The sequence below is a fragment of the Pseudarthrobacter equi genome (genome assembly GCF_900105535.1).
Classification (GTDB): domain Bacteria; phylum Actinomycetota; class Actinomycetes; order Actinomycetales; family Micrococcaceae; genus Arthrobacter; species Arthrobacter equi.
Genome location: NZ_LT629779.1, coordinates 1,989,687 through 2,047,138 on the forward strand (window position 1 = coordinate 1,989,687; position 57,452 = coordinate 2,047,138).

The window sequence follows — 57,452 nt, forward strand, 5'->3', positions numbered from 1 at the left end:
CTGGAGCTCGCCGTCCGCATGAAGGCCGCGCCGTACAGTGTCCAGCCGTTCGCCGCCGAGGGAAGCGGACGCAAGACCGTTGCTGTCATCTTCGACAAGACCTCCACCCGCACCCGGGTTTCCTTCGCCACCGGCATCGCCGACATGGGCGGCAACGCCCTGATCATCAACCCGGGCGAGGCGCAGATCGGCCACAAGGAATCCGTGGAGGACACCGCCAAGGTCCTGGAACGCATGGTCTCCACCATCGTCTGGCGCACCGGGGCCCACTCCGGCCTGGTGGCCATGGCCGAAAACTCCAGGGTTCCGGTCATCAACGCCCTGTGCGACGACTACCACCCCTGCCAGCTCCTGGCAGACCTGCTGGCCGTCAAGGAACACAAGGGCGACCTGAAGGGGCTCACCATGAGCTATCTGGGGGACGCCGCCAACAACATGGCCAACTCCTACCTGCTGGCCGGCGTCACCGCAGGCATGCACGTCCGGATCGCCGGCCCCGAAGGGTACCTGCCGGCCGCGGAGATCGTGGCCGCCGCTGAAGAACGCGCGGCCGAAACGGGAGGCTCGGTGCTCATCACCACCGACGCAAAGGAAGCCCTGCAGGGAGCCGACGTCGTGGCCACCGACACCTGGGTCTCCATGGGCCAGGAAGCGGAGAAGGAAGCCAGGCTCCAGCTGTTCCGCGACTACTCCGTGGACGCGGACGCCATGGCACTCGCTGCGGAAGACGCCGTCGTACTCCACTGCCTGCCCGCCTACCGCGGCTACGAAATTTCCGCCGATGTCATTGACGGCCCGCAGTCGATCGTCTGGGACGAGGCCGAGAACCGGCTCCACGCCCAGAAGGCCCTCATGGCGTGGCTGATGCACCGCTCCGGCCTGGCCTTCGTGGACGGGCTGGCTCCCGTTGAAGGTACCGGGGAGAGCACGTTCTAGTGTCCACCAACCCGTCGGCGCCGGGCTCCAGCCCGGCCACCAAAACTGCCCGGCTGGCGCGCATCACTGCCATCCTCACGGGCCAGTCGGTGCGGTCACAGGCCGAGCTTGCGGCCCTGCTGGCGGACGACGGCGTGCAGGTCACCCAGGCGACGCTGTCCCGGGACCTCGTGGAACTCGGCGCCGTCCGCGTCCGCGGCAAGGAAGGCGCCCTGGTCTACGCGGTGCCGGCCGAGGGCGGCGAACGGTCGGCGCGCAGCGGCGTGAGCCAGGAGATCCTGGACGCCAGGCTCGCCCGGCTGTGCAGTGAACTGCTGGTCACGGCCGAAGCGTCCGCCAACCTGGTGGTCCTGCGGACCCCGCCCGGGGCCGCGAACTTCCTGGCCCTGGCCATCGACCACTCGGTGATGCCGTCCATCCTGGGCACCATCGCCGGTGACGATACCGTCCTGCTGGTCTCCCGCGACCCGCTGGGCGGCCCGGACCTCGCGGCCCGCTTCCTGCAGCTGGCCGAGGACGCCGGGCAATAAGCTTGAAGACAATCAACCAACCAACCCCAACAAGGAGCATCTGAAGTGACTGAACGCATTGTGCTTGCCTACTCCGGCGGCCTGGACACGTCCGTAGCCATCGGCTGGATCGGTGAAGCCACCGGTGCAGAGGTCATCGCCGTGGCCGTAGACGTCGGACAGGGCGGCGAGTCCCTCGAGACCATCCGTCAGCGTGCCCTCGGCTGCGGCGCCGTGGAGGCCTACGTCGCCGACGCCCGTGACGAATTCGCCAACGAATACGCCATGCCCACGCTGAAGGCCAACGCCCTCTACCAGGGCCACTACCCGCTGGTCTCCGCCATCTCCCGCCCCGTCATCGTCAAGCACCTGGTCAAGGCTGCCCGCGAATTCGGCGCCACCACCGTGGCCCACGGCTGCACCGGCAAGGGCAACGACCAGGTCCGCTTCGAAGTGGGCATCCAGACCCTCGGACCGGACCTGAAGTGCATCGCCCCCGTCCGCGACCTCGCGCTGACCCGCGACAAGGCCATTGCCTTCGCCGAGGAAAAGGGCCTGCCGATCGAGACCACCAAGAAGAACCCGTACTCGATCGACCAGAACGTCTGGGGACGCGCCGTCGAAACCGGCTACCTCGAAGACATCTGGAACGCCCCCACCAAGGACATCTACGACTACACGGCCACCCCGGAATTCCCGCCGGCACCGGACGAGGTCACTATCTCCTTCCAGGCCGGTGTCCCGGTAGCGATCGACGGCGTCAAGGTCACACCGCTGCAGGCCATCCAGGAACTGAACCGCCGTGCAGGCGCCCAGGGCGTTGGCCGGATCGACGTCGTGGAAGACCGCCTCGTCGGCATCAAGTCCCGTGAAATCTACGAGGCGCCCGGTGCCATGGCCCTGATCACCGCGCACAAGCACCTCGAAGACATCACCGTTGAGCGCGAGCAGGCCCGCTTCAAGGCAACTGTTGGCCAGCGCTGGGCCGAGCTGGTGTACGACGGACAGTGGTTCTCCCCGCTCAAGCGCTCCCTCGACGCGTTCATCGAAGACACCCAGAAGTACGTCTCCGGTGACATTCGCATGGTGCTCCACGGCGGCCAGGCCATTGTCAACGGCCGCCGCTCCGACACCTCGCTCTACGACTTCGACCTCGCCACCTACGACACCGGCGACACCTTTGACCAGTCCATGGCGCGTGGCTTCATCGAACTGTTCGGCATGTCCTCCAAGGTCGCCTCGGGCCGCGACCTGCGGGTCGCAGGCGAGTAGCTTCTATGGCTGAGCCAAAAGCAGAAGCAACCAACACCGGGGCACTGTGGGGCGGCCGGTTCGCCGGCGGCCCCGCGGATGCGCTGGCCGCGCTGAGCAAGTCCACGCACTTTGACTGGCGGCTGGCCCGCTACGACATCGCCGGATCCAAGGCGCACGCCCGCGTGCTGCACAAGGCCGGGCTGCTGGACGCTGCCGAGCTCGAAGGCATGCTCGCAGCGCTCACGCAGCTGGACGAGGACGTTGCCTCGGGCGCTTACCTGCCCGCGGAATCCGACGAGGATGTCCACGGCTCGCTGGAACGCGGACTGATCGAACGCGCCGGTGCCCAGCTGGGCGGCAAGCTCCGCGCCGGCCGTTCACGCAACGACCAGGTGGCAACCCTGGGCCGGATGTTCCTGCGCGACCACGCACGCATCATTGCCCGGGGCGTCCTGGCCACCATCGACGCGTTGGTGGAACAGGCGAAGGCCCACCAGGGCGTGGCCATGCCCGGCCGCACGCACCTGCAGCACGCCCAGCCGGTCCTGCTCAGCCACCACCTGCTGGCCCACGCCTGGCCGCTGCTGCGCGATGTCCAGCGGCTCCAGGACTGGGACAAACGTGCCGGCGTCTCGCCGTACGGTTCCGGCGCCCTGGCAGGATCTTCACTCGGGCTGGATCCGGAGGCCGTGGCAGCGGACCTCGGCTTCTTCTCGGCCGCGCACAACTCGATTGACGGCACCGCCGCCCGCGATGTCTTCGCCGAGTTTGCCTGGGTCTGCTCCATGATCGGCGTGGACCTGTCCCGGATCTCCGAGGAGGTCATCTTCTGGGCCACCAAAGAGTTCTCCTTCGTCACGCTGCATGACTCCTACTCCACGGGGTCCTCGATCATGCCGCAGAAGAAGAACCCGGACGTGGCCGAGCTTGCCCGCGGCAAGGCAGGGCGCCTGATCGGCAACCTGACCGGCCTGCTGGCAACGCTGAAGGGCCTGCCGCTCGCGTACAACCGCGACCTGCAGGAGGACAAGGAGCCGGTGTTCGACGCCGCGGACACCCTGGAGCTGCTGCTCCCGGCAGTATCCGGCATGATCGCCACCCTCACGTTCAACCGGGAGCGGATGGAGTCGCTGGCACCGCAGGGGTTCGCGCTGGCCACGGACATTGCCGAATGGCTGGTCCGCCAGGGCGTGCCGTTCCGCGAGGCGCACGAGCTGTCCGGTGCCGCCGTCAAGCAGGCTGAGTCCCGCGGCGTTGAGCTGTGGGACCTGACCGATGAAGAGTACGCGGCCATCTCGGAGCACCTCACCCCCGAGGTCCGCACCGTCCTGTCCACTGAGGGGTCGCTCAACAGCCGCAACTCCCAGGGTGGAACGGCCCCGGCCGCCGTCGAACGCCAGCTGGCCGCCCTCGAAAGCGAGCTTGCCGGCGTGCGGGGGTACGCCGGATAGGGCTTCAACGCCCGCTCACTTCTGGCGGCTCTCACGCCAACGCCCGCTCACTCTCTTCGCGAAAGTGAGCGGGCGTTGCCGCTTAAGTGCCAACAAGTGAGCGGGCGTTGGACCTTTGGAGGGACCGCCCCGCTAGCATGGCGCCATGAGCGAAACCTTCCGCACTTTCCTCCGCGCCCTCCCGGACTTCCCGGCCAGCCTTCCGGAGTTTGACCCCGCCACAGTGCCGCGGGACCCCGCCGAACTCTTCACACTGTGGCTGGACGAGGCCCTCGCAGCGGGCGAACCGCAGCCACACGCCTTCAGCCTCGCGACCGTCGGTGAGGATTCCGGCGGCAGCCCGCAGCCGTCGTCGCGCATGCTGATCCTGAAGAACATCGACGACGACGGCTGGTACTTCGCCACGTCCCGCACCTCCCGCAAGGGCAAGGAATTAGCTGCTGCCCCGCAGGCGGCGATGAATTTCTACTGGTCGTCCCAGGGCCGGCAGGTCCGGGTGGCCGGTCCGGTGGCCGAACTGTCGGCTGAGGCATCCGCCCTTGACTGGGCGGACCGCCCGCGCAGCGACGGCAGCAGCAATCCGGACTGGCAGTTGTACGCCGTCCAGCCAACGGAATACGAATTCTGGCAGGCCAGCAACGACCGCCGGCACGTGCGGCACCGATTGGGCCGGAACGGCACCCCCGCGGACTAGGATGAGCCCCATGACAGCTCCCGCACCGGACCTCCTGCTTCCCGCGCTCCACAAGGCCGCCGGCGACCTCACCACCGACGTCGCCAAACTCACGGACGCGGACGTGAAGGCGGCGTCCGCCCTTCCCGGGTGGACGCGCGGCCACGTCCTGGCGCACCTCACCGGAATCTCCAACGCGATGGCCCGGCAGTTGGAGTACGCGGCCCGCGGAGAGACGGTGGAGCTGTACGACGGCGGCATGGACGGACGCAACCGGGCCATCGACATGGCGGCCGGCCACGACGCCGCCACCCACCAGGCCGACCTGTCCACCGGCATTGACCGGGCGCTGCGGGCCTTCGATGCCCTCCCCGGGGTCAAGGATTCGTCCGCCAACCGCACCGGATGGTGGGCTCCCATCGCCTACCGCGGGGGAGTGGTGCTCGACGGCGGGCTGGCCCTGTGGCGCGAACTCACCATCCACAACGCGGACCTGCTCACCGGCAGGGGACCCGAAACCTGGGGCAGGGACTTCTGCGGCCACCTTTTCGAATTCCTCGAACCGAGGGTGCAGCCCGGAGACAAACTCCTCCTGCAGCCCCTTGGACTGCCGCCCGTTTCCCTGGGCAGCGGCAACCGGTCCACCGTGGTCAACGGCATGCTCACCGACCTCGCCGCCTGGCTGGCCGGCCGGGAACCCAGCCTCGGCAGCCTCCGTGCTTCGGCCAACGCCGACGGCACGGACCTTCCGGAGCTGCTGCCCTGGCCCGCCGCCACCCCTGCCGCCAAATAGAACCCATCGTTGCCCCATCACTTGGAGTCCCTAACACCCGGGTATAGGGACTCCAGGTGATGGGGCATCCCGGGCATTAAGGGCGCCGGGATCAGGCAGCTTCGCGCGCCAGCAGGCTTTCCTTGACCTTCAGGCCCCAGCGGAACCCGCCCAGGCTGCCGTCGGTGCGGATCACCCGGTGGCACGGTACAAACAGGGCCGCGGCGTTGAAGGCACAGGCACTGGCCGCAGCCCGGACGGCCTTGGGGTTGCCCGCCAGCGCAGCGTACTCGGTGTACGTCACCGGGAAGCCGGGTTTGACCTCCCGCAGGACATCCCAGGCATGGGAGCGGAAAGGCCCGGAACGCTGGAGGACCGGTACGGCCATGGCCGGTGCGGGGTCACCGCTGTAGAAGGCGTCGACGGCGGCCGAAATCCCACCCAGGCCGGTCACCTCTTCGATCGATGCGGGGAGCAGCGCAGGGTGGATCTGCCCGGTCAGGCCGGCGGGTCCGGCGGTCCAGCCCGATGCCAGCACCACGCCGTCGCTGGCGATGATGGTGAACGGGCCGTCCGGGGTGGACATTTCCAGCAGTTGGGCTTTCATGGCATCACTTTCACGGGTGCGGGTGCGGGTGCGGGTGCGGGGGTTTCGCGTTTATCGATGGGTTGTCGGGGTTTGGCCGCGGCGCGCCACAGGTGCATCGTCGCGTAGGAGCGCCACGGGCTGACCTCGCGGAAGTCCGGGGCGGCATCTCCGCCGGCACCTCCACCGGGGTCAAGGGCCCGTATCCCGTTGCGGACGGCTGCGTCGTTGGCCAGGAAGATGTCCGGAGCGCCCAGGACGCGCATGGCCACATAGCCTACCGTCCAGGGCCCGACGCCGGGCAGCGGCAGGAGTGCCGCGGTGAGGCTTGCGAGGTCGTCGCCGTAGCCGAACTGGAGCCGGCCGTCAGCCATGGCTGAGGCAGCGTTCAGGAGGGACTCGATCCGCCGGCGGGGGCCGCGCAGCAAGTGCCCCGCACCCGCGGTTTCCTCGGGCGTGGGAAAGAGCCGGTCCAGTCCCTCTGCGGGAGAACTGCTGGGGCTGCCTGCTGCGGACAGCTGGGTCAGGGCCGTGCGGGCCGCGGCCACCGTGATCTGCTGGCCCACCATCGCGCGGACCAGAAGTTCCTGCGGATCGAGGGCGCCGGGCATCCGGATTCCCGGCGTTTCAGCGACCGCAGCCGCGAGCCTCCGGTCCATGCCAAGGGTGCCGTCGATCGCCTCCGGGTCGGCGTCCAGGTCGAACAGCCGCCGGACCCGGCTCAGCAGTGCGGGGAGGTCGCGCAGGTCCACCGCGCCGACGGTGAGTGTCAGCGGCCGTCCCCGGGCGCCGCCGTCGTACGCCACCGTAAACCGGGCATCGCCGTGGGGGAGGCGCAGCGTCCGGGCGTAGGAGGTGGGCGTTCCCACCTCGATGCCGGGAATGGCGCGCACGGCCAGGAAGCTGAAGATGCCCGGATCGAAGGGCCGCCGGTACGGAAGGCTGAGGCTGAGGGCCGTGGTTCCGCCGGCAGCGGTGCCTGGCCGTGCGGTGGCCCGGAGGGCGGTTGGCGTCATGGCGAAGACCTCCGCCACCGTTTCGTTGAACTGCCGGACGCTGCTGAAACCTGCGGCAAACGCAATGTCGGCCAGCTTCATGCCCGTCGAGACCAGAAGCGTCCGGGCGGTCTGTGCGCGTCCAGCCCGGGCCAGGGACAGGGGACCGGCGCCCAGTTCGTGGGTCAGGATCCGGTTCAGCTGCCGCGAGGAGTACCCCAACCGGGCGGCGAGGCCTTCCACCCCGTCCCGGTTGATCACGCCGTCGTTGATCAGGCGCATGGCCCGGCCGGCGACGTCCTGGCGGATATTCCACGCCGGAGTTCCGGGCACAGCTTCCGGGAGGCAGCGCTTGCAGGCCCGGTAGCCGGCGTCATGCGCCGCAGCGGACGTTTCGTAGAACGTCACGTTCGAGGCTTTGGGCGTCCGCGCCGGGCAGGACGGGCGGCAGTAGATGCCGGTGGACCGGACAGCCGTGAAGAACTGCCCGTCGAAGCGGGTGTCCCGCGCATCGATGGCACGGTAGCGCTGCCAAAAGTCCATTCCTCCATCCTGCCAGCCGCAGGCGGCCTTCACTAGCGGAAATCGGACACCTCCGTGCAGCCCGGGCCGCCGCGGTGTTCCGGTAAGTTTCGCGGGATTTGGGTAGGGTCTGGCCATGAATGAATATCCGTCGACGGCGGGGCGGCCGCTGCGGGAAATCCTCACCGGAGACGCGCGGGAGCTGGCCCCGCTCCTGCTGGGGGCCGTGCTCACCCACGAATCCCGCGAGGGCCCGGTATCCGTCCGGCTCACCGAGGTGGAGGCTTACCTGGGGCCGGAGGATTCGCTGCACCCGGATCCGGCATCGCACACCTTCCGCGGCCAAACGCCCCGGAACGCCCCCATGTTCGGGCCGGCCGGGCACCTGTACGTCTACTTCACCTACGGCATGCACCATTGCACCAACATCGTCTGCGGGCCCGAAGGCGTTGCCTCCGCCCTGTTGCTGCGGGCCGGCGAAATCGTGGAGGGCGTTGGCCTTGCGCAGCTCAGGCGGCCCACGTCGAAGACGCCCGCGGACCTTGCCAGGGGGCCGGCCCGGCTCGCCAAGGCGCTGGGACTGACGACGGCGGACAGCGGCCGGGATGCCCTGGCCGCGCCGTTCCGGCTGGTGCTTCCGTCCGGGCCGGCACCGGACATCAGCTCCGGTCCCCGGGTGGGCGTATCCGGCGCCGGTGGTTCCGACGAGTACGCCTGGCGCTTCTGGCTCACCGGCGACCCCACGGTCTCCGCATACAAGGCGGCCCAGCCGCGGTCCAGGGCGCGAAAGCCTCCCGTGTCCGGGAGCGCCGGGTTTCACAAGCGTTAACGGAAATGGTTGTAGAATGGACGGTCTGTCTTGCGCGATAGGGGAACGTTAAATGCTCGACGCCGATTTGGCCCACGAACGTGAGTATGTAGCCGGCCTGTATGCCCGGCTGGAGGAGCTCCGTGAGGAGAAGCGCCGGCAGCTGGCACAGGTGCGCCGGTCCGGTGCCGTGGGCACCATGCAGAACGTCTCCGAGCGCGACGCGTTCGCGGCACTGTACGAAGACCGCCTGGCCCAGCTGGACGCCGTCGACGACCGCCTGGTCTTTGGCCGCCTGGACCTGGACTCCGGCGAAGAGCAGTACATCGGCCGGATCGGCCTCACCACCGAGGACCTGCAGCGGCTCATGGTGGACTGGCGTGCCCCGGAGGCCGGGCATTTCTACCAGGCCACCGCCTTCGACCGGCAGGGTGTCCGCCGGCGCCGCCACCTGATCCTGCAGGGTCGCGAAGTCAAGGCCATTGAAGATGACGTGCTGGATGCCTCGATGCTCTCGGACGACGAATCCCTGCAGGGCGAGGGTGCCCTGCTGGCCGCGCTGAACTCCAAGCGGACCGGCCGGATGTCGGACATCGTCAGCACCATCCAGTCGGAGCAGGACCGGATTATCCGTTCCTCCATTTCGGGCGCCCTGGTGGTGCAGGGTGGCCCCGGTACGGGCAAGACCGCCGTGGCGCTGCACCGTGCCGCGTACCTGTTGTACACCCACCGGGACCGGCTCAAGAGCGCAGGCGTGCTGCTGGTGGGCCCGTCGTCGTCGTTCATGAAGTACATCGAACGCGTGCTTCCCTCGCTGGGTGAGACCGGCGTCGTGATGGCCAGCGTGGGCCGCCTGATGCCCGGAATTCACGCGGTCCCCGAAGCCGACCCGGACGTCGCCGCCATCAAGGGCCGCCTGGACATGGCGAAGATCGTGGCCAACGCCGTCTCCAACCGCCAGCGGACTCCCGCAGCCAACCGCATCCTTGAAGTGGACGGCCGCAAGCTGACCCTGACGCCGCGGCAGGTCCGCCGCGCACGCGAGCGGGCGCGTTCCACCGGGAAACCGCACAACGAGGCACGCGTGACGTTCGTGAAGATCCTGCTGCGCGAACTCACGGAACAGCTCACCGACATGATCGAAGCGGACAACATCGGCAACAATGCCGACCGCTCCTACCTGGCCGAAGACGTCCGTACCGCCCGGGACGTGCGCATCGCCCTGAATCTGTGCTGGATGCCCATGACGCCGGAAAAGCTGATTTCCGAGCTGTTCAGCAAGCCCGCCATCCTGGAGTTCTGCACCCCGCTCCTCACGCCCGCGGAGCGGGAACTGCTGCGGCGGCCGGCGGACGCACCGTGGACCGAAGCGGACGTGCCGCTGCTGGACGAGGCAGCCGAACTGCTCGGCGAGCTCGATCCCGCCGCCGGGCGCGGCCTTGCCCAGCAGGAGCACGACCGTGCCCGGGACCTCGCCAACGCCAAGCAGACCCTCGAAAACATGCAATTGGCGGGCGTGGACCCGCTGATGTCGGCGGAGGAACTGGCCGAGCAGAACCGTGAACAGGAAACCCGGCAGACGGCCGCGGAGCGTGCCACCAGCGACCGCACCTGGGCGTTTGGACACATCGTGGTGGACGAAGCGCAGGAACTGTCGCCCATGCAGTGGCGGCTCCTCGTCCGGCGCTGCCCGCTGAAGTCCTTCACCATCGTGGGCGACATTGCCCAGACCAGTTCCGTGGCCGGGGCCAACTCCTGGCAGGGCGCCCTGGCCCCGATGTTCGGTGAACGCTGGCAGCTCGAGGAGCTGACCGTCAACTACCGCACCCCGTCCCAGATCGCCGAGGCCGCGGTCCGGATGGCAAACGCCGCCGGCCTGGTGGTGTCCGCCCCCAAGGCCGTCCGCGAGGGCCGCTGGTCACCAATCGTTGACGAAGTGGAAGCGGGTGCGGTGGTCAGCCGCCTCGTCGAGGTCCTTCCGGAGGAGCTGGAAGCGCTCGACGGCGGCCTGCTCGCCGTGATTGCCGACGGTGAGCTGCTGCCTGCCGCCACGTCCGCGTTGCGTTCGGCGTACGGGCGCCGCGTCGGGACCGGTGCCGGCAGCTACGAGCAGGACATCGTGGTCATCAGCCCCCGCGAAGCGAAGGGCCTGGAGTTCGACGGAGTGGTGGTCCTGGAGCCCTCCACCATGCTGAACCACGAGCACGGCAAGGTGGGCGACCTGTACGTGGCCATGACCCGCGCCACGCAGCGCCTGCGGCTGATCGCGGCGCAGCCTGTCCCGGCCGGCATCGTCCGCTGATCCGGGACACTGCGATACTGCTAACTTAGAAGGCGTGCCAGACATCAACAGCCTCGAAACGCAACAGAACGACCCCACCTTCGCCAACGTTTGGCAGGAGCTGAAGTGGCGTGGACTCGTCCACGTCTCCACCGACGAAGCCGAGCTTGAGAAGCTTCTCGCCGGCGGACCGGTCACGTACTATTGCGGCTTCGACCCCACCGCACCCAGCCTGCACCTTGGCAACCTGGTCCAGCTGTTGGTCATGCGGCGGCTGCAGCTGGCCGGCCACAAACCCCTCGGCCTGGTGGGCGGTTCCACGGGCATGATCGGCGATCCCCGTCCGACGGCGGAGCGGACGCTGAACACCAAGGACACCGTGGCGGAATGGGTCGGGTACCTTCAGGCCCAGGTCCGGCGTTTCCTCAGCTTCGAGGGGGACAACGCCGCCCGGATGGTGAACAACCTGGACTGGACTGCGCCGCTGAGCGCCATCGACTTCCTGCGCGAAGTGGGCAAGCACTTCCGCGTAGGCACCATGCTGCGTAAGGACGCCGTTGCGTCCCGCCTCAGCTCGGACGAGGGCATCAGCTACACAGAGTTCAGCTACCAGATCCTCCAGGGTATGGACTACCTGCAGCTCTTCCGTGATTACGCCTGCATGCTGCAGACCGGCGGTTCGGACCAGTGGGGCAACCTGACCAGCGGCACCGAGCTCATCCGCAAGGTGGAGGGCAAGAGCGTCCACGCCCTGGGAACGCCGCTGATCACCAACTCCGACGGAACCAAATTCGGCAAGAGCGAAGGGAACGCCATCTGGCTCGATGCCGGCATGTGCAGCCCCTACGCCTTCTACCAGTTCTGGCTCAACACCGCAGATGCCGACGTCGTGGACCGGCTCAAGGTATTCACCTTCCTCACCCGTGCGGAAATCGAGGATATTGCCACGTCCGTTGCCGAGCGCCCTTTCGCCCGTGAGGGTCAGCGGAAGCTCGCCTTCGAAGTGACCTCGCTGGTGCACGGCGTTGAGGCCACGGAGAAGGTCATTGCCGCATCCGCCGCCCTTTTCGGCAACGGTGACCTTGCCGCCCTCGACAAGCAGACCCTGCAGGCAGCCACTTCCGAACTCCCCACCGCCACAGTGCAGGTGGACGCGCTGGGAATTGTGGACCTGCTGGTGGCATCCGGCCTGTCGGAAAGCAAATCGGCAGCCCGTCGCACTGTTGGTGAGGGCGGTGCCTACGTCAACAACGAAAAGGTACTGGACCCGGAAACGGTCATTGCTGAATCAGAACTCCTCCACGGGCAGTACCTGCTGCTCCGCCGGGGAAAGAAGAACCTGGCAACAGTCGAGGTGCTGGTCCCGTAAGCGGGGAGCGAAACCTACCACCTGCACGCCTCTCTGTAGCCGATTTGCGCGGCCACGGAGGGGCGTGTATTGTTTTCTGAGTCGCCGCCGCTGAGTGGTGACAAACCCCCAACCGATATTGAGAAGCGATTCTTGGCCATGCGGTGCATGGAACGAAGAAATGCTTCACTTTTCGCTGGGCGGATTCAGTTTCGCAGAGTGAATTCCGGGAAAACAACCGGATTTGCAAAAGTGAAACTGAATGAAATAAGATTGAAACATCGCAGCGAAGAAATACGGAATAGATATTCATTGCTAAATGAATTGTTTCGGGAATATTCGAATGTGTCTGTTGTTTGAGAACTCAATAGTGTGCCAAGTTTGTTGATACCAATTTTTTATTGAATTGGTTGATTGTGCTGTGCCGCCACCCCGTGGTGTGCATGGTGTTTTTAGCTGGTTTCAAATTTTGTGCAGCCTGGTTCCGCGTTATTTCCGTGGTGCTTGGTTGTGTCTGTTTTTGTTTTACTTCAACGGAGAGTTTGATCCTGGCTCAGGATGAACGCTGGCGGCGTGCTTAACACATGCAAGTCGAACGATGAACCTCACTTGTGGGGGGATTAGTGGCGAACGGGTGAGTAACACGTGAGTAACCTGCCCTTGACTCTGGGATAAGCCTGGGAAACTGGGTCTAATACCGGATATGACCTTCCATCGCATGGTGGTTGGTGGAAAGCTTTTGCGGTTTTGGATGGACTCGCGGCCTATCAGCTTGTTGGTGGGGTAATGGCCTACCAAGGCGACGACGGGTAGCCGGCCTGAGAGGGTGACCGGCCACACTGGGACTGAGACACGGCCCAGACTCCTACGGGAGGCAGCAGTGGGGAATATTGCACAATGGGCGGAAGCCTGATGCAGCGACGCCGCGTGAGGGATGACGGCCTTCGGGTTGTAAACCTCTTTCAGTAGGGAAGAAGCGTAAGTGACGGTACCTGCAGAAGAAGCGCCGGCTAACTACGTGCCAGCAGCCGCGGTAATACGTAGGGCGCAAGCGTTATCCGGAATTATTGGGCGTAAAGAGCTCGTAGGCGGTTTGTCGCGTCTGCCGTGAAAGTCCGGGGCTCAACTCCGGATCTGCGGTGGGTACGGGCAGACTAGAGTGATGTAGGGGAGACTGGAATTCCTGGTGTAGCGGTGAAATGCGCAGATATCAGGAGGAACACCGATGGCGAAGGCAGGTCTCTGGGCATTAACTGACGCTGAGGAGCGAAAGCATGGGGAGCGAACAGGATTAGATACCCTGGTAGTCCATGCCGTAAACGTTGGGCACTAGGTGTGGGGGACATTCCACGTTTTCCGCGCCGTAGCTAACGCATTAAGTGCCCCGCCTGGGGAGTACGGCCGCAAGGCTAAAACTCAAAGGAATTGACGGGGGCCCGCACAAGCGGCGGAGCATGCGGATTAATTCGATGCAACGCGAAGAACCTTACCAAGGCTTGACATGAACCGGAAACGCCTGGAAACAGGTGCCCCACTTGTGGTCGGTTTACAGGTGGTGCATGGTTGTCGTCAGCTCGTGTCGTGAGATGTTGGGTTAAGTCCCGCAACGAGCGCAACCCTCGTTCTATGTTGCCAGCACGTGATGGTGGGGACTCATAGGAGACTGCCGGGGTCAACTCGGAGGAAGGTGGGGACGACGTCAAATCATCATGCCCCTTATGTCTTGGGCTTCACGCATGCTACAATGGCCGGTACAAAGGGTTGCGATACTGTGAGGTGGAGCTAATCCCAAAAAGCCGGTCTCAGTTCGGATTGGGGTCTGCAACTCGACCCCATGAAGTCGGAGTCGCTAGTAATCGCAGATCAGCAACGCTGCGGTGAATACGTTCCCGGGCCTTGTACACACCGCCCGTCAAGTCACGAAAGTTGGTAACACCCGAAGCCGGTGGCCTAACCCTTTTGGGGGGGAGCCGTCGAAGGTGGGACTGGCGATTGGGACTAAGTCGTAACAAGGTAGCCGTACCGGAAGGTGCGGCTGGATCACCTCCTTTCTAAGGAGCACCTATAACCGCTCATGCCGACGCTTGTTGGTGGTGGGGGTTGTCAGGAGTAATGCCCGTTGCACGGACGAATGTTTCGTGGCGGGTGCTCAAGGGTGGAATATCAACGAATAGGTGCCTGGTGGCACGGACTGTTTGCTAGTACGGACTGATCTTTTCGGAGGTTGTCCTGGAACGTGGGTGGTTTGGTCTGCTGGGTAGTGTTTGGCACACTGTTGGGTCCTGAGGCAACAGGACCGGGGAGGGCCCTTGGGGTTCTTGTCGGTACTTTGTTTCTGGTTTCCCTGCTGCACCGATCATGCACTGTGTGTGTGGGGTGTGTGGTGTGGGGTTGTTGTTTGAGAACTACATAGTGGACGCGAGCATCTTGTATAAGAAGCAATTTCCAAGAATATGAACCTGGATCTGGTTCGTGCGCCTTTGGGTGTGCGGGACAGTTTTCGTGGTTCTCTCGAAAATTAGTTTTTGATCTTTGTGGTCAAGTTTTTAAGAGCACACGGTGGATGCCTTGGCATTAGGAGCCGAAGAAGGACGTAGGAATCTGCGATAAGCCTGGGGGAGTCGATAACCGGACTGTGATCCCAGGGTGTCCGAATGGGGAAACCCCGCCAGGAGCGCGAGTTACCTGGTGACCCGCATCTGAACACATAGGGTGCGTGGAGGGAACGCGGGGAAGTGAAACATCTCAGTACCCGCAGGAAGAGAAAACAATAGTGATTCCGTTAGTAGTGGCGAGCGAACGCGGATCAGGCTAAACCGTTCCATGTGTGATAGCCGGCGGGCGTTGCATGGTCGGGGTTGTGGGACATTACGTGTCAGTTCTGCCGGGCTGACGGGGTGTGGGTGTGCGTATAGGTGAACGGTCTTGAAAGGCCGGCCAGAGAGGGTGTTAGTCCCGTAACTGTAATGCGTTGCACCGCCTTGTTGATGTATCCCAAGTAGTACGGGGCCCGAGAAATCCCGTGCGAATCTGTCAGGACCACCTGATAAGCCTAAATACTCCCTAATGACCGATAGCGGACCAGTACCGTGAGGGAAAGGTGAAAAGTACCCCGGGAGGGGAGTGAAACAGTACCTGAAACCGTGTGCTTACAATCCGTCGGAGCAACCTTAGTAGTTGTGACGGCGTGCCTTTTGAAGAATGAGCCTGCGAGTTAGTGTTACGTCGCGAGGTTAACCCGTGTGGGGCAGCCGTAGCGAAAGCGAGTCTGAATAGGGCGTTTGAGTGGCGTGATCTAGACCCGAAGCGAAGTGATCTACCCATGGCCAGGTTGAAGCGACGGTAAGACGTCGTGGAGGACCGAACCCACTTCAGTTGAAAATGGAGGGGATGAGCTGTGGGTAGGGGTGAAAGGCCAATCAAACTTCGTGATAGCTGGTTCTCCCCGAAATGCATTTAGGTGCAGCGTTGCGTGTTTCTTACCGGAGGTAGAGCTACTGGATGGCTAATGGGCCCTACAAGGTTACTGACGTCAGCCAAACTCCGAATGCCGGTAAGTGAGAGCGTAGCAGTGAGACTGTGGGGGATAAGCTTCATAGTCGAGAGGGAAACAGCCCAGACCACCAACTAAGGCCCCTAAGCGTGTGCTAAGTGGGAAAGGATGTGGAGTTGCGAAGACAACCAGGAGGTTGGCTTAGAAGCAGCCACCCTTAAAAGAGTGCGTAATAGCTCACTGGTCAAGTGATTCCGCGCCGACAATGTAGCGGGGCTCAAGTACACCGCCGAAGTTGTGGCATTCAAATATTAGCTAAGCCCTTGTGGTTCAGGCGTTTGGATGGGTAGGGGAGCGTCGTGTGGGCAGTGAAGTCGCGGTGGAAACCAGCGGTGGAGCCTACACGAGTGAGAATGCAGGCATGAGTAGCGAAAGACGGGTGAGAAACCCGTCCGCCGAATGATCAAGGGTTCCAGGGTCAAGCTAATCTGCCCTGGGTAAGTCGGGACCTAAGGCGAGGCCGACAGGCGTAGTCGATGGACAACGGGTTGATATTCCCGTACCGGCGAAAAACCGCCCATGTTGAACAGGGGATACTAACTGCCCGAGACCTGCCCGATCACCCTTGTGGTGTGAGGGTTTTGGTGGAGCGCAGGACCTGATCCTGGGAGGCAAGCGTATTAACAGGTGTGACGCAGGAAGGTAGCCGAGCCGGGCGATGGTTGTCCCGGTCTAAGGATGTAGGGCGAGTGGTAGGCAAATCCGCCACTCATGATGCCTGAGATCTGATGGGACCCCCGTTTGGGGGGATTTGGTGATCCTATGCTGCCGAGAAAAGCATCGACGCGAGGTTTTAGCCGCCCGTACCCCAAACCGACACAGGTGATCAGGTAGAGAATACTAAGGCGATCGAGAGAATTATGGTTAAGGAACTCGGCAAAATGCCCCCGTAACTTCGGGAGAAGGGGGGCCCCAACCTTGATACACCCTTGCGGTGTGGAGGGGATCGGGGCCGCAGAGACCAGGGGGAAGCGACTGTTTACTAAAAACACAGGTCCGTGCGAAGTCGCAAGACGATGTATACGGACTGACTCCTGCCCGGTGCTGGAAGGTTAAGAGGACCGGTTAGCCGCAAGGCGAAGCTGAGAATTTAAGCCCCAGTAAACGGCGGTGGTAACTATAACCATCCTAAGGTAGCGAAATTCCTTGTCGGGTAAGTTCCGACCTGCACGAATGGAGTAACGACTTCCCCGCTGTCTCAACCATAAACTCGGCGAAATTGCAGTACGAGTAAAGATGCTCGTTACGCGCAGCAGGACGGAAAGACCCCGAGACCTTTACTATAGTTTGGTATTGGTGTTCGGAGTGGCTTGTGTAGGATAGGTGGGAGACGTTGAAGCCCGGACGCCAGTTCGGGTGGAGTCATCGTTGAAATACCACTCTGGTCACTTTGGACATCTAACTTCGGCCCGTAATCCGGGTCAGGGACAGTGCCTGATGGGTAGTTTAACTGGGGCGGTTGCCTCCTAAAAAGTAACGGAGGCGCCCAAAGGTTCCCTCAGCCTGGTTGGCAATCAGGTGTCGAGTGTAAGTGCACAAGGGAGCTTGACTGTGAGAGAGACATCTCGAGCAGGGACGAAAGTCGGGACTAGTGATCCGGCGGTACATTGTGGAATGGCCGTCGCTCAACGGATAAAAGGTACCTCGGGGATAACAGGCTGATCTTGCCCAAGAGTCCATATCGACGGCATGGTTTGGCACCTCGATGTCGGCTCGTCGCATCCTGGGGCTGGAGTAGGTCCCAAGGGTTGGGCTGTTCGCCCATTAAAGCGGTACGCGAGCTGGGTTTAGAACGTCGTGAGACAGTTCGGTCCCTATCCGCTGCGCGCGCAGGAAATTTGAGAAGGGCTGTCCTTAGTACGAGAGGACCGGGACGGACGAACCTCTGGTGTGTCAGTTGTACTGCCAAGTGCACCGCTGATTAGCTACGTTCGGATGGGATAACCGCTGAAAGCATCTAAGCGGGAAGCTCGCTTCGAGATGAGATTTCCATACACTTTATTGTGTGAGAGGCCCCCAGCCAGACCACTGGGTTGATAGGCCGGATGTGGAAGCGAGGACTAACGACTCGTGAAGCTGACCGGTACTAATAGGCCAACAACTTACACCACACAGATAAATACATAACTCTGCTTGCGTCCACTATGTGGTTCCCAACCAACAACCCTTTGTTGGCGGAACCAAACCACAATTGAATACAACACCACCATGTTGTAACCACAAATTTCCCTCACCACCCCAGCGGGGTTGGTGACGGGTAGAAGGGTTACGGCGGTCATAGCGTGGGGGAAACGCCCGGTCCCATTCCGAACCCGGAAGCTAAGACCCACAGCGCCGATGGTACTGCACCCGGGAGGGTGTGGGAGAGTAGGACACCGCCGGACAAACATTGAGTAGGGCCCTGACACACACCATGTCAGGGCCCTACCACTTTAACCACCACACACCACACCAGGGACACCCACGCTCAGTCGTGGCGGCACCCACCCGGACCCCCGCTCAGTCGTGGCGGCACCCACCCGGACCCCCGCTCAGTCGTGGCGGCACCCACCCGGACCCCCGCTCACTCCTGGCGGCTCCCACCCGGACCCCCGCTCAGTTCTGGCGGTTCCCACCCTGACCCCCGCTCACTACAGCTGAACGCGCGTCGGAAGGGGAACCACCACGAATGAGCGCTCGTCACAGGGACAGCCACCACAAGTGAGCGCGCATCCGACGAACAGCCACCACTAGTGAGCGCGCATCCGACGAATAGCCACCACGAGTGAGCGCGCGTTGCGGGGATTGCGGCGGCTGCGGGCGTGCAGCGGTGTGAAGATTCACACGATGCGGCCGCCGGGGCCAACTCTGGATCGCCGATTATGCGGGCTCCCCTAGAATTGATGGAGATGTACGGACCTGGAAGCGCTTGTTTCGGGTTGCGTAAGTAAGAAGCACTTATACGAGCGGCTGCAGTTTGCGCCAGTGGTCGGCTCACAACAGGAGGAATCCATCATGGCCGAACACGGCGGAGGAAACCGCGGAAACGACCGCGGAGCGTTCCGGGGCAACAACAACTCGGGCGGTGACCCGCGTGGGTTCCGGGGTCGCGGAAACCGCGACAGCAACGAACGCTCGTCTGGTAACGGTGAGCGGAAACCTTATGGTGACCGTGAGAACCGTCCCTTCGGTGATCGGGATCGTAAGCCGTTTGGTGACCGTCCCCGTCGCGACGGCGACACGGACCGCCGCACCTTCGGCGGCGGCGAGAACCGCAAGCCTTCCGGCGATCGAGAGAACCGGCCTTACGGTGATCGGGATCGTAAGCCGTTTGGCGACCGTCCGCGCCGTGACGGTGACCAGGATCGCCGTGGCTTCAGCGGGGGCGGAGAGCGGAAACCTTATGGTGACCGTGAGAACCGTCCCTTCGGTGATCGGGATCGTAAGCCGTTCGGTGACCGTCCCCGTCGCGACGGCGACACGGACCGCCGCAGCTTCGGCGGCGGCGAGAACCGCAAGCCTTCCGGCGATCGAGAGAACCGGCCTTACGGTGATCGGGATCGTAAGCCGTTTGGCGACCGTCCGCGCCGTGACGGTGACCAGGATCGCCGTGGCTTCAGCGGGGGCGGAGAGCGGAAACCTTATGGTGACCGTGAGAACCGTCCCTTCGGTGATCGGGATCGTAAGCCGTTTAGCGACCGTCCCCGTCGCGACGGCGACACGGACCGCCGTAGCTTCGGCGGCGGCGAGAACCGCAAGCCCTTCGGTGACCGCCAGGACAGGGACTCCCGCAGCTTTGACCGCGGTTCTGACCGTGGCCCCGCCCGCGGCGGAGCCGATCGTGGAGCAGGGCGTGGCGATTCGTTCCGTGACTCCCGCGGCGACTCCGGCCGTGGTTTCGGCCGTGACCGCCAGGAAGAGCGCCCTGCCCGTACACACAACGCTGCCGATATCCGCAGCTCCAACCGGCCCGACCGCGAACGCTCACCCGAGATCGATGAGGACGTCACAGGCAAGGAACTGGACCGCGCTACTCAGCACCAGATCAAGACCCTGGAGCCCAAGAGCGCGGAGTGGGTTGCCCGCCATCTGGTGATGGCCGGCCGCCTGATTGACGATGAGGCGGAACTGGCCTTCCAGCACGCCCTTGCGGCGAGCCGCCGTGGCGGCCGCCTCGGTGCCGTCCGCGAAGCTGTCGGCCTGACTGCCTACGCCGCGGGCCACTACGGCGAAGCCCTGCGCGAGTTCCGCACCTACCGGCGGATCAGTGGCTCCAACGTCCACCTGCCGGTCATGGCTGACTGCGAGCGTGGCCTGGGCCGCCCGGACCGGGCACTGGATGTTGCCCGTTCCGAGGAAGCACAGGACCTGGACGCTCCGGGCAAGGTGGAATTGGCCATCGTGGCCGCCGGCGCGAGGACCGATCTGGACCAGCTCGATGCCGCCGTCGCCGAGCTGGAAATTCCGCAGCTGGACATCAACCGTGCCTTCTCCTACAGCCCCCGGCTGTTCCGCGCCTACGCCGGCGCGCTCTCCGCCGTGGGACGCACCGACGAGGCAGACAAGTGGAACAAGCAGGCCGTCGTCGCAGAGAACGCGCTGGGACAGGGCGTTGACGAAGAGCCTGACATCATCGACCTCGGCTGGGATGAAGAGGAAGAGGCCCGCGAAGAGGCCGAGCGCCGGCGCCTCCCCGAACACGCCGTCAAAGCCTCCGAAACAGCTTCGGCAGCTGCCGGCAGCCAGGATGGTTCCGCGTCCGACGACGGCACTGCAGAAAGTGCCGACGCCCAGAACGCCGTGGACCAGAACGTGGACGACCAGGATGCGGATTACTTCGCCTCTGACGACGCAGAGTCGGACGAGGATTCGGTGGAGCAGGACGAACTGGACCCCAACAACGAAGACAACGAAGACAGCAGCAACGAAGAAGCCGGCAGTGAAGAGCCCGGCGACGACGCTGCTGCCAACCAGGACCGCCGGGAAGACTGAACCGAATGACTGCCATTTCCCTGATTTCCCGCTTTGACGCCCTCCTGTCCGACCTGGACGGGGTGGTGTACGCCGGCCCGCATGCCATTCCGGGCGCCGTGGAATCACTGCAGCAGCTGGCCGGCGTGGGCGTGGGTCTTGGTTACGTCACGAACAACGCCTCCCGGTCCCCGGCCGAGGTTGCAGCCCACCTGAGGGAACTCGGGGCGCCGGCTGAGGATGAGCAGGTAGTCAGTTCTTCACAGGCGGCCGCGGACCTGCTCGCTTCACGCCTGACGCCAGGCTCGAAGGTCCTCATCACGGGAAGTCCGGCGCTTGCCCGCGAAGTCGAGCTCGTGGGCCTCACCCCGGTCTTTGGGCAGGACGAGGAACCCGTGGCAGTGGTCCAGGGCTTCAACCCCGGCATCGGCTGGAAGGACCTGGCCGAAGCTGCTTACGTGGTGTCCGCCGGGGCCCTCTGGGTGGCGACGAACACCGACATGTCCATCCCGCAGGCTCGTGGAATCGCGCCAGGGAACGGAACGCTGGTGGCGGCGGTGACCGCTGCCACCGGCCGGACGCCGCTCGTGGCCGGCAAGCCGGAGGCGCCGCTGTTCCATTCCGCCGCCAAGCGGCTCGGCGCCGAACGCCCGCTGGTAGTGGGCGACCGGCTGGACACGGACATCCTCGGCGGCAACAATGCCGGGTTTGCCACCGTCGCCGTGCTGACCGGCGTCGACACCCTGGAAACGATCCTGGCCGCCCGCTCCGCCGAGCGTCCGGATTACATCATCGGCGCCCTGTCCGACCTGTACCGCCCGTACCCCGAGGTGACGCACGACGACGGCACGTACGTCTGCGGCGATGCCACGGCACGCGTCGCCAACGGCGCAGTGGGCGTCATTGGCAGTAAGGACAGCCTTGACGCGTGGCGCGCCGCTTGCGCGGCGTGGTGGGCTGCGACGCCGGACGCACCAACGGCGCAGGCGCCCAAGCTGGCCTGGCTCGGTCACTAGACTTAACGGATGACTGAGCTGACCGGACCTGAAGAATCATCAGCCCAGCCGTCGCGGGACTGGCCCGGGCTGGACGCCGCTGCGATCCCTGACGCCGTGGTGGCCCAAGCCCTGACAGGGTTGGAAGCCCTGCCCGCCACTCCCGTTGAAGAGCATGAAGAGGCCTACGCCAGGCTTCATGATGAGTTGCTGGACGCCCTCAACGCCAAGCCCCAGGACATTGAGCCCCAGGACCTGCAGTCCCAAGGCCTTGCACCACGGGATGCCGGACCCCGGGACCCCGGACCCCGTACACCAGGGCCCCCGACTCCTGGCCCCCGCGCAACCGGCGCATCCGACGCAACGGACGGCGGAGCCTGATGCCGGTACGCCTCGACCAGGCCCTGGTGGCCCGGGGCCTCGCCAGGTCCCGGACGCACGCCGCCACCCTTATCGCCGAAGGCAAGGTCAGCTCTGACGGCAAAGTCCTCGCCAAGGCGTCCTTGCAGGTTGACGAGGACAGGGATCTTGCCGTCGAACATGACGACCAGGACACGTACGCCAGCCGCGCCGGCCATAAACTGGCCGGCGCCCTCGACGCTTTCCCTGGCATAACGGTTCAGGGAAAGCGGTGCCTGGACGCCGGCGCGTCCACCGGCGGCTTCACCGACGTCCTGCTCCGGCGCGGCGCGGCACACGTGGTGGCTGTCGACGTCGGGCATGGCCAACTGGTGCCCCACCTCCGCAGCGATCCACGCGTCGCAGTCCACGAAGGCATGAACGTCAGGTACATGGCTCCGGAAGACATCGGCGGCCCGGCCGCCCTGACCGTCGCGGACCTCTCCTTCATCTCCCTCACCCTGGTGGTGCAGGCCCTGGCCGGTTGCACGGAACCGGGCGGAGACCTGGTGCTTATGGTCAAACCCCAGTTCGAAATCGGCAAGGACCGTTTGGGCCGCACCGGCGTGGTCACCTCGGAACGGGAACGGCGGCTCGCGGTGCATAAGGTGGCCATGGCAGCGCTCGACGCCGGGCTGGACCTGCACGGGCTGGCGGTGAGTCCGCTGACGGGCCAGGACGGAAACGTCGAATACTTCCTGTGGATAAGACGCAGGATCACCCAAGACTTGCCTAAGATCGAAGAGCGGGAGGCGGCAGCAGCTGCCTTGCTCGGACAAATCTGGCCGAAACACTAGAGAGCGGAACCTGATGAGCAGGCGTGTACTGGTCCTTGCCCATACCGGCCGCGAGGAATCGCTGAAGGCCGCCTGGGAGGCCTGTGCGCTCCTGCATGCCTCGGGCATTGTGCCCGTCATGCAGGACTCCGAACTGGACGACATGGAGCGGTTCTTCGGGCACCTTGCCCAGCCCGTCGAAGTCCTCCACGACCATGTGAGCCTGCCGGACGTGGAACTGGTGATGGTCCTCGGCGGCGACGGCACCATCCTGCGCGCAGCCGAGCTGGTCCGCGAAGTGGACGTACCCTTGCTCGGCGTCAACCTCGGCCATGTGGGCTTCCTGGCTGAGAGTGAGCGTGCCGACCTGGCCCAGACGGTGGAATGGATCGCAAGCCGCGATTACACAGTGGAAGAGCGGATGACCATCGATGTCCAGGTATGGGTCCGGGGCCAGAAAATCTGGCACACCTGGGCGCTGAACGAGGCCGCCATCGAGAAAGCCAACCGGGAACGGATGCTGGAGGTGGTCACGGAAGTGGACGAACGCCCGCTGACCTCGTTCGGTTCGGACGGCATCGTGATGGCCACCCCCACGGGGTCCACCGCGTATGCGTTCTCTGCCGGCGGCCCGGTGGTATGGCCGGAGGTGGAGGCACTCGTCATAGTCCCCATCAGCGCCCACGCCCTGTTCGCCAAACCCCTGGTGGTGTCGCCCCGGTCAAAGCTTGCGGTCGAGGTCCTGGGACGCACGGAAGCCCAGGGCGTCCTGTGGTGTGACGGCCGCCGGTCCGTGGATCTTCCGCCGGGTGCCAGGGTTGAAGTCACCAAATCCGCAACCCCCGTGCGGCTGGCCCGCACCCACCAGACGCCCTTCTCGGCCCGGCTGGTCCGCAAGTTCGAGCTGCCCATCCACGGCTGGCGGGGGCCGGTGCCCAAGGCCAGCGCGGTCCATACGGGGCCCATTCCGGTGGTCCGCACACCCCGGCCCATGCAGCCGCTGCAGGTCCCGCAGGCGGACCGGCCGGACACCGAACCTGATCCGTCGACTGCGGAGTGAATGCATGCTTGAAGAACTGAGAATCCGCGATCTTGGCGTCATTACCGACGCAACCCTGCCGCTGGGGCCCGGCCTCAGCGTGGTAACCGGTGAAACCGGTGCCGGCAAGACGATGGTGGTCACCGCCGTCGGCCTGCTGCTCGGGGCACGCTCGGACGCGGGCGCCGTCCGCAGCGGCGCAAAGAGTGCCACCGCTGAAGCGGTCCTGAAGCTCGACGCCGGCCACCCCGCCGTGGTCCGCGCTCTTGAGGCGGGCGCCGAAGCTGAAGAGTTCGACGGCGGCGCGGAACTGATCCTGGCACGCCGCCTGGGTGCCGATGGGCGCAGCCGCGCCTTCCTGGGCGGCCGCGCGGCCCCCGTCGGTGTCCTGGCCGAGATCGGCGAAACCCTGGTGGTGGTCCACGGGCAGACAGACCAGATCCGCCTTAAGGGCGCTGCAGCCCAGCGTGGTGCGCTGGACAAGTTTGCCGGTGAAACGCTGGCCGGGCCGCTCAGCGCTTATCAGGAGCTTTACAGCCACTGGAAAGCCAGCCAGGCAGAGCTGGACAGCCTCCGCAGCGCCGCCCGGGACAGGCTCCGCGAAGCCGAGTCCCTGCAGACCGCCCTGGCGGAGATCGACGAGGTGGATCCGCAGCCGGGGGAGGACGGGCAGCTGAAGGCGGAGGCCGTGAAGCTGGCCAACGTCGAAGAGCTGCGGATCGCCGCCAGCACCGCGCACCAGGCCCTCATCGCGGAGGACTTCGGCGAAGCCGGCGATGCCACTACCCTGGTGGACGCGGCCAAGCGCACGCTCGAACAGGTGGCGGAGCATGACGCCGAGCTCGGATCGGCCGCGGCCCGGCTGGCCGAAGTGGGCTTCCTGCTCAACGACATCGCCACGGACCTGGCCAGCTACCAGGCGGGACTCGACACCGAAGGCCCTGAGCGGCTTGCCGAAATCGAGGACCGGCGCGGTGCCCTGGCCAAGCTGGTGCGCAAGTACGCGCCCACCATCGACGAAGTGCTGGAATGGGCGGAGAAGGCCCGGGCCCGCCACGACGAACTGCAGGACGACTCCTCGCGGATTGAGTCCCTGGACGCCGAGGTGGCACGTGCGGAGGCGGACCTGACCAAGCAGGCGGCCGCCATCAGCAAGATCCGTGCCAAGGCCGCCAAGGACCTGTCAGTGCGGGTCAGCGCCGAGCTCAAGGCACTGGCCATGGCGGATGCCACCTTGGTGATCAACCTTGAGCCAACGGGGCAGCTAGGGCCCCATGGTGCCGACGACATCGCGTTCCTGCTGCAACCGCATTCCGGTGCCCCCGCCCGGCCGCTGGGCAAGGGCGCATCGGGAGGTGAGCTCTCGCGCGTCATGCTGGCCATCGAGGTGGTGCTCGCTGCCGTGGACCCCGTTCCCACGTTCGTCTTCGACGAGGTGGACGCCGGAGTGGGCGGCCGCGCCGCCGTCGAGATCGGCCGACGCCTCGCCATGCTCGCCCGCCACGTCCAGGTGCTGGTGGTGACGCACCTGCCGCAGGTGGCAGCTTTCGCGGACCAGCACATCACCGTGACCAAGACCTCAGTCCGGGGGGCCGACGGCGGCACAGCCACCGGGTTCACGTCCAGTGATGTGCGCCTCCTCGACGGGACGGAACGGGTCCGGGAACTTGCCCGGATGCTGGCCGGCCAGGAGGACTCCGAATCGGCCCAGGCGCACGCCCAGGAGCTGCTTGACGACGCCAAACTCCTGCCCCAGCGCGGCTGACAAGGCCTTCACACCGGCGCCTTCTCCGGCCCGTTGTGGTCCTTGGGCCCTTGCCCGGAAGGTGCGCGGGACTGCACACTGGAGCATTTGGGGAACAGTCCGGACGATCCGTGGAAGGCTCAATTGATGATAGGCTCGAATTCCGTGGTGCAGCGATCAAATTCCCGTGTAAATTCCCGGTTCCCGGGCTCATCCAAGACGACCAAGCACATCTTCGTGACCGGTGGTGTGGCGTCCTCGCTGGGTAAGGGGCTGACGGCTTCGAGCCTCGGCCACCTGCTGCGGGCGCGCGGCCTGTCTGTGACAATGCAGAAGCTCGATCCCTATCTGAACGTGGATCCGGGCACGATGAACCCCTTCCAGCACGGCGAGGTCTTCGTCACCGACGACGGCGCCGAGACGGACCTGGACATCGGGCACTACGAGCGGTTCCTCGATGAGAACCTCGAGGGCTCGGCGAATGTCACCACCGGACAGGTGTACTCCACGGTTATCGCCAAGGAGCGCCGCGGCGAGTACCTCGGCGACACCGTCCAGGTCATCCCGCACATCACTGACGAAATCAAGCGCCGGATGCGTTTGCCTGCCGAGGGCAAGAACGCTCCGGACGTCATCATCACCGAAATCGGCGGCACCGTTGGCGATATCGAATCTCAGCCGTTCCTCGAATCGGCCCGCCAGGTCCGCCAGGACGTGGGCCGCGGCAACGTCTTCTTCGTCCACGTGTCCCTGGTCCCGTACATCGGACCGTCCCAGGAACTGAAGACCAAGCCGACGCAGCACTCCGTGGCCGCCCTGCGTTCCATCGGCATCCAGCCCGAAGCCATCGTGATCCGGTCGGACCGCGAAATTCCCGAAGCCATGCGCGCCAAGATCGGCCGGATGTGCGACGTTGACCTCGAAGCAGTCATCGGCTGCCCGGATGCCCCCAGCATCTACGACATCCCCAAGACCCTGCACACCCAGGGCCTGGACTCCTACATCGTCCGTGCCCTGGACCTGCCGTTCAAGGACGTTGACTGGACCAGCTGGGACCGCCTGCTGGAAGCCGTGCACAACCCGCGGCACCACGTCGAGATCGCCCTCGTGGGCAAGTACATCGACCTGCCGGACGCCTACCTGTCCGTCACCGAAGCCCTGCGCGCCGGCGGCTTTGCCAACGAAACCAAGGTCAAGATCCGTTGGGTCCCCTCGGACGAATGCGAAACCCGTGAGGGCGCAGTCAAGGCGCTCGACGGCGTCGACGCCATCTGCGTCCCCGGCGGCTTCGGCATCCGCGGCCTCGAAGGCAAGCTGGGCGCCCTGAAGTTTGCCCGCGAGACCAAGCTCCCGGTGCTCGGCCTGTGCCTCGGCCTGCAGTGCATGGTCATCGAGTACGCCCGCAACGTGGTGGGCCTGGAAGGTGCATCCTCCAGCGAGTTTGAGCCGGACTCCAAGTACCCGGTCATCGCCACCATGGAAGAACAGCTGGAGTTCGTCGAGGGCGGCGGTGACCTGGGCGGCACCATGCGCCTGGGACTGTACGAGGCCAAGCTCGACGAAGGCTCGGTCATTGCCGGAACCTACGGCAAGACCACCGTCAGCGAACGCCACCGCCACCGCTACGAGGTCAACAACAAATACCGCGACCAGATCGCTGCCGAGGGACTCGTCTTCTCCGGTACCTCCCCGGACGGCAAGCTCGTGGAGTTCGTTGAACTCCCGGCCGAGGTCCACCCGTACTACGTGGCAACCCAGGCGCACCCGGAACTGAGTTCGCGCCCCACCCGTCCGCACCCGCTGTTCGCCGGCCTGATCAAGGCGGCCCTGGACCACCAGAGCGGCAACGCCGACACGGCCGCAGCCGTGTCCGCCGGTGCTCCGGAGTCCGGTACGGTAGCGGCTAAGTAGAGCCAACAGAACAAAGGACGGCGTGATGCCCGGTACACCTGAAACCACCCCTGCAGCCAGGCAGGTTTCGGATGCACCGAGTCCACGCCGTCTTTTGTCGTCTGAGAAGGTTTACGAGGGCCGGATCTGGGACGTCGTCAGCGACACCTTCCAGCTTCAGGACAGCGGTGACGCCCTCACCCGCGACTACATCGACCACCCCGGTGCCGTCGCTGTCCTGCCTATGAACGAGCAGGGCGAAATCCTGCTGCTCAAGCAGTACCGGCACCCCGTGGGAATGGACCTGTGGGAAGTCCCGGCAGGCCTGCTGGACGTTGAAGGCGAAGACTTTGTGGTGGGCGCCGCCCGCGAGCTCGCCGAGGAAGCGGACCTCGCCGCGGCCACCTGGAACGTCCTGGCAGACGTCTTCAACTCGCCCGGATCTTCCAGCGAGGCCATCCGCATCTACCTGGCCCGGGACCTCACCGAGGTACCGCATGCCGAGCGGCACGAGCGGACGGACGAGGAAGCCGAGATCGAATTCCACTGGATCAGCCTGGACGAGGCCGTCGCGTCCGTCCTGGCCGGCCGGCTGCACAACCCGTCGGCCGTCGTCGGGATCCTCGCAGCAGCGGCCGCCCGGGTCGACGGGTACGCCAGGCTCCGCCCGGCCGACGCAGCCTGGCCCGCCCACCCCAGCCAGCGCTGATGGGTCCGGGTCCGTCCGCCGGGATGGCACCGCCGGCGGAAACCACGCTGACCGAAACACCGGGTTCCGAAGCGCCGGAACCCGAAGCGGCTCCTAGAGCGGAATCCGGGAAAGCTGCCGCAGCACCCACCAGGATTGACCGCGGGGTTACCGACTACCTGCAGCACATGGGAGTTGAACGCGGCCTGGCAGCCAACACCCTGGCCGCCTACCGCAGGGACCTTGCCCGCTACTCCCGCTACCTGGCCGGCGCCGGCTGCCGGCAGCCCGGGGACATTACCCGGCACCACGTGACGGGTTTCGTGCGCGCCCTCTCGGACGGGTCCGACGGCGGTTCGGCCCTCGGAGTGCGGTCCGCCGCACGGACAGTGGTGGCCGTCCGGGGCCTGCATAAGTTCTGGGCCCTGGAAGGGCATACGGCGTCGGACCCGGCCAGCGAGGTCCACCCGCCCATGGCCGGCAAGCGGCTGCCCAAGGCCATCACCGTGGACGAGGTCACCAGAATCCTGGAGGCCGCAGGAACCGACACCGCCACGGGCCTACGGGACCGGGCACTGCTGGAGTTCCTTTACTCCACGGGGGCCAGGATCAGCGAAGCCGTGGGGCTGGACGTTGACGATATTTCGCTGGCGGGCGACGACACGGAACAGGGACCGGCCATTGTCCGGCTTTTCGGAAAGGGCTCCAAGGAGCGGCTGGTGCCCCTGGGATCGTACGGCGCCAGGGCCCTGGAAGCGTACCTTGTTCGTGGCCGGCCGCTGCTGGCCGCCAAGGGCAAGGGGACGCCGGCGCTGTTCCTCAACGCCCGCGGCGGCAGGATCAGCCGCCAGAGCGCCTGGACCATCCTGAAGGTGGCCGCCGAAAAGGCCAACATCACCCGCGACGTCTCCCCGCACACACTCCGGCACTCCTTTGCCACCCACCTCCTCGAAGGCGGCGCGGACGTGCGGGTGGTCCAGGAGCTCCTGGGCCACGCTTCGGTGACCACCACGCAGGTGTACACGCTGGTGACAGCAGATACGCTCCGCGAGGTCTACGCGGCCGCACACCCCCGGGCCCTGGGCTGATGCACCCGCCGCACTGACTACCGCGGTGCGGAGCGGGCCATGTCCCGGCTGGAACTCTCCGGCGGGAACCGGTTCATTCCATCACGTTGAGCGTGAGTTCCACGGCGCCGAGGAACAGGGCCAAAATGGAGGTGCCCAGCCCGGCCACCAGGAGCAGGCCCGGGTGGGCGAGGCCCACCACCACCCGTCGGGCACGGGGCGATCCCCTCAGGAACTTCTTGGGAAGCCGAGTGCCTTCGGGTGACTGGCGCCAGCCACGGAGGCGGCGTAGGAACCAGGCACACCTGATGATCAGGGCCATCCACAGGACAGTGACCACCAGCGGGACAGCAGCTACCAGGAGGTTGAGGCCCAGGGACGTGACGGCACGCTCCGAGTCCCCGGCCAGCGCCTGCACGGTGGTGGAAATCGATGCGCTGGCCACTACCGAGACGCCCCACACCAGGAACGCGGCGGTCAGTGCCAGGAACCGGACAAAGAAGTGCGAGAGCACGGACTCCTTGGCCGGACGGAGGTAGCGGCGCGGGGTGGCGTTCAGTACCGCCACCGTGCAGCCCAGGGTGGGCAGGGCCGCCATCCCCACGAAGACGTACCAGGTCCAGCCTGCGAGGTCCACGAATTCGTCGGCAACGATCAGCAGCGCCCACGAACCGGTCCACAGCCAGCCGGCATACAGCGGATTCCGGACCACCCACTCGGGTAACCGGACACCGCTTCCGTGCAGGGTGCGGGCCTTGCGGGCGGGGGCGGGATGTTCCTCTCCGGCCATGCTCATGGGCCTCACTGTAGCAACGCCCCGGCCGCCATGCGGGGGCAGTCCACGTGCCGCGGGCTGCCCTCACTGAAGGCCCCGCTAGGCTGGGAAAATGACCGCAGCCGATGTGACCCTCTGCTTCCTGCTCCGCGACGGTGCCGACGGCCCGCAAGTGCTCCTGGGCCTGAAGCAGACCGGTTTCGGCAGGGGCAAGATGGTGGGCATCGGCGGGCACGTTGAGGCGGGGGAGACCAGCGTGCAGGCCGTGATCCGGGAAGTCCAGGAGGAAACCGGCGTGGTGCTGCAGCAGGGGGACCTCACGGATGCGGGAGCCGTGCACTTCGTGTTTCCCGCCAGGCCGGAGTGGGACATGAAAACCACCCTTTTCACCGCCCGTACCTGGACCGGTGACCCGCAGCCCAGCGACGAGATCCTGCCAGAGTGGTTCCGGGTGGATACCCTTCCGGTGGACCGGATGTGGCAGGACGCTGACCACTGGCTGCCCGTGGTGCTCGAAGGCGGCACGGTCAACGTCGTGGTCACCATGGACGCGGACAACGAATCCGTCGCGTCCTCCCGCAGCGTCCTTCCCTAGGCTGCAGGCCTTCCCAAAACTTCCAGGCCGTTAACGCCCGACGGCGGTGCGGCACCCGGGTGCCGCACCGCCGTCGTACGTCCCGCCGAAAGGCTAGGGCAGGTGCCGTTCCTCGGCGCCGTTGTACTCGCTCAGCGGGCGGATCAGCGAGTTCGAATCCAGCTGCTCCATGATGTGTGCTGTCCAGCCGGTGATGCGGCTGGCCACGAACAAGGGAGTGAACGTCGGCGTATCGAAGCCCATCAGGTGGTAGGTGGGCCCGGCCGGGTAGTCGAGGTTCGGCTTGATGGCCTTGGCCTCATCCATCGCCGTTTCCAACCCGTTGTACAGCCCCAGCAGTTCGGGCCTGCCGTAGTGGGCAATCATCTTGTCCAGGGCGGCCTTCATGGTGGGCACCCGGGAGTCGCCGTGCTTGTAGACGCGGTGGCCGAAGCCCATGACTTTCTTCTTGTTTGCCAGGGCATCCTCCATCCAGGCCTTCGCCCGGGCTGCCGCCTCGTCGAGGGACTCCTCCTGCCGGATGCCGATCTCGTCGAAGGTGTGCATCACGGCCTCGTTCGCCCCGCCGTGCAGCGGACCTTTCAGGGCCCCGATCGCTCCTGTGACCGCCGAGTGCAGGTCGGACAGCGTGGAGGTGATGACGCGTGCGGTGAAGGTGGAGGCGTTGAAGGAGTGCTCGGCGTAGAGAATCATCGAGACGTTGAACGCCTCCACAACCTCGGGCACCTGTTCCTCGCCGAAGGTCATCCACAGGAAATTCGCCGAATACCCCAGGTCCTCACGCGGTTCCACCAGGTCCTGGCCGTGGCGGCGGCGCTGGTCGTAGGCCACTACCGCCGGCATGGCGGCGAATAGGTCCACGGCTTTGGCCATGTTGGCCTCGCGCGACGAGTCCTCCGCCAGCGGGTGGCGGGCCCCCATCACGGAGGCCGCTGTCCTGCAGACATCCATCGGGTGGGACGTGGCCGGCAACGCGTCGATGACCTGCTTGACTACCGGGTCAAGCGCCCGCCCGGCACGCTCCCGTGCCGTGAACTCCGCCAGCTGCCCTTCGTCAGGCAGTTCACCGTTCCACAGCAGGTAGGCCACTTCCTCGAAGCTGCACCTGGCGGCCAGTTCCTGGACGGGGTAGCCGCGGTACAGCAGGGAGTTCGTGTCCGGGTTGACCTTGGAGACCGCGGTGTAGTCCACCACGACGCCGGCCAGGCCCTTTTTGATATCTTCAGCAGCCATATTGAACTCCTTCGTTCTTGCGGGGATCCCGGGTCCTACCGGACGCCGGGAATCTGGAAGTTGAAAACGCCGGTATCGAAGCGGTTGTACGCCTCGTAGTCCACGAGGTCATAGAGGCGCGCACGGGTGAGCATGTTCTCCACCTGTGCTTCCTGTGATCCTGTTGCCTTGATCGTTTCCAGCGTACGCTCTGCAGCTCCCATGGCAATGCGCAGCAGGGTGACCGGGTAGATCACCATGTTCACGCCCACCGACTGCAACTGCTCCACCGTAAACAGGTCGCTCTTTCCGAACTCGGTCATGTTGGCGAGGATCGGCACATCCACGGCGTCCCGGATGGCCTGGAACTCGGACAGGTCCTTCATGGCCTCCGGGAAGATCGCGTCGGCACCGGCCTCCACCAGGGCGCGGGCGCGGTCCTGGGCAGCTGCGAGCCCTTCCACCGCACGGATATCGGTGCGGGCCATGATAAGGAAATTGGGGTCGCGCCGGGCATCGGCGGCGGCCCGGATGCGTTTGGCGGCGGTGTCCAGGTCCACCACGTTCTTGCCATCCAGGTGGCCGCACCTTTTGGGATTGAACTGGTCTTCGATGTGGCAGCCTGCCAGGCCGGCGTTTTCGAGTTCCTGGATGCTGCGCGCAACGTTCATGGGTTCGCCGAAGCCTGTGTCAGCGTCCACAATGGCGGGCAGGTCGGTCATGCGGGCGATCTGCCCCGCGCGGGTTGCCACTTCTGTCAGGGTGGTCAGCCCGATGTCCGGCAGGCCAAGGTCGTTGGCCAGGACGGCGCCGGAGATGTAGACGCCCGCGAAGCCCTTTTCCTCAATCAGCCGTGCGGACAGTGGGTTAAACGCTCCCGGGAACTGCTGGATGGTGCCGGAGGCGAGCATCCCACGCAGTGCGGCCCGCTTCTGTTCCGGGGTGGTCTTCGAATACAGCATCAGAACAGTCCCTTCGGTGCCGCGCCCAGTTCGATGACGCCGGGGGCGGCGGTGATGTTCAGCTGGTCCAGCTCGCCGGCGGCGAGTTCCGGGAGGCGTTCGACGGCGGCGAGGAACCTTTCGATCTCGGCCTGCTCCACGAGCCCGGCCGCGAGGGTGCGGAACTTGTTGACGTACTGTTCGCGGGCGAACGGCCGTGCACCCAGCGGGTGGGCGTCTGCCACGGCAATCTGGTCCGTGATGACGGTGCCGTCGGTGAGGGTGATTTCCACGGAACCGCCGAAGGCTTTCTCGGCGATGTCCAGGGAGTGGTAGCGGCGGGTCCATTCGGGGTCTTCGACGGTGGTGACCTTGTGCCACAGTTCCACGGTGTCCGGCCGTGCAGCGCGCTCGGGGGCGTACGAATTCACGTGGTGCCAGGCGCCATCCTGGAGCGCGACGGTGAAGATGTACGGGATGGAGTGGTCCAGGGTTTCCCGGGACGCGGTAGGGGAGTACTTCTGGGGGTCGTTCGCGCCGGAGCCGATCACATAGTGGGTGTGGTGGCTGGTCTTGATCAGCACCGAGGCCACATTGGCGGGGTTGGTGGTTTCCGGGTGCTCGCGGTGGAGCTTGCGGGCGAGGTCGATCCACGCCTGGGCCTGGTATTCAGCCGAGTGCTCCTTGGTGTAGGTATCCAGGATGGCGCGCTTGGCCTCACCCGGGGTGGGCAGGGGTACCTCGTAGGAGGCGTCCGGACCGTCCAGCATCCAGGCGATCACGCCGTCTTCGCCTTCGTAGATCGGCACCGGGGAGGTCTGTCCGCGCATGGCACGGTCTGCCGCCTCGACTGCCATTTTCCCGGCAAATGCGGGTGCATGGGCTTTCCAGGTGGAGATCTCGCCCTTGCGGGATTGGCGGGTGGCGGTGGTGGTGTGCAGTGCCTGGCCTACGGACTGGAAGATGGTTTCGACGTCGAGGCCCAGAAGGGTGCCGATGCCGGCCGCCGCCGAGGGGCCGAGGTGGGCCACATGGTCGATCTTGTGCTTGTGGAGGCAGATTGCCTTCACCAGGTTCACCTGGATCTCGTAGCCGGTGGCGATGCCGCGGATCAGGTCGGCGCCGCTGGAACCCGTGTGCTGCGCGACGGCCAGGATGGGCGGGATGTTGTCACCGGGGTGGGAGTAGTCCGCGGCCAGGAACGTGTCGTGGTAATCGAGTTCGCGGACGGCCACGCCGTTGGCCCACGCAGCCCACTCGGGCGAGACGCGCTCGCCGATGCCAAACACCTTGGCACCCTTGCCGCCGGTGCTTGGCGCATGGGTGAGGGCCTGCGCGCGGGCGGCGACGATCGGCGCCCGGTTCAGCGACGCGATGGCCACTGACGCGTTATCGATGATGCGGTTGATGACCATTTCGGTCACCTCCGGCACCACCTCCACGGGATCGGCGGCCACGGCGGCGATCTTGTGGGCCAGTTGCTCTTCCCGGGCCAGGTTTTCTTCGCTCTTGTAGACGCGGACGTGGTGCTGCTTAACCATGGTTCTCCCTGTGATGAGGTGTGTGCGTATTTTTGACGTGCGTCAGGCTGCGGTGGAGATGGAGGGTGGTGGCTGCTTCAGCCAGGCGGGGGTTGCGGGAAGCGATGGCTTCCGCGATGGCAGCATGTTCAGCCGCTGCTGCGGTGAGCCGCTCCGCGTCGTCGGCAGCGAGCCTGCGGACCCGGACCAGATGCACCCGGAGGGCCCGCATGGCCTGGATGAGGTAGGCATTGGCCACTGCATCATCGATGGCGGCGTCGAGGCGCCCGGCCAGGCCGTAATACTCGTGCCGTCCCGGGTCGCTGCCGTCAATGAGCGCCGGCGCCTCAAGGAGCTCCTTCTGCAGCTGGAGGAAGACGGCGGCATCTCCGCGTTCTGCCGCCAACGCGGCAGCCCTGCATTCCAGCGTTTCGCGGAGTTCGAACAGTTCGTCGATGTCGTCGAGCGAAACGTCGGTGACGACGACGCCGCGGCCGCCTGCCGTCGTCAGCCCTTCCGCGGTAAGCCGGCCCAGCGCCTCCCGTAGAGGCGTGCGCGAGACGCCGAGGCGTTCGGACTGTTCCACTTCGCCCAGGACCGTGCCGGGAAGCAGCCGCCATTCCGTGATGTCGTCCCGGAGGGCGGCGTAGGCCCTGTCGCTGGCGCGCATCGGTAACTCCTTCGGTAACTGAACTCCTTCAGTGTATACACCGTTGCCTGAAAATCCAGCAGAACCCGAGATATTGTCCCGAAAAGAGCAACTGTTGTATACATAACCCTTGTTTGAAGGCTGTTCCTTGGCTAGCATTGCCGCAACACAACGTCGTGGACGGGATGCACTTTCATGCTTGACAGCTATCGGGAAACATACGAAAAGAGCCTCGCTGAGCCAGCCGCTTTTTGGCTTGGCGCCGCTGCAAGGGTGGGCTGGTCCACGCCGCCCCGGCAGGCACTGGACGCGAGCCGGGCACCGCTGTACGGCTGGTTCCCGGACGGCATCCTGAACACCTCGTACAACGCGCTGGACCGCCACGTGGAGGCCGGCCGGGGGAGCCAGGACGCCCTGATCTACGATTCGGCAATGCTCGGCACCCAACGCCGCTTCACCTATGCGGAGCTGACCGGGCTCGTGGCGGACTTCGCCGGCGTCCTGCGGGACCGGGGTGTCGGCAAGGGCGACCGCGTGGTGATCTACATGCCGATGATTCCGGAGGCCGTCATCGCCATGCTTGCCTCCGCCCGCCTCGGCGCCGTCCACTCTGTCGTCTTTGGCGGATTCGCGCCCAAGGAACTCGCAGCCCGGATCCGTGACGCACAGCCGGTGCTGGTGGTAACGGCTTCCGGCGGACTGGAGCCGGCGCGCAGGATCGAGTACCTGCCCGCCGTGGCGGAGGCGCTCGCCCTGGCCGGCGTGCCCGGCCTTCCCGTGATCACCAAAGCCAGGGAGGGCTTCGCCGCGTCAGCCGCTGACTATGGGTGGCTGGACTGGGATGCGGAGGTAGCCGGCGCCACGCCTGCTGGGCCCGTTGACGTGGCGGCCACCGATCCCCTGTACATCCTTTACACCTCCGGCACTACCGGGACGCCCAAGGGCGTGGTGCGCGATAACGGCGGGCACGCCGTCGCGCTGGACTGGACGCTCAGGAACATCTACGGCGCCGGGCCGGGCGACATCATGTGGACCGCGTCGGACGTTGGCTGGGTGGTGGGGCACTCCTACATCGTGTACGGACCGCTGCTGGCAGGGGCCACCAGCGTGCTGTACGAGGGAAAACCGGTGGGAACCCCTGATGCCGGAGCCTTCTGGCGGGTGGTCCGGGACCATCGGGTCAACGTCCTGTTCACCGCCCCTACTGCGTTGCGTGCCATCAGGAAGGCAGACCCCGGGGCAACGCTGCTGCGGGACTACGACATTTCCAGCCTGCGGACCCTGTTCACGGCGGGGGAGCGGCTGGATACCGACACCTTCCATTGGGCTTCCCGGTCCCTGGGGGTCCCGGTGGTGGACCACTGGTGGCAAACGGAAACAGGATGGGCCATCTGCGCCAACCCCCGCGGGCTGGAGGAACTGCCCATCAAGGCAGGTTCTCCCAGCGTCCCGATGCCCGGCTTCCGGCTGGCGATCGTTGATGGACTGGGAGAGGAAGTGGAGCCGGACGTTGAAGGAAACATCGTGCTGGGGCTGCCGTTGCCGCCCGGGACGCTGACCACCCTCTGGGGAAACGACGAACGCTTCGTCTCGTCCTACCTGCAGGCCTTCGAGGGCTGTTACGCCACCGGCGACTCCGGCTTCCGGGACGGCGACGGCTACGTCTTCGTCATGGGACGGACGGACGACATCATCAACGTCGCCGGCCACCGCCTCTCCACCGGAGCGATGGAGCAGGTGATCGGCCAGCACCCCGCCGTGGCTGAGTGCGCCGTCATCGGCCTTGCTGATCCGCTCAAGGGCCAGCGCCCCAGCGGGTATGTGGTCCTCAAATCCGGCGTCGACGTTCAGGACGACGTATTGGCCGCCGAACTGGTGGCCATGGTCCGGCGCGACATCGGGGCTGTCGCGGACTTTAAGCACGTCACCGTGGTGGATGCGCTGCCCAAGACGCGGTCAGGGAAGATCCTCCGCAAGACGATGCGGCAGATTGCCGACGGCGTGGACTACACCGTGCCGTCCACCATCGAGGACGTTGGGGTCATCGAGCAGCTCATCGGAACACTGCGGCCGGAAACCCCGGGACAAGGACCACTGCAGCCCTGACCTGGACCTTCTCAGCGTCCGCTCCAGCGGTACTCGTTCTCCGGACGCCCCGGGGTTCCGTACCTGGCCGTCCGCTGCACCGTTCCGGCGTCGGCCAGGTACTCAAGGTAGCGGCGCGCCGTGACGCGGGACATCCCCAGCGCATCCATGACCTCTGTGGCGGACACGGCATTCTGCTGTGCCTTGAGGAAGTCCTTGACGGAGTCCAGCGTGGAGGTGGACAGCCCCTTGGGCAGCGGAAGCTCGGAAGGCGCCCGCAGGCTTGCGAAGGCCTGGTCCACTTCACTCTGGGAGGCTCCGGCCTTTCCTGCCGCGCCCGTGCCGTCCGCCAGTTGCTGCCGGAACTGGCGGTAACTCTCAAGCTTGTCCGAGAACGTGGCGAAGGTGAACGGCTTGATGAGGTACTGCACCACGCCGATGGCTACGGCGCTGCGCACGACGGCGAGCTCCCGGACGGCGGTGATCGCGATGATGTCCGCGAGCAGGCCGGCCGCACGCATGCGGCGGGCAATGTCCAGCCCATGCAGGTCCGGGAGGTTCATATCCAGCAGGACGAGTTCCACGGGACTGCCGGATGCCGCGAACTCGCCCAGCAGCCGCAGCGCCGATTGCCCGTCGGGCGCCGTGCCCGCCAATTCAAAGCCCGGCAGCCGTCCAACGTAGGCCGCGTGGGCGGCCGAGGCGATGGCTTCGTCCTCAACGACGAGGACGCGAATGTTGCTCACGCTTTATGCTCCCTTTCCGGCAGCGTCTGTCCCGGCAGCAGTTCCGGTATCCCTGTTCCGCGCACCGGGTGAATTCTCCGGCACGGCCGCCTCCGGCGCCACCGCCGCCGGCAGGAACACCTCGAATTTGGCACCCCGGCGCCCGTTGATGACCAGCGAGCCGCCCAGGCGCTGCACAGCCTGGCGGACCAAAGCCAGGCCTATGCCGCGCCCGCCCGGGCCGGCGGGTTTGGTGCTGAAACCATGCCGGAACATGTTCTCTGCAGACGCCGGATCGATGCCGGCCCCCGAGTCGTGGACGGCGATATCCAGCCCCTCAACGTCCGACTCTACCGTCAGCTCCACCCGGCGCGGCGGGGGAGCGTCGGCCGCGGCGTCGATGGCGTTGTCCAGCAGGTTGCCGAGGACCGTGACCAGGTCCTGCACCGCGATCCCTGCCGACGTGCCGGATCCGAGGGCGGTGACTTCCAGGTGCACCCCGCGTTCGTGCGCTTCGGCCGCCTTGCCCATCACCAAGGCGCCAAGGACCGGTTCGTCCACCGAACTGACCATGTCGTCGGTCAGTTGCTGGCTCAACTCCAGGTCCTTCGTGGCGAAATCCAGTGCTTCCTGGGTCCGTCCCAATTCCAGCAGAGACACCATGGTGTGCAGCCTGTTGGCATGCTCATGGGTTTGTGCCCGCAGGGCATCGGAAAGGGTGCGCATGGTTTCCAGCTCATTGCCCAGCGCCTCGATCTCCGTCCGGTCGCGGAGGGTGGCCACCGTACCGTACACGGGTGTCCTGCCCCGGGGTCCGAAGGGTTCCGGCCCCTTGGCCGGGCCCTGGTTGACTACCAGGACCCGTGATCCGGTAAGGACAATCTCGTCATTGGCAGGGCGCCCGGACTCGAAAAGGTTGCGGAGTCCCTCGTCGAGTGGAAGGTCTGACAGCGACGGCGGCCGGGTGGGGTCGCTGCTGCCGGTCTGGGCAAGGCCGAGCAGCTCTGCAGCCTGGTCGTTGTACATCACCACCCGTCCCCGGGTGTCGATCAGGATCAGGCCCTCGCGGACAGAGTGAAGTACGGATTCGTAGTAGGCGAACAGCTGGGAGAGCTGCTCGGGCCCCCACCCGCGGGTGACCCGCCGGAGGTACCGGCCCAGAAGCCACGAGGCCAGCGAGCCACCCACCAGCAACGCGAGGCCGATGGCGGCCAGGGCCGGAAGGCGCGCCGCGAAGGCGACGTCGACGGTGCCCACCGTCACCCCGGCGGCCACAAGGGCGCGGACCGTGCCGGCGTCGTCCTTCACCGGAACTATGGTGCGCACGGAGGGGCCCAGGGTGCCGGAGGTGACCTCGGTGAAGGTCTCACCCCGCAGCGCCGCATCGATGGACCCGATGTAGGGCTTGCCCAGCTCCTCGTTCCGCGGGTGGGTCCAGCGGGTCCGGTCCGGGGCCATGATGGTGATGAAATCGACGTGGGCTTCCTCCATGACGTCGAGGGCATAGGGCTGCAGGATCGACGACGGGTCCCGGGTCCCGGCGGCCTGCAGCACCAGCGGGTTGGACGCGATCGAAGTGGCGATGCCGGTCATCCGCAGGCCCGCTTCGCTGTACGTCCGGTCCCGGGCGTCCACGTAGGCCGCCGTTCCCACCACGGCGATGAAGGACACCACAATCAACAGGTTCGCCACAAAGAGCCGGCGGGCGATACTCCAGCGGTGGATCATCAGTACCTTTCCCTCCGTCTCCGGGCGCCTGGCTGGGTCACCCAGCACCTGCGCCGCGACCAATATGAACGCAACGGTGAGCTGGATCACGGTGTGGCCAATGATGGATATCACACCGCAGGACGTGTGAGCCCAGTGACTGTGCCGCAGCGTCTATCAGATTATCCAAAGGAGACACATCATGGCTTCTCAACGGGGAGAGTCCCTGAACACCGCGGCGCCGCGGCGCAAGGGCCTGGACAAATCGCATTACCTCTACATCGCCGTTATTGCCGCCGTTATCCTGGGCGCCGTCGTCGGCCTGCTGTTCCCCGAAGTGGGCAAATCCCTCAAGCCGCTGGGCGACGGGTTCATCAAGCTCATCAAGATGATGATCGCGCCCATCATCTTCTGCACCATCGTCCTGGGCATCGGCTCCATCGCCAAAGCCGCCACCGTCGGCAAGGTGGGCGGCCTGGCGCTTGCGTACTTCGTGGTCATGTCCACCTTCGCCCTGGCCATCGGCCTGGTGGTGGGCAACCTGATCCACCCGGGTGAGGGACTCAAGCTCACGCCGTACGATCCCAACAAGAAGGCCGCCACGGACAGCACCGTGGACTTCCTGCTGGGGATCATTCCCAGTGACGTCCCCGTGCTTCCCACCCTCCTCGCAGCCATCCTCGTTGGCTTCGCGCTGCAGAAGATGGGCCCGCAGGGCGCTCCCATCCTCAAGGCCATCGGCCACGGCCAGGCGCTCGTCTTCCGTATCCTGATCATGATCATGTGGCTGGCTCCCGTCGGCGCCTTTGGTGCCATCGCCGCCGTGGTTGGTGCGACCGGCTTCCAGGCGATCGTGAGCATGTTCACCTTGATGATCGCCTTCTACATCACCTGCGCACTGTTCATCGTGGTAATCCTCGGCGGTATCCTGCAGGTTGTGTCCGGCGTCAACATCTTCAAGCTGATGAAGTACCTGGCTCGCGAATACCTCCTGATCTTCTCCACGTCCTCCTCCGAGGCAGCGCTGCCCCGCCTCATCGCCAAGATGGAACACCTGGGCGTCTCCAAGCCCGTCGTCGGCGTCACGGTACCCACGGGCTACTCCTTCAACCTTGACGGCACGGCCATCTACCTGACCATGGCTTCACTCTTCGTCGCCAATGCCATGGGGACCCCGCTGGATCTCGGCGCCCAGATCTCGCTGCTGATCTTCATGATCATTGCCTCCAAGGGTGCTGCCGGCGTCACCGGCGCCGGCCTGGCAACGCTCGCAGCAGGCCTGCAGGCCCACAAGCCCGAACTGCTAGGCGGCGTGGGCATGATCGTTGGCATCGACCGGTTCATGTCCGAAGCCCGCGCCCTGACCAACTTCACCGGCAACGCCGTGGCCACCATCCTGATCGGCACCTGGGTCAAGGAAATCGACGGCGGACAGGTCACCCGGGTCCTCTCCGGCGAGCTGCCCTTCGACGAGCAGACCATGATCGCCGGGCACGGCGAGCTTGCGCCGAAGGAAGAAGGCGCGAAGGCTGCCGCCAGCGCCTAACCCCGCCTTGCAGTCAAACGGCCCCCGGAGCACGCTCCGGGGGCCGTTTCGCGTATCAGAAGCCTCAACCTTCGACCTCAACTAGAGGGTCAAGGCTCAACATTCGAAGAAAGTCAAGTTACCCGGAATGCCGTGTCGGCGGCTGTAGCCTTGGAGGGAAGGAACGGCGCTGGGGATCCAGCGGCAAGCAAGTCACCGTCATCGAAAGTGTGGACAGATACGTGAGCAGCGAACAGGGTGCGGCAACTCTGGAAGGCACGGAATTCGACCTCGACAACGCGGTGATGGGCCCTACGGGTCGCCCATTGCGTGAGTTCCCCGAACCCGCGCCGCTGCCCTCCCATGGGCCCGCGCGCGTCATCGCCATGGTCAACCAAAAAGGCGGAGTGGGGAAGACCACGTCCACGATCAACCTCGCGGCAGCCCTCGCCGAATACGGGCGGCGCGTCCTGCTGGTGGACTTCGACCCCCAGGGTGCGCTGTCGGCCGGCCTGGGCGTCAACCCCCACGAACTGGACCTCACGGTCTACAACGTCCTGATGGACCGCAAGGTGGACATCCGCGAAGCCATCCACCACACCGGCGTGGAGAACGTCGACCTGCTGCCTGCCAACATCGACCTCTCCGCTGCCGAAGTGCAGCTGGTCAACGAGGTAGCCCGCGAACAGGTCCTGGACCGTGCGCTGAAGAAGGTCGAAGACGATTACGACGTCGTCCTCATCGACTGCCAGCCGTCCCTCGGCCTGCTGACCGTCAACGCCCTCACCGCCGCCCACGGCGTCATCATCCCGCTGATCTGCGAATTCTTCGCCCTGCGCGCGGTAGCACTGCTGGTTGAAACCATCGACAAGGTCCAGGACCGGCTCAACCCGCGCCTTCAGGTTGATGGCGTGCTGGCCACCATGTATGACGCCCGCACCCTGCACAGCCGGGAAGTCATCACCCGCCTGGTGGAAGCTTTCGGGGACAAGGTTTTCGAAACGGTCATCAAGCGCTCCATCAAGTTCGCGGACGCCACGGTGGCCGCAGAGCCCATCACCAGCTATGCCGGCACCCACGTGGGAGCGGACGCCTACCGCCGCCTCGCCAAGGAGCTCATTTCGCGCGGCGGCGCACCCTAGCCACGCCGTGGCCGAATCCAAACCCGGCTTTGAGGTGCGGCTGGCCAACTTCACCGGCCCGTTCGACCTCCTTCTCGGACTCATCGCCAAGCACCAGCTCGACATCACCGAAGTTGCCATTGCGACAGTCACCGATGAGTTCATCAAGTACATCCGCAAGCTGCAGGAACTTGGCCAGGACTGGGCGCTGGACGAGGCCAGTGAGTTCCTGGTCATCGCAGCCACACTGCTGGACCTGAAGGCGGCCCGGCTGCTGCCCGCCGGCGAGGTGGAGAGCGACGAAGACATCGCCCTCCTGGAGGCCAGGGACCTCCTTTTTGCCCGCCTGCTGCAGTACAAGGCCTTCAAGCAGGTGGCAGGGCTCCTGGGCGGCACCCTGCACGAGGAAGGCCGGCGGTTTCCCCGCCAGGTGGCCCTCGAGGAGCATTTCGCAGCGATGCTTCCCGAGCTTGTGTGGAAGCACACCCCGGAGCAGTTCGCCGCCCTCGCCGCAGCCGCCCTTCGGCCCAAGGCGCCGAAGCCAACCGAGGTTGGCCTGGGGCACCTGCATGGCGGCACTGTCAGCGTCAAGGAACAGGCGGAGATCCTGGGTATCCGACTGCAGCATGAATCACCCCTGACCTTCAGGGCACTGACCGCAGACGCCGACTCGACGCTGGTGGTGGTGGCACGGTTCCTGGCCCTCCTGGAGCTGTACCGGGACAGGGCCGTGGCCTTCGACCAGCTGTCACCGCTCGCGGACCTGGCTATCCACTGGACGGCAGGGGAGCGCGACTGGTCGGCGGAAAACCTGAGCGAAGAATATGAGGAACAACCGTGAACACCGCTGACAGCGCCGAGGGCCATGACGATGCCCGAGCCAGCCTCCGCGACCTGCCCGGTGGCGCCAAAGCCGCGCTTGAAGCCGTGCTCATGGTGGTTGACCAGCCGGCCACCGAAGATGAACTGGCGGCCGGGCTGGAACTGACGCTGGGGGAGGTCCGGGAGTTGCTGGCGGATCTTCAGGCTGATTACAACGGGTATACTGTTAACGCCCCGGATGAGGAACAGGCCAGTTCAACTGGCTTTGGCTCCAGCCCCCGGGGTTTTGAATTGCGGAACATCGCCGGTGGCTGGCGGATCTACTCCCGCCCGGACTTCGCCGACATCGTCGGGAAGTATGTGCTCGAGGGGCAGACTGCCAGGCTCACGCAGGCGGCATTGGAAACGCTGGCGGTCATCGCTTACCGGCAGCCCGTTTCCCGGGCTCGGGTGTCTGCAATTCGCGGGGTCAATGTTGACTCTGTCGTACGGACACTTGCCCAACGCGGGCTGATTGAGGACGCGGGAACGGATCCCGAGTCCGGGGCCATCCTTTACCGGACCACCTCCTACTTCCTTGAACGGATGGGAATCAGCTCTGTGGCCGGGCTTCCGCAGCTTTCCCCGCACCTCCCGGGGCTGGAAGGCATCGCGGAGTTCTACGACGCCGACAGAATGTAGGTCCGGAAAATCCGGCCTGCAGATGAATATCCACCAGGGCAGATAATTTCTGCCCGGCTGGCTAGGGTTGTCCGTGGACAGCTTTTGCAGGCCAAAACAGCAGAGGACGGGTCATGACACAGGCGGGACGCCAGGGTTCACCACGTAACAGCTCCGGACGCGGCGGCGCGGACCGGAACAAGCCGCAGGGCAACACCCCCCGCAGGGGGACAGCCGGCGGAGGATTCGGCGGAGGTTCCGCCGGCGGCCAGCGCGGCCAGGGCTTCGGCAGCGACCGGCCGCAGCGCGCCCCCAAACCGCGCGAAGAACGGTTCATCGACCCGGATTTGGCCGGCTCCCAGCAAGGTGGCGCGCCGGAGCGGTCCAGCAAGCCTTCTTCCCGGAAGCCTGCCGCCCGCAAGCCGGGCGCAAAGAAAGCTCCGGGAACCCCGGGTGCCGTGAAGCCCAAGCCCCGCACGGGTGCTCCCGGCGCAGCGGCCTCCCGCGCCTTCGGCAGCGAACGCTTCGGGCAGAACCTCGGGCCGGTCCGGAAGCCGGGCCGCAAGAAGCGCCCCCGCACCGACGTTCCCCAGTCTGAGCTGCACGACGCCGACGGCGTACGCCTGCAAAAAGTCATGGCCTCCGCTGGAGTTGCGTCCAGGCGCGTCTGCGAAGAGATGATCGCTGAAGGCCGGGTTGAGGTGGACGGCCAGGTAGTAACCGAGCTTGGGGTGCGCATCGATCCCACCACGGCGGTCATCCACGTGGACGGTCTCCGCATCCAGCTGGACGAAAACCTCGTCTACATGGTGTTCAACAAGCCCAAGGGCGTTGTGTCCACCATGGAGGATCCCGATGGCCGGCCGTGCATCAGCGACTTCCTCAAGAGCAACAAGAACACCGGTGAGCGGTTGTTCCATGTGGGCCGCCTCGACGTCGCCACCGAGGGGCTGCTGCTCCTCACGAACGACGGCGAACTGGCCAACCGCCTCACCCACCCTTCCTACGAAGTCCCCAAGACCTACCTGGTCCAGGTGCGGGGCCCGTTCCCGCAGGGAATCGGCGCGCAGCTGAAGGCCGGCGTGGAACTCGAAGACGGGCCGGCAGCCGTTGACTCCTTCCGCCTGGTGGACTCCACCCCCGGGCACGTGCTGATCGAAGTGGTACTGCACTCCGGCAAGAACCGCATCGTCCGCCGCATGTTCGATGCCGTTGGTTTCCCCGTCCAGCGGCTGGTCCGCGTCAAGGTGGGACCCATCGGTTTGGGCGACCAGCGCCAGGGCAGCATCCGCAACCTCGGCAAGCAGGAAGTCGGCCACCTGCTGGCGTCCGTAGGACTCTGAGGCATGTCCGCGTTCAAGAGCCACGGCCGCGGGCATTTGGACGGGCCCGTCGTCGTGATCGGCACCGGGCTGCTGGGGACGAGTATCGGCCTGGGCTTGAGGGGCCGCGGCGTCCCCGTCTTCCTGTCCGACCCGTCGCCCACCAACCAGGCGGTGGCTGTTGACATCGGCGCCGGCCGGCCCCTCGCGGAGCTGGCCGGTGCAGCACCGCAGCTGGTAGTGGTGGCGGCGCCGCCGGACGTCACGGCCGAGGTGGTCACCACCGCGCTGTCCGATTACCCGGACGCCGTGGTGGTGGACATCGCCAGCGTTAAGGCAGGCATCCTGTCGAGCCTTCGGAGCAGCGGCACGGACCTGGCCCGTTATGTGGGAACGCACCCCATGGCCGGACGCGAAAAGTCCGGACCGGTTGCGGCCCGCGGTGAGCTTTTCACGTCCATGCCGTGGGTGGTGTGCCCCTCGGAGGAGACCTCCGCAGCAGCCCTCCAGATTGCGCGCTCGCTTGCAACGGACCTGGGCGCCGTCGTTTCACAGTTCACCCCGGACGAGCACGACGAAGCCGTAGCGCTTGTTTCGCACCTGCCCCAGGTGATGTCCTCCTTGCTGGCCAGCCGGCTGCAGGGGACACCGCTGCATGCGTTGTCCCTCGCGGGGAACGGGCTGCGCGACGTCACCAGGATCGCTGCCAGCGATCCCACCCTGTGGGTGCAGATTTTGGGCGGTAACGCCGGCAAGGTAGTGGACATCCTCTACGGCGTCCGGGAAGACCTGAACCGCCTGATCGGAACGCTGGAAAACCCCACCGCGCCCGGGGCGAGGCTGGACCTCGCCCAGCTGATGAGCGAGGGCAATGCCGGCCAGGCCCGGATCCCCGGCAAGCATGGCGGCCCGCCGCAGGCGTATTCCTGGCTTACCGTGCTGGTGGACGACCGGCCCGGCCAGATCGCGCAGCTGCTCACCGAGATCGGTGAGATCGGCGTGAACCTGGAAGACCTGCGGCTTGACCATTCCTCCGGACAGAACGTCGGTATGGTGGAAATATCCGTGCTGCCCAATAAGCATGACCACCTGATCGAAGCCCTCAACGACCGCGGATGGCGGGTACTTCAGTAATGACACAAGAACTCCTAGAATCCGTGCGCGCCCTGCGCATCGGCCGGCCGCTCGTTGTTGCCATCGACGGCCCCTCCGGTTCCGGCAAATCCAGCGTCAGCAAGGAAGTGGCCCGGAGGCTGCGGATTGCCTACCTGGATACCGGCGCGATGTACCGGGCCCTCACCTGGCACTGCGTCACCACCGGCATAGACCTGGAGGACGCCGCAGCCGTGGAACAGGCCTCGCGGGACCTGGTGCTGGAAGTCAGCACCAGCCCCAACGAGGAATATGTCAGGGTGGACGGCGTGGACGTCACGGACGCCATCCGCGAGCCCGCCATTTCCTCCGCCGTCAGCGCGGTGGCCACCACCTTGGGTGCACGGACCGAACTGATCCGCCGCCAGCGCGACCTGATCGAAAAGCACCACCGCCGCATGGTGGTGGAGGGCCGGGACATCACCACCGTCGTCGCCCCCGGAGCTGAGGTGCGCATGCTCCTGACTGCCAGTGAGGAAGCACGGCTGCGCCGGCGCGGCCTCCAGCTCGGCGGCACGCAGAACGCCGCGGAACTGGCAGCCCAGGTCACACACCGCGACGCCAAGGACTCAGCGGTGGTGAACTTCACCCAGGCTGCTTCCGGCGTGGTGACGCTGGACTCCTCGGACCTGGACTTTGAGCAGACCGTGGATGCCGCACTGGTGATTGTCACCAAGGTCCTCAACCGTGACTGAGGGCACCGCCGGGGCACCCGCGGGCTGGACCATGGCCTGGAGCAGGCCTGTCGGCTGGATCCTTGACCATCTCGTCTACCGCACCACCGTCACCGGCCGGGACAACGTCCCCACCGGCGGCCCGGTAATCTTTGCCGGCAACCACATCAGCTACCTGGACGGACCGGTCATGTTCGGGGCCGCGCCGCGGCCCATGCACATCCTGGTCAAGCAGGAGATGTTCAAGGGATTCCTTGGCCGGGTCCTCAACGCCTCCGGGCAATTGCCGGTGGACCGGCGCGGCGACCGTGCCGCGCTGCAACGGTGCAAGGACGTGCTCGACGCCGGGCGTTGCGTCGGGATCCTGCCCGAAGGTACACGGGGGAGCGGGGACGCCGCGGGGATCAGCGGCGGCGTTGCCTGGCTTGCCCTCAATTCCGGCGCACCCGTGGTGCCGGTGGCCATCCTGGGCACGCGTGTTGGCGGGGAACACCTCGACTCCGTGCCCCGGCCGGGCCGCCGGTTCCATGTGGCCTTCGGCCCCGCCCTGACCCTGACCCGCAGGGCAGGGGAAACAGGCCGTGCTTCAATGGACAGGGCGGCGCAGGAAATCCGCGCAGCGCTGGCCGGGCACGTCCGCGACGCCATTCAGCTCAGTGGGCAGCCGTTGCCGTTCGCTGATGCTCCCCAAGACTTAACAGCAGTAGCCGGGACGCCGGCAGATGACCACTAAGGACAGTGCAATGAGCGACACCACGCAGACATCCGGGCATTCCGGCTCCGCCGAGTACGAGTACACGCCTTCCGGCGCAGACCAGGTGGCCGAGCGGCTTGCGGCGATCGGCGACGACGAAGCCGAACTCCGTGCTGCCTCCCTCCGGGCAGGCCTGGAGGATTACGAGCTGGACGAGGAAGATGCCGCCCTCCTAAGCGGCGAATACGGCGACGATGACCTGGACGGTCCCGTCAAGCTGGATCCTGTCCTGGCCATCATCGGCCGGCCCAATGTGGGCAAGTCCACGCTGGTGAACCGCATCCTCGGCCGCCGCGAAGCAGTGGTGGAGGATACCCCCGGTGTCACCCGCGACCGCGTCATGTACTCGGCAAGCTGGAACGGCCGCAACTTCACCCTGGTGGACACGGGCGGGTGGGAACACGACGCCCGTGGCATCCACGCCCGGGTTGCCGAGCAGGCCGAGATGGCCGTGGAACTCGCCGACGCCGTCCTCTTCGTGGTCGACTCCGCCGTCGGCGCCACCGCCACGGATGAAGGCGTCATGAAGATGCTCCGCCGCAGCAAGAAGCCGGTCATCATGGTGGCCAACAAGGTGGACGACTTCGCCCAGGAAGCCGACAGCGCCGCATTGTGGGGCCTTGGCTTCGGCGAGCCGTACCCGGTCTCCGCCCTGCACGGCCGCGGCGTGGCTGACCTCCTGGACCACGTCATGGATGTCCTGCCCGAGTTTTCCACCGTTGAAGGCGTGGAGCGCTCAGGCGGCCCCCGCCGCATCGCGCTGATTGGCCGCCCCAACGTGGGCAAGTCCTCGCTGTTGAATAAGCTTGCGGGAACCGAGCGCGTGGTGGTGGACAACACCGCCGGCACTACCAGGGACCCCGTGGACGAGTTCATTGAACTTGGCGACCGCACCTGGCGCTTCGTGGACACTGCAGGTATCCGCCGCCGCCAGCACATGGCGCAGGGAGCTGACTACTACGCCTCGCTGCGGACGCAGGCCGCCCTTGAGAAGGCGGAGGTCGCCGTCGTGCTCCTCGCCGTAGACGAGGTCCTCAGCGAACAGGACGTGCGTATCCTTCAGCTGGCCATCGAGTCGGGCCGCGCCCTGGTGCTGGCTTTCAACAAGTGGGACCTGCTCGACGACGAACGCCGCACTTACCTGGAACGTGAGATCGAACAGGACCTGGCCCACGTGGCCTGGGCGCCGCGCGTGAACATCTCGGCCCTGACCGGCTGGCACAAGGACCGCTTGGTCCCTGCCCTGGACCTCGCCCTGGAGAACTGGGACAGGCGCATCCCCACCGGCCGCCTGAACGCCTTCCTCGGCGAACTGGTAGCTGCCCACCCGCACCCCGTCAGGGGCGGCAAGCAGCCGCGCATCCTCTTTGGTACCCAGGCCTCCAGCCGGCCGCCGAAGTTCGTACTCTTCACCACCGGCTTCCTCGATCCCGGGTACCGCCGGTTCATCACGCGCCGGCTTCGGGAAACCTTCGGCTTCGAAGGCACGCCCATCGAGGTCAACATGCGCGTCCGCGAAAAGCGCGGCAAGAAGCGCTAGGACGGGTGTTGACTCCGACACGTCCGGGCCCGATTCCCGGAAAGTGTCATCCACACCCCTTTCGATCGTGTAAGCTCTTCTAGGTGGTTCGGCCGGACTGCTGATGGAAATCTTCGGAGGAATCCGGGATGACCTGCAGCGGAGAACGGCGGAACCAGCGGGCTGTAGCGCAGCTTGGTAGCGCACTTGACTGGGGGTCAAGGGGTCGCAGGTTCAAATCCTGTCAGCCCGACCACGAAGGGCCGCTTTCCGGAATGACTCCGGAAAGCGGCCCTTTTGCTTTAACGCCCGCAAGCGTTATTTGATGCCCCGGTGGATCAGTACCGCACGCGGATCACGTAGCAATTCCTCCTGTTGTCATACCTGTCGCCCCACTCAAACCAGTGGTTGCCGCGGCGGTCGAAACAGATGAAGAGGTACCGGTGATCGCGGTGGTCGCGGTCACGGTCGCTGCGGTCGCGCTGGTCTTTGTCGTACGTCCTGGAATAGGACGAGTTGTGGTCGCTGACCTTGTCGTTGCTGTTGGCGAAAGCGGCAGTTGCCGAGCCGCCGAGCGTGAGTCCTGCCACCAGGACAGTCGAACTCAAAAAACGTGCTGTTCTCTTCATGACATTTACCTCAGGTGATCGAATGGATCGATACCCCGCAGGAGCAGGCAAGCAGGCAGAATGGGCAGGCACGGGCCGTCATATGGGCACGGTCCACGTCGTTGTCGACTCGCCTGTCTGCGGTTGTCACTCAAGCCTGCCGCGTGAGTAGCTTGGGCTTGAGGGTGCGGGCGCCGGCCCAGCGCGTGAACCTGTTTCCCCCGGTTCACGGTCGAGGGGCGCTTCAGTGATGACTGAACACATGCAAAAGGCCCAGAGGGGCACTTTGTGTGGGGAGTGAGCGCCTGTGTCTGGACCCTCATGTAACCAGTTTCCGTCCGCCAGGATATGAGCATTCGGGGGACGTGACATCAAGGATACTAAGGTGTTTCCGGCGTGGGAAGGGACTTCCTTCTCTTACCTGCGATTCCCTGCAAACATAGGGGGAGTGAGGCGTTTCCAGCGTCTCTCCGGGAACCTGCGCGGCCGTCGACCGCCTACCCGCGGGTAGCAAGCCGCCGCCCGGCACCGCAGCCCCGAATTGGCACGCGGCCCCGGGCGCTGCCCAGCCGCCGCGAACGTCGCTTCTTCCCTCGTGGGCCGGCTATTTCAGGAACTTGGATGTCCGCCGGTCAGCAAGGATCTTGCCCTTGGTCTGGCAGGTGGGGCAGTACTGGAGCGCTGTGTCGGCGAAGGACACCTCCCGCACGGTGTCCCCGCAGACCGGGCACGGCAACCCCGTGCGCGCGTGGACGCGCATATGGCTGCGCTTGACGTCCTTCAAATCCTTCGGAGGCTTGCCCTGGGCTTCGGCCAGTGCTTCGCCCAGAATGCCGTGGATGGCCTCGTACAGCACCTGGACTGTTTCCCGGTCCAGGGATTTGGCGGTGGCAAACGGGGAAATGCGGGCCGCATGCAGGATTTCGTCGCTGTAGGCGTTCCCAATGCCGGCGATGACGCTCTGGCTGCGCAGGAGGCCCTTGATCTGCTGGGAACTGGCCCCGAGGATCCCGGCCAGCATGCCGGCGTCGAACGTCTCCGTGAACGGATCCGGACCCAGCGCGGCGATCCCGGGCACGTCCTGCGGATCCCGCACCACGTACACCGCAAGGCTCTTCTTGGTGCCGGCCTCCGTGAGGTCGAACCCGCGCGGCCCGTCCGGTGCGGAGAAAGCACAGCGGACAGCAATCAGCCCTTTGCCCATTTTCAACTGGCTGTCCGCGGGGGAGTCCGTGAAGCGGAGCCAACCGGCGCGGGCCAGGTGGAACACCAGGGACATGCCATCGGTGTCGATGCTGATGAACTTTCCAAAGCGGCGGACTCCGGCCACGATGCGGCCCTCAATCGCGTTGAAGGGAGGATCCGCCGTCTTGAGCACCGCGAAGGAGACAACCTGCAGTTTGGTCAGGACGGCGCCACGCAGCTGTCCGTCCAGGAAGGTGGCCAGGCCAGCCACCTCGGGAAGCTCCGGCATGGTTACCCGCCCTCTCCGCGCAGTCCGGCGCAACGAAGCGCGCTCATGCGTCCCATCTTCGCAGACACCCCCGTGAACGCCCCGGCAGATATGCCTATACTTTCAGCGGCGGCTCGTTTCCGCGCCTCCTGACCTTGGTGTCCAGCCCTACGAAAGGCCCCCAATGAGCAACATTCCCGAAGACCTGTCCTACACCGCCGAGCACGAGTGGGTCACTGCCCCCAACGCTGACGGCGTGGTCCGCGTGGGCATCACCGACTTTGCCCAGGACGCCCTTGGGGATGTTGTGTACGCGCAGATGCCCGAAGTGGGTACAAAGGTTACGGCCAACGAAGTGGTGGGCGAAGTCGAATCCACCAAGAGCGTCAGCGACATCTACGCGCCGGTTTCGGGCGAAATTGTGGCCCGCAACGAGTCACTGGACTCCGATTCCGCACTCATCAACACTGATCCGTACGGCGACGGCTGGCTGATCGAGGTCAAACTCGCCGAAGCAGACGCTGTTGACTCGTTGCTCAGTGCATCCGAGTACGAACAGCAGGTAGGCTAAAGCTAACCGGTAAATCCGGTCCGGCCCGCCTCGCAGGCACGAACGTCTTCGCACGTCAACGGCCGGATGCGGAGCCGGAACCGGACCTGCCGGGACGGTCCGGCGGGCAAACGTTGGCTGCAGCCCTGACGGGCGGCAGCGGGAAGAGGAGGAATCCATGGCTGGCCACACACAGAACCCTGCCGATGGGGAATACGGCACGGGTGCGGCTAAGGCGTCGGAGACCACCTCGATCCATCTCACCCCCATCCGGGATGAGCCCACCATCGCACCCAAGCTCTCCCTCGAGGAGCGCAACTCCGTCGAGGCCCTGCCTGCGGGTTCGGCGCTGCTCGTAGCCCACAGCGGACCAAACGCCGGAGCGCGCTTCCTGCTCGACTCGGACGTTACGACGGCGGGCCGCCACCCTGACGCTGACATCTTCCTCGACGACGTCACAGTTTCCCGCCGCCACGTCGAATTCCGGCGCACGGCACGCAGCTTTGAAGTGGTGGACCGGAACAGCCTGAACGGCACGTACGTCAACCACGACCGCGTGGACGCAGTGGAGCTCAAGTCGGGCAGCGAAGTCCAGATTGGCAAGTTCCGCCTTACCTTCTACCTGAGCCCTGCCACAGCTGCAGGCCGCGGCTGATCCGGGGACCGCTGCCTGTGGCAATGGCACAACCCGAACGCCGGGGACCCCAGGTCCTGAACATTGGCGAGGTACTCGCCCAGCTCAGTGCCGACTTCCCGGGCATGACAGCGTCGAAGATCCGGTTCCTTGAGGAAAAGGGCCTGATCAACCCCCGGCGCACTCCGGCCGGTTACCGGCAGTACTCCGACGGCGACGTCGAACGCCTCCGGTTCGTCCTTGCCTTGCAGCGGGACCAGTACCTCCCCCTGAAGGTCATCAAGGACTACCTTGATGCCATTGACAGGGGAGAGCGTCCGGAAAACCTGCCGCCCGGCGTCGTGGTTTCACCGCGGATCGTGTCCGACGAACTCGCTGCCGAACTTCAGAACCATGGCCGCAAGCTCACCGAAGAGCAGCTGCGGACGGAATCCGGCGCCAGCGTCCCGCTCCTGAAGTCCCTCCTGGACTTCGGCCTCATCAGCCACACCAATGGCCGGTTCGACGAACATGCCCTCCAGGTTGCGCGTGCCTGCGTCCAACTCGAGGGCCATGGACTTGAGCCACGCCACCTCCGTCCCTTCCAGGCGGCTGCAGAACGGGAGTTCGGCCTCGTGGAACGCGCGGTGGCACCCCTGGCGTCCCGCAAGGACTCCGCATCCCAGGCGCGTGCAGCTGAGGCAGCCCGCGAAATCAGCGACCTCTGCCTCACCCTGCACCGTGCTTTGGTGCAGGACCACATCTCACGCATGGACATCTGATGATTGAAGTCGAGATTGTTGGCGTTCGGATCGAACTGCCGTCCAACCAGCCACTGGTGCTGCTCCGCGAGATGCACGGGGAGCGCCACGTCCCCATCTGGATCGGAACGCCGGAGGCCAGCGCCATCGCCCTGGCCCAGCAGGGCGTGGTTCCGCCCCGGCCCATGACACACGACCTCCTGGTTGACGTCGTGGAATCGCTGGGCCACTCGGTGGTCAGCGTGAACATTGTTGCCGTGGAGGACAACATCTTCTACGGGCAGTTGCAGTTCGAGAACGGCACCACTGTCAGTTCGCGGGCCTCTGACGCCCTCGCTATTGCCCTGCGGGCGAAGTGCCGCATCTGGTGCGCAGACTCGGTGATGGACGAGGCCGGAGTCCGCATCACCGAGCACGACGAAGGCGAGGACACGGAGCCGAACCCCACTGTGGACGAGGAGCGCGAGCTGCGCAGATTCCGTGAATTCCTCGATGACGTGGAGCCGGAAGATTTCGACGGCTAGGTCACGTTAAGGTTAAAGTTGAGGCTGAAAGTTTCGACACGCCCCCTCAAAGCGCCAACGTCTTTGACCTTGCGACCCTCCGGGCCTAACGTCGAAGTATCAAGTTCCCATTGCTTACGGCAGCCGCGCAAGTCACACTGGAAAGTGCGCCCCGCGAGAATTACATGCATGGTCTTCATGCCCACGCTGCTGCAGTTGTTCCCGGGAGCGTACGACAAGGAGGATCCAGGTGAGTCCTAAAGGTGAAGCAGGCGGGCTGAAGCAGCCCACGGCCGGTGCCACCGTGCCCGTAAGCGGTGCCCAGGGCCTCCTCTTTACCGAAGACCTCCCTGTCCTGGACGAGGACGCCGGCTACCGCGGTCCCACCGCATGCAAGGCGGCCGGGATCACTTACCGGCAGCTCGATTACTGGGCCAGGACCGGACTGGTGGAGCCCGCCGTACGCGGCGCGGCCGGGTCCGGCTCGCAGCGCCTCTACGGATTCCGCGACATCCTGGTCCTCAAGGTGGTCAAGCGGCTCCTCGATACCGGGGTCTCCCTCCAGCAGATCCGCACCGCCGTGGAGCACCTGCGTGAACGCGGCGTGGAAGACCTCGCCCAGATCACCCTGATGAGTGACGGCGCCAGCGTTTACGAATGCACCTCCGCCGATGAGGTCATTGATCTCGTACAGGGCGGCCAGGGCGTCTTCGGCATCGCGGTTGGCCGGGTATGGCGCGAGGTGGAGGGCAGCCTGGCATCACTGCCCAGCGAGCACGCTGCCGAGCAGACTTTCCCTGACGATGAGCTCAGCAAGCGGCGGGCGGCTCGAAAGATCAGCTGACCTGCAGACCAACAAACAGGGGCCGCACTCCTCCCGGAGGAGTGCGGCCCCTGTTCGTTTAAGGTTCGTCCCTAGCGCGCGCGGCTTCGGAGGCCGCTGCCCGCAGCCATCAGGTTGGCCAGCAGCTCATCGAACAGGGCGGCGGCGGATTTGGCGGAGTCGCCCGGCCAGTGGTGCACCGGATGCGCTGCGCCCTGGATCTGCTGCCAGTTGGCCTGCTCGGGGATCCGCGGGCTCAGCAGCAGCTCGCCAAACATCGACTCCATCTCAGCCAGCCGGTAGGTGTGCTCGGAGGAGCCGCTCCGCACCCGGTTGGCGACGATGCCGGCCGGTGAAAGGTTGGGGGCGAACTCCTGCTTGAAGAGCTGGATGGCGCGCATGGTGCGCTCCGTGCCCGCCACCGAGAAGAGCCCGGGTTCGGCCACAAGTGCCACCTTGTCGCTGGCGGACCACGCCATCCGGGTAAGGCCGTTGAGCGACGGCGGGCAGTCGATCAGCACCAGCTGATAGTTGCCTGCACCGGCCAGGACCGCGGTGAGCCGGCGAAGGTCGCGGCGGCCAAGGTCCGGACGGTCGTAGATCCCCGTATAGGCGGAGCCGACGGCGACGTCCAGGACAGCGGGGCCGGAACCGTTTGAGTGGGCGCGGGCGCTCCAGTTGCTCCGCACTACGTTCTCGGCGAGCTTGGCACGGCGGGGGCTCTTGAGCATCCGTCCGATATCAAGCTGCTCGCCGGGCTGCACGCCCAGGGCCGTGGTTGCGTCCGCGTGGGGATCAAGGTCCACCACAAGGGTCTTGATTCCCGCGGCCAGCGCCGCAGACGCCAATCCTGTGGTGACGGAAGTCTTGCCGACTCCACCCTTAAGGCTGCTGATGCTGACTACTTGCACTTGAGAGACCAAAACCTAACGCCGGATGCCGTGTTGGGGGTAATGTTTGCTCCGGCGGAACCGAAGCCGGACGGTCCTGCCGCCCTACTCATCATATGTGGATGCCGCGGTGAATCCTGCTTTATGGGCGCCCGGCATGGCACTGGCGGTGCAGGCGGGTCATATCAGGACGGCCCGGCACAAACCGATCAGGACATGACGGGGAAATCTGTGATGGCTGACACAAAGATTTGTGTTTGTCCTTGTGGGTCCTAGACACTGTGACCACTCACCGATCCACCCGCAATGATGCAGGAGAAGTATGTTTTCCAAAGTTCTGGTGGCCAACCGCGGCGAAATCGCGATCAGGGCCTTCCGCGCCGGCTACGAGCTGGGCGCCAAGACCGTTGCCGTCTTTCCCCATGAGGACCGAAACTCGATCCACCGGCAGAAAGCGGACGAGGCGTACCTGATTGGCGAAGAAGGGCATCCCGTCCGGGCATACCTGGACGTCGCCGAGGTGGTGCGGGTGGCCAAGGAGTCCGGCGCTGACGCCATCTACCCCGGGTACGGCTTCCTCTCGGAAAACCCGGACCTGGCCCGCGCAGCCAAGGAAGCCGGCATCACGTTCGTGGGTCCGCCGGCCGAAGTCCTGGAACTTGCCGGAAACAAGGTGGCGGCACTGAAGGCGGCCCGCGCGGCCGGCGTGCCGGTACTGAAGTCCAGTGAGCCGTCCAAGGACCTGGACGAACTGCTTGCCGCCGCCGATGAGATCGGCTTCCCCATCTTTGCGAAGGCAGTGGCTGGCGGTGGCGGCCGTGGCATGCGGCGGGTGGACACCCGTGAAGCGCTTCCCGAGGCCCTCAAATCGGCCATGCGCGAGGCGGACGCCGCCTTCGGCGATCCCACCATGTTCCTGGAGCAGGCCGTCCTGCGGCCCCGCCACATCGAGGTGCAGATCCTCGCTGACGCTGAGGGCAACGTCATGCACCTCTTCGAGCGCGACTGTTCCATCCAGCGGCGGCACCAGAAGGTCATCGAGATCGCCCCTGCGCCGAACCTGGACGAAAACATCCGCCAGGCCCTGTACCGTGACGCCGTCAAATTCGCGCAGGCGCTGAACTACGTCAACGCCGGCACCGTCGAGTTCCTGGTGGACACAGAAGGCGAGCGGGCCGGCCAGCACGTCTTCATTGAAATGAACCCGCGCATCCAGGTGGAGCACACGGTCACCGAGGAAGTCACGGACGTGGACCTGGTCCAGGCCCAGATGCGCATCGCCTCCGGCGAAACCCTGGCCGACCTGGGACTCTCCCAGGAGACCGTCCACCTCAAGGGCGCTGCCCTGCAGAGCCGCATCACCACCGAGGACCCGTCCAACGGTTTTCGGCCCGACGTCGGAAAGATCACCGGCTACCGCTCCGCAGGCGGTGCCGGCGTACGGCTCGACGGCGGAACCGTGTACTCCGGCGCCGAGATCAGCCCGCACTTCGACTCCTTGCTGGTCAAGCTCACCTGCCGCGGCCGGGACTACCCCGCCGCCGTGGCCCGCGCCCGCCGGTCCCTTGCCGAGTTCCGCATCCGCGGCGTTTCCACCAACATCCCCTTCCTTCAGGCCGTGCTGGACGACCCCGACTTCATCGCCGGCGACGTCGCCACCAACTTCATCGACCAGCGCCCCGAGCTGCTCAAGGCACGGGTGTCCGCTGACCGCGGCACCAAGCTGCTGACATGGCTGGCCGACGTCACAGTCAACAAGCCCAACGGCGAACTGACCGTCCACTCGGACCCGGCGGCGAAGCTGCCGTCGGTGAAGGGCCAGCAGGCGGCGCCGGGTTCCCGCCAGAAACTGCGTGAGCTCGGGCCGGAAGGCTTCGCCAAGGCGCTGCGCGAGCAAACCGCTGTTGCCGTCACGGACACCACCTTCCGCGATGCCCACCAGTCGCTGCTCGCCACCCGGGTCCGCACCCGCGACCTCGTGGCTGCCGGACCGGCAGTCAGCGCCCTGATGCCGGAACTGCTGTCCGTTGAAGCCTGGGGCGGGGCAACCTATGACGTAGCCCTCCGCTTCCTCGGCGAAGACCCGTGGGACCGCCTCGCAGCGCTTCGCGAGGCCCTGCCGAATGTCTGCATCCAGATGCTCCTCCGCGGCCGCAACACCGTCGGTTACACCCCGTATCCCGAGGAGGTCACCGAAGCCTTCGTCAACGAGGCAGCGGCCACCGGCATCGACATCTTCCGGATCTTCGACGCCCTG

At 65.5% G+C, this 57,452-nt stretch carries 48 protein-coding genes, 1 tRNA gene and 3 rRNA genes (2 of these 52 cut by a window edge); 39 read left to right on the forward strand and 13 right to left on the reverse strand.

Going from position 1 to position 57,452, the window contains the following annotated elements; genetic code table 11:
• The 6 genes from argF to BLT71_RS09015 form a co-directional block, all read left to right on the forward strand.
• A protein-coding gene (argF, locus tag BLT71_RS08990) for an ornithine carbamoyltransferase (RefSeq protein WP_091719385.1) crosses the window boundary here: on the forward strand, window positions 1-936 show its 3' portion. It extends 69 nt beyond the left edge of the window; the window shows 936 of its 1,005 coding nt (coding positions 70-1,005); the start codon falls outside the window, past its left edge; its stop codon occupies window positions 934-936.
• Entirely contained in the window at window positions 936-1,466 is a 531-nt protein-coding gene (locus BLT71_RS08995) for an arginine repressor (protein WP_015936711.1), read from the forward strand. The genes argF and BLT71_RS08995 overlap by 1 nt, the downstream gene beginning before the upstream one ends.
• 45 nt (window positions 1,467-1,511) lie before the next feature.
• Window positions 1,512-2,717 carry an argininosuccinate synthase gene (locus BLT71_RS09000; RefSeq protein ID WP_056083213.1) on the forward strand — a complete coding sequence of 402 codons (1,206 nt, stop codon included), beginning with the start codon at window positions 1,512-1,514 and terminating at the stop codon, window positions 2,715-2,717.
• Window positions 2,718-2,722: 5 nt separating this feature from the next.
• Window positions 2,723-4,150, forward strand: coding sequence for an argininosuccinate lyase (gene argH, locus BLT71_RS09005; protein WP_091719387.1), 1,428 nt, complete (start codon window positions 2,723-2,725; stop codon window positions 4,148-4,150).
• 145 nt (window positions 4,151-4,295) lie between these two features.
• Entirely contained in the window at window positions 4,296-4,844 is a 549-nt protein-coding gene (locus tag BLT71_RS09010; RefSeq protein WP_091719389.1) for a pyridoxine/pyridoxamine 5'-phosphate oxidase, read from the forward strand.
• Window positions 4,845-4,854: 10 nt separating this feature from the next.
• The gene (locus BLT71_RS09015; protein WP_091719391.1) at window positions 4,855-5,616 is read left to right on the forward strand and encodes a maleylpyruvate isomerase family mycothiol-dependent enzyme; all 762 of its coding nucleotides are present in this window, start codon (window positions 4,855-4,857) and stop codon (window positions 5,614-5,616) included.
• 91 nt (window positions 5,617-5,707) lie between these two features.
• On the opposite strand, the gene BLT71_RS09020 is transcribed toward BLT71_RS09015, so the two are convergent.
• Window positions 5,708-6,202, reverse strand: a complete 495-nt coding sequence (locus tag BLT71_RS09020; protein ID WP_091719393.1) for a methylated-DNA--[protein]-cysteine S-methyltransferase — start codon at window positions 6,200-6,202, stop codon at window positions 5,708-5,710.
• Window positions 6,199-7,719: an AlkA N-terminal domain-containing protein gene (locus tag BLT71_RS09025; protein ID WP_231994489.1), complete on the reverse strand. Its 1,521-nt coding sequence runs from the start codon at window positions 7,717-7,719 to the stop codon at window positions 6,199-6,201. Before BLT71_RS09025 ends, BLT71_RS09020 begins: the two co-directional genes overlap by 4 nt.
• A 115-nt stretch (window positions 7,720-7,834) precedes the next feature.
• On the opposite strand from BLT71_RS09025, the gene BLT71_RS09030 reads away from it, so the two are divergent.
• The 6 genes from BLT71_RS09030 (at window position 7,835) to rrf (ending at window position 18,072) form a co-directional block, all read left to right on the forward strand.
• Window positions 7,835-8,527 (forward strand): DNA-3-methyladenine glycosylase, encoded by a 693-nt coding sequence (locus tag BLT71_RS09030; RefSeq protein WP_091719395.1) that lies wholly within the window; start codon window positions 7,835-7,837, stop codon window positions 8,525-8,527.
• A gap of 52 nt (window positions 8,528-8,579) precedes the next feature.
• Window positions 8,580-10,808 carry a HelD family protein gene (locus tag BLT71_RS09035; protein WP_091719397.1) on the forward strand — a complete coding sequence of 743 codons (2,229 nt, stop codon included), beginning with the start codon at window positions 8,580-8,582 and terminating at the stop codon, window positions 10,806-10,808.
• A gap of 34 nt (window positions 10,809-10,842) precedes the next feature.
• Window positions 10,843-12,156, forward strand: coding sequence for a tyrosine--tRNA ligase (gene tyrS / locus BLT71_RS09040; protein ID WP_091719399.1), 1,314 nt, complete (start codon window positions 10,843-10,845; stop codon window positions 12,154-12,156).
• Window positions 12,157-12,665: 509 nt separating this feature from the next.
• Window positions 12,666-14,186, forward strand: a 16S ribosomal RNA gene (locus tag BLT71_RS09045).
• 485 nt (window positions 14,187-14,671) lie between these two features.
• A 23S ribosomal RNA gene (locus BLT71_RS09050) occupies window positions 14,672-17,799 on the forward strand.
• A gap of 156 nt (window positions 17,800-17,955) precedes the next feature.
• Window positions 17,956-18,072: ribosomal RNA gene (gene rrf, locus BLT71_RS09055) — 5S ribosomal RNA — on the forward strand.
• The 16S, 23S and 5S rRNA genes sit together here, the layout of an rRNA operon.
• Window positions 18,073-18,661: 589 nt before the next feature.
• Here rrf and BLT71_RS20765 read toward each other — a convergent pair.
• Complete coding sequence (locus BLT71_RS20765; protein WP_231994490.1) at window positions 18,662-19,606, reverse strand: hypothetical protein; 945 nt, start codon at window positions 19,604-19,606, stop codon at window positions 18,662-18,664.
• Window positions 19,607-19,762: 156 nt separating this feature from the next.
• Between BLT71_RS20765 and BLT71_RS20770 the strand changes: the two genes are divergently transcribed.
• The 9 genes from BLT71_RS20770 (at window position 19,763) to xerD (ending at window position 29,257) form a co-directional block, all read left to right on the forward strand.
• Window positions 19,763-20,659 (forward strand): tetratricopeptide repeat protein, encoded by an 897-nt coding sequence (locus tag BLT71_RS20770; protein WP_231994491.1) that lies wholly within the window; start codon window positions 19,763-19,765, stop codon window positions 20,657-20,659.
• Window positions 20,660-20,664: 5 nt separating this feature from the next.
• On the forward strand, window positions 20,665-21,654 hold the full coding sequence (locus BLT71_RS09065) for an HAD-IIA family hydrolase (protein ID WP_091719401.1): 990 nt from the start codon (window positions 20,665-20,667) through the stop codon (window positions 21,652-21,654).
• A gap of 9 nt (window positions 21,655-21,663) precedes the next feature.
• Window positions 21,664-22,014, forward strand: a complete 351-nt coding sequence (locus BLT71_RS20775) for a hypothetical protein (protein WP_231994492.1) — start codon at window positions 21,664-21,666, stop codon at window positions 22,012-22,014.
• Window positions 22,014-22,829, forward strand: a complete 816-nt coding sequence (locus BLT71_RS09075; RefSeq protein WP_091719403.1) for a TlyA family RNA methyltransferase — start codon at window positions 22,014-22,016, stop codon at window positions 22,827-22,829. The genes BLT71_RS20775 and BLT71_RS09075 overlap by 1 nt, the downstream gene beginning before the upstream one ends.
• 13 nt (window positions 22,830-22,842) lie before the next feature.
• Window positions 22,843-23,868 carry an NAD kinase gene (locus BLT71_RS09080; protein ID WP_091719405.1) on the forward strand — a complete coding sequence of 342 codons (1,026 nt, stop codon included), beginning with the start codon at window positions 22,843-22,845 and terminating at the stop codon, window positions 23,866-23,868.
• Window positions 23,869-23,872: 4 nt separating this feature from the next.
• Entirely contained in the window at window positions 23,873-25,612 is a 1,740-nt protein-coding gene (gene recN, locus BLT71_RS09085) for a DNA repair protein RecN (protein WP_091719407.1), read from the forward strand.
• A gap of 126 nt (window positions 25,613-25,738) precedes the next feature.
• Window positions 25,739-27,502 carry a CTP synthase gene (locus tag BLT71_RS09090; protein WP_091719409.1) on the forward strand — a complete coding sequence of 588 codons (1,764 nt, stop codon included), beginning with the start codon at window positions 25,739-25,741 and terminating at the stop codon, window positions 27,500-27,502.
• Between the two features lie 25 nt (window positions 27,503-27,527).
• The gene (locus tag BLT71_RS09095) at window positions 27,528-28,190 is read left to right on the forward strand and encodes an NUDIX domain-containing protein (protein ID WP_091719411.1); all 663 of its coding nucleotides are present in this window, start codon (window positions 27,528-27,530) and stop codon (window positions 28,188-28,190) included.
• A gap of 23 nt (window positions 28,191-28,213) precedes the next feature.
• Window positions 28,214-29,257, forward strand: a complete 1,044-nt coding sequence (xerD, locus tag BLT71_RS09100) for a site-specific tyrosine recombinase XerD (protein ID WP_390896729.1) — start codon at window positions 28,214-28,216, stop codon at window positions 29,255-29,257.
• 73 nt (window positions 29,258-29,330) lie between these two features.
• Here xerD and BLT71_RS09105 read toward each other — a convergent pair whose 3' ends face one another.
• Window positions 29,331-30,032, reverse strand: a complete 702-nt coding sequence (locus BLT71_RS09105) for a hypothetical protein (protein WP_091719413.1) — start codon at window positions 30,030-30,032, stop codon at window positions 29,331-29,333.
• Between the two features lie 91 nt (window positions 30,033-30,123).
• Between BLT71_RS09105 and BLT71_RS09110 the strand changes: the two genes are divergently transcribed.
• Window positions 30,124-30,606, forward strand: coding sequence for an 8-oxo-dGTP diphosphatase (locus BLT71_RS09110; protein ID WP_091719415.1), 483 nt, complete (start codon window positions 30,124-30,126; stop codon window positions 30,604-30,606).
• Window positions 30,607-30,699: 93 nt separating this feature from the next.
• Here the strand turns inward: BLT71_RS09110 and BLT71_RS09115 are convergent, their stop codons facing one another.
• From BLT71_RS09115 to BLT71_RS09130, 4 genes are read right to left on the reverse strand one after another with little or no spacing between them, the layout of a single operon-like run.
• A complete protein-coding gene (locus BLT71_RS09115) occupies window positions 30,700-31,839 on the reverse strand; it encodes a bifunctional 2-methylcitrate synthase/citrate synthase (RefSeq protein ID WP_091719416.1) in 1,140 nt (379 codons plus the stop codon).
• 35 nt (window positions 31,840-31,874) lie between these two features.
• Window positions 31,875-32,780 (reverse strand): methylisocitrate lyase, encoded by a 906-nt coding sequence (prpB, locus tag BLT71_RS09120; RefSeq protein WP_091719418.1) that lies wholly within the window; start codon window positions 32,778-32,780, stop codon window positions 31,875-31,877.
• On the reverse strand, window positions 32,780-34,300 hold the full coding sequence (locus BLT71_RS09125; protein WP_091719420.1) for an MmgE/PrpD family protein: 1,521 nt from the start codon (window positions 34,298-34,300) through the stop codon (window positions 32,780-32,782). The genes prpB and BLT71_RS09125 overlap by 1 nt, the downstream gene beginning before the upstream one ends.
• A complete protein-coding gene (locus tag BLT71_RS09130) occupies window positions 34,293-34,949 on the reverse strand; it encodes a GntR family transcriptional regulator (RefSeq protein ID WP_091719422.1) in 657 nt (218 codons plus the stop codon). The genes BLT71_RS09125 and BLT71_RS09130 overlap by 8 nt, the downstream gene beginning before the upstream one ends.
• Before the next feature lie 174 nt (window positions 34,950-35,123).
• Here BLT71_RS09130 and BLT71_RS09135 point away from each other — a divergent pair, with 174 nt between their 5' ends.
• Complete coding sequence (locus BLT71_RS09135) at window positions 35,124-37,034, forward strand: AMP-binding protein (protein WP_091719424.1); 1,911 nt, start codon at window positions 35,124-35,126, stop codon at window positions 37,032-37,034.
• An 11-nt stretch (window positions 37,035-37,045) separates the two neighbouring features.
• On the opposite strand, the gene BLT71_RS09140 is transcribed toward BLT71_RS09135, so the two are convergent.
• Window positions 37,046-37,759: a response regulator gene (locus tag BLT71_RS09140; RefSeq protein ID WP_091719426.1), complete on the reverse strand. Its 714-nt coding sequence runs from the start codon at window positions 37,757-37,759 to the stop codon at window positions 37,046-37,048.
• A gap of 3 nt (window positions 37,760-37,762) precedes the next feature.
• The gene (locus tag BLT71_RS09145) at window positions 37,763-39,466 is read right to left on the reverse strand and encodes a sensor histidine kinase (RefSeq protein ID WP_091723933.1); all 1,704 of its coding nucleotides are present in this window, start codon (window positions 39,464-39,466) and stop codon (window positions 37,763-37,765) included.
• A gap of 181 nt (window positions 39,467-39,647) precedes the next feature.
• Between BLT71_RS09145 and BLT71_RS09150 the strand changes: the two genes are divergently transcribed.
• The 10 genes from BLT71_RS09150 (at window position 39,648) to BLT71_RS09195 (ending at window position 49,250) form a co-directional block, all read left to right on the forward strand.
• A complete protein-coding gene (locus BLT71_RS09150) occupies window positions 39,648-40,991 on the forward strand; it encodes a cation:dicarboxylate symporter family transporter (RefSeq protein WP_091719428.1) in 1,344 nt (447 codons plus the stop codon).
• Between the two features lie 221 nt (window positions 40,992-41,212).
• The gene (locus tag BLT71_RS09155) at window positions 41,213-42,112 is read left to right on the forward strand and encodes a ParA family protein (RefSeq protein WP_045732436.1); all 900 of its coding nucleotides are present in this window, start codon (window positions 41,213-41,215) and stop codon (window positions 42,110-42,112) included.
• 7 nt (window positions 42,113-42,119) lie between these two features.
• Window positions 42,120-42,932, forward strand: coding sequence for a segregation and condensation protein A (locus tag BLT71_RS09160; RefSeq protein WP_091719430.1), 813 nt, complete (start codon window positions 42,120-42,122; stop codon window positions 42,930-42,932).
• Window positions 42,929-43,594, forward strand: a complete 666-nt coding sequence (gene scpB, locus BLT71_RS09165) for an SMC-Scp complex subunit ScpB (protein WP_091719432.1) — start codon at window positions 42,929-42,931, stop codon at window positions 43,592-43,594. The genes BLT71_RS09160 and scpB overlap by 4 nt, the downstream gene beginning before the upstream one ends.
• A gap of 113 nt (window positions 43,595-43,707) precedes the next feature.
• Window positions 43,708-44,916, forward strand: coding sequence for a pseudouridine synthase (locus BLT71_RS09170; protein ID WP_091719434.1), 1,209 nt, complete (start codon window positions 43,708-43,710; stop codon window positions 44,914-44,916).
• Window positions 44,917-44,919: 3 nt separating this feature from the next.
• The gene (locus BLT71_RS09175; RefSeq protein ID WP_091719436.1) at window positions 44,920-46,029 is read left to right on the forward strand and encodes a prephenate dehydrogenase; all 1,110 of its coding nucleotides are present in this window, start codon (window positions 44,920-44,922) and stop codon (window positions 46,027-46,029) included.
• Window positions 46,029-46,742 carry a (d)CMP kinase gene (gene cmk, locus BLT71_RS09180; RefSeq protein ID WP_091719438.1) on the forward strand — a complete coding sequence of 238 codons (714 nt, stop codon included), beginning with the start codon at window positions 46,029-46,031 and terminating at the stop codon, window positions 46,740-46,742. The genes BLT71_RS09175 and cmk overlap by 1 nt, the downstream gene beginning before the upstream one ends.
• A 31-nt stretch (window positions 46,743-46,773) precedes the next feature.
• Window positions 46,774-47,454 carry a lysophospholipid acyltransferase family protein gene (locus BLT71_RS09185; RefSeq protein WP_091723935.1) on the forward strand — a complete coding sequence of 227 codons (681 nt, stop codon included), beginning with the start codon at window positions 46,774-46,776 and terminating at the stop codon, window positions 47,452-47,454.
• 10 nt (window positions 47,455-47,464) lie between these two features.
• The gene (gene der / locus BLT71_RS09190) at window positions 47,465-49,015 is read left to right on the forward strand and encodes a ribosome biogenesis GTPase Der (protein ID WP_091719440.1); all 1,551 of its coding nucleotides are present in this window, start codon (window positions 47,465-47,467) and stop codon (window positions 49,013-49,015) included.
• Between the two features lie 158 nt (window positions 49,016-49,173).
• Window positions 49,174-49,250, forward strand: a tRNA-Pro gene (locus BLT71_RS09195).
• Window positions 49,251-49,332: 82 nt separating this feature from the next.
• Here the strand turns inward: BLT71_RS09195 and BLT71_RS09200 are convergent.
• Both BLT71_RS09200 and BLT71_RS09205 read right to left on the reverse strand, forming a co-directional pair.
• Entirely contained in the window at window positions 49,333-49,623 is a 291-nt protein-coding gene (locus BLT71_RS09200) for a hypothetical protein (protein ID WP_157693444.1), read from the reverse strand.
• 583 nt (window positions 49,624-50,206) lie between these two features.
• Entirely contained in the window at window positions 50,207-51,076 is an 870-nt protein-coding gene (locus BLT71_RS09205; protein ID WP_091719443.1) for an Fpg/Nei family DNA glycosylase, read from the reverse strand.
• Between the two features lie 163 nt (window positions 51,077-51,239).
• Here BLT71_RS09205 and gcvH point away from each other — a divergent pair, with 163 nt between their 5' ends.
• From gcvH to BLT71_RS09230, 5 genes are all read left to right on the forward strand, one after another.
• Entirely contained in the window at window positions 51,240-51,626 is a 387-nt protein-coding gene (gene gcvH / locus BLT71_RS09210) for a glycine cleavage system protein GcvH (RefSeq protein WP_015936750.1), read from the forward strand.
• Window positions 51,627-51,783: 157 nt separating this feature from the next.
• The gene (locus tag BLT71_RS09215; protein ID WP_015936751.1) at window positions 51,784-52,260 is read left to right on the forward strand and encodes an FHA domain-containing protein; all 477 of its coding nucleotides are present in this window, start codon (window positions 51,784-51,786) and stop codon (window positions 52,258-52,260) included.
• A 23-nt stretch (window positions 52,261-52,283) separates the two neighbouring features.
• Window positions 52,284-53,000 (forward strand): transcriptional regulator FtsR, encoded by a 717-nt coding sequence (gene ftsR / locus BLT71_RS09220; RefSeq protein WP_015936752.1) that lies wholly within the window; start codon window positions 52,284-52,286, stop codon window positions 52,998-53,000.
• Entirely contained in the window at window positions 53,000-53,503 is a 504-nt protein-coding gene (locus tag BLT71_RS09225; protein ID WP_015936753.1) for a bifunctional nuclease family protein, read from the forward strand. Before ftsR ends, BLT71_RS09225 begins: the two co-directional genes overlap by 1 nt.
• A gap of 229 nt (window positions 53,504-53,732) precedes the next feature.
• On the forward strand, window positions 53,733-54,326 hold the full coding sequence (locus BLT71_RS09230) for a MerR family transcriptional regulator (RefSeq protein WP_091719445.1): 594 nt from the start codon (window positions 53,733-53,735) through the stop codon (window positions 54,324-54,326).
• 71 nt (window positions 54,327-54,397) lie between these two features.
• Here the strand turns inward: BLT71_RS09230 and BLT71_RS09235 are convergent, their stop codons facing one another.
• Window positions 54,398-55,216: a ParA family protein gene (locus BLT71_RS09235; RefSeq protein WP_091719447.1), complete on the reverse strand. Its 819-nt coding sequence runs from the start codon at window positions 55,214-55,216 to the stop codon at window positions 54,398-54,400.
• Between the two features lie 301 nt (window positions 55,217-55,517).
• Here BLT71_RS09235 and BLT71_RS09240 point away from each other — a divergent pair, with 301 nt between their 5' ends.
• Window positions 55,518-57,452, forward strand: partial view of a pyruvate carboxylase gene (locus tag BLT71_RS09240; RefSeq protein WP_091719449.1) — the 5' portion only. It continues 1,464 nt past the right edge of the window; only the first 1,935 of its 3,399 coding nucleotides appear in the window; its start codon is at window positions 55,518-55,520; its stop codon lies off the right edge, out of view.

What these genes read in the sequence shown, in the direction of transcription:
- BLT71_RS09025 (WP_231994489.1), bottom strand. Translation starts at nt 7,719, where the DNA reads ATGGACTTTTGGCAGCGCTACCGTGCCATCGATGCGCGGGACACCCGC.
- BLT71_RS09135 (WP_091719424.1), top strand. Translation starts at nt 35,124, where the DNA reads ATGCTTGACAGCTATCGGGAAACATACGAAAAGAGCCTCGCTGAGCCA.
- cmk (WP_091719438.1), top strand. Translation starts at nt 46,029, where the DNA reads ATGACACAAGAACTCCTAGAATCCGTGCGCGCCCTGCGCATCGGCCGG.
- BLT71_RS09035 (WP_091719397.1), top strand. Translation starts at nt 8,580, where the DNA reads ATGCTCGACGCCGATTTGGCCCACGAACGTGAGTATGTAGCCGGCCTG.
- BLT71_RS09065 (WP_091719401.1), top strand. Translation starts at nt 20,665, where the DNA reads ATGACTGCCATTTCCCTGATTTCCCGCTTTGACGCCCTCCTGTCCGAC.
- BLT71_RS09225 (WP_015936753.1), top strand. Translation starts at nt 53,000, where the DNA reads ATGATTGAAGTCGAGATTGTTGGCGTTCGGATCGAACTGCCGTCCAAC.
- argH (WP_091719387.1), top strand. Translation starts at nt 2,723, where the DNA reads ATGGCTGAGCCAAAAGCAGAAGCAACCAACACCGGGGCACTGTGGGGC.
- BLT71_RS09200 (WP_157693444.1), bottom strand. Translation starts at nt 49,623, where the DNA reads ATGAAGAGAACAGCACGTTTTTTGAGTTCGACTGTCCTGGTGGCAGGA.
- BLT71_RS09075 (WP_091719403.1), top strand. Translation starts at nt 22,014, where the DNA reads ATGCCGGTACGCCTCGACCAGGCCCTGGTGGCCCGGGGCCTCGCCAGG.
- BLT71_RS09105 (WP_091719413.1), bottom strand. Translation starts at nt 30,032, where the DNA reads ATGAGCATGGCCGGAGAGGAACATCCCGCCCCCGCCCGCAAGGCCCGC.
- der (WP_091719440.1), top strand. Translation starts at nt 47,465, where the DNA reads ATGAGCGACACCACGCAGACATCCGGGCATTCCGGCTCCGCCGAGTAC.
- BLT71_RS09185 (WP_091723935.1), top strand. Translation starts at nt 46,774, where the DNA reads ATGGCCTGGAGCAGGCCTGTCGGCTGGATCCTTGACCATCTCGTCTAC.
- BLT71_RS09030 (WP_091719395.1), top strand. Translation starts at nt 7,835, where the DNA reads ATGAATGAATATCCGTCGACGGCGGGGCGGCCGCTGCGGGAAATCCTC.
- BLT71_RS09095 (WP_091719411.1), top strand. Translation starts at nt 27,528, where the DNA reads ATGCCCGGTACACCTGAAACCACCCCTGCAGCCAGGCAGGTTTCGGAT.
- BLT71_RS09125 (WP_091719420.1), bottom strand. Translation starts at nt 34,300, where the DNA reads ATGGTTAAGCAGCACCACGTCCGCGTCTACAAGAGCGAAGAAAACCTG.
- prpB (WP_091719418.1), bottom strand. Translation starts at nt 32,780, where the DNA reads ATGCTGTATTCGAAGACCACCCCGGAACAGAAGCGGGCCGCACTGCGT.
- BLT71_RS09010 (WP_091719389.1), top strand. Translation starts at nt 4,296, where the DNA reads ATGAGCGAAACCTTCCGCACTTTCCTCCGCGCCCTCCCGGACTTCCCG.
- BLT71_RS09145 (WP_091723933.1), bottom strand. Translation starts at nt 39,466, where the DNA reads ATGATCCACCGCTGGAGTATCGCCCGCCGGCTCTTTGTGGCGAACCTG.
- BLT71_RS09090 (WP_091719409.1), top strand. Translation starts at nt 25,739, where the DNA reads ATGATAGGCTCGAATTCCGTGGTGCAGCGATCAAATTCCCGTGTAAAT.
- BLT71_RS09150 (WP_091719428.1), top strand. Translation starts at nt 39,648, where the DNA reads ATGGCTTCTCAACGGGGAGAGTCCCTGAACACCGCGGCGCCGCGGCGC.
- BLT71_RS09170 (WP_091719434.1), top strand. Translation starts at nt 43,708, where the DNA reads ATGACACAGGCGGGACGCCAGGGTTCACCACGTAACAGCTCCGGACGC.
- BLT71_RS09115 (WP_091719416.1), bottom strand. Translation starts at nt 31,839, where the DNA reads ATGGCTGCTGAAGATATCAAAAAGGGCCTGGCCGGCGTCGTGGTGGAC.
- gcvH (WP_015936750.1), top strand. Translation starts at nt 51,240, where the DNA reads ATGAGCAACATTCCCGAAGACCTGTCCTACACCGCCGAGCACGAGTGG.
- BLT71_RS09080 (WP_091719405.1), top strand. Translation starts at nt 22,843, where the DNA reads ATGAGCAGGCGTGTACTGGTCCTTGCCCATACCGGCCGCGAGGAATCG.
- BLT71_RS09205 (WP_091719443.1), bottom strand. Translation starts at nt 51,076, where the DNA reads ATGCCGGAGCTTCCCGAGGTGGCTGGCCTGGCCACCTTCCTGGACGGA.
- BLT71_RS09020 (WP_091719393.1), bottom strand. Translation starts at nt 6,202, where the DNA reads ATGAAAGCCCAACTGCTGGAAATGTCCACCCCGGACGGCCCGTTCACC.
- recN (WP_091719407.1), top strand. Translation starts at nt 23,873, where the DNA reads ATGCTTGAAGAACTGAGAATCCGCGATCTTGGCGTCATTACCGACGCA.
- BLT71_RS20775 (WP_231994492.1), top strand. Translation starts at nt 21,664, where the DNA reads ATGACTGAGCTGACCGGACCTGAAGAATCATCAGCCCAGCCGTCGCGG.
- BLT71_RS09175 (WP_091719436.1), top strand. Translation starts at nt 44,920, where the DNA reads ATGTCCGCGTTCAAGAGCCACGGCCGCGGGCATTTGGACGGGCCCGTC.
- BLT71_RS09215 (WP_015936751.1), top strand. Translation starts at nt 51,784, where the DNA reads ATGGCTGGCCACACACAGAACCCTGCCGATGGGGAATACGGCACGGGT.
- ftsR (WP_015936752.1), top strand. Translation starts at nt 52,284, where the DNA reads ATGGCACAACCCGAACGCCGGGGACCCCAGGTCCTGAACATTGGCGAG.
- BLT71_RS09015 (WP_091719391.1), top strand. Translation starts at nt 4,855, where the DNA reads ATGACAGCTCCCGCACCGGACCTCCTGCTTCCCGCGCTCCACAAGGCC.
- xerD (WP_390896729.1), top strand. Translation starts at nt 28,214, where the DNA reads ATGGCACCGCCGGCGGAAACCACGCTGACCGAAACACCGGGTTCCGAA.
- BLT71_RS09110 (WP_091719415.1), top strand. Translation starts at nt 30,124, where the DNA reads ATGACCGCAGCCGATGTGACCCTCTGCTTCCTGCTCCGCGACGGTGCC.
- BLT71_RS20770 (WP_231994491.1), top strand. Translation starts at nt 19,763, where the DNA reads ATGGCCGGCCGCCTGATTGACGATGAGGCGGAACTGGCCTTCCAGCAC.
- BLT71_RS09130 (WP_091719422.1), bottom strand. Translation starts at nt 34,949, where the DNA reads ATGCGCGCCAGCGACAGGGCCTACGCCGCCCTCCGGGACGACATCACG.